Source organism: Yersinia massiliensis CCUG 53443, from assembly GCF_000312485.1.
GTDB lineage: Bacteria > Pseudomonadota > Gammaproteobacteria > Enterobacterales > Enterobacteriaceae > Yersinia > Yersinia massiliensis.
The window spans coordinates 479711-524130 of sequence record NZ_HE997643.1 but is presented as its reverse complement, the minus strand read 5'-3'; the positions used below and the strand labels follow the sequence as shown (position 1 = coordinate 524130).

Sequence of the window (44420 nt, the reverse complement as noted above, 5' to 3'; positions counted from 1 at the left end):
CGCTGTAACTCCAAGTATGTATATAGCGTTACCCAAAGTAATTGGTGGTACAGCTAGGCGGCAAGTGAATGAATGCCGATGAGCTTACTCAAGTAAGTGATTCGGCTGAATGAGCACAGCCAACAACGCTGTAACTCCAAGTATGTATATAGCGTTACCCAAAGTAATTGGTGGTACAGCTAGGTGGCAAGTGAATGAATGCCGATGAGCTTACTCAAGTAAGTGATTCGGCTGAATGAGCACAGCCAACAACGCTGTAACTCTAAGTACGAAGGGTAAACAACAACCTCCGCAATATGCGCATATTGCGAAGGTTATCCCTTATTCTGACAGAGAGCCGCTTAAGCGGTCACAGCCCTGTCCTCCATGGCTTGTCGCCAACCTCCTAACCAATGTGATCTAGCGTCTAAAGCTTGATAGGGACAAATTTCCCTCGAACGCCCTGAAATACCTGCTTGATAACCACGTGACAACGCCCTTTCCAGGCGATCTCTTTTCTGTCTCTTCATGCCTCGTTTCCCTCATATTTCTGTCTGGTGGAAAGAAAACAGTGACCACTTTGTGTACAGTCACAATTAAGTGATAGCCTTTAAGAAACAGAAAAGCAATGCGCAAGATTCACGCCAATGTCACATTTGTGAGCTATGCACGCAGAATAGGCTAAGTGATTGATTTGAGGTGAAAGGAATTAACTAATTGATAATTGGTGATAATTCCCTTTCATGGCAACAAGAGCCTTGACCAGTGAAAGGGAATTAGACTGTTTTAGCACAATATATTATTTATCCCCTTGTAAAGCTGAAGGGATAATCACCCCCCGTTATTTAGCGGCTGTACGCTGTAACTGAGCGGCAATCGTCGCTGCTTCTTGCTGCCAGCCCGCGGCTAAAGTACGAATTAAGGCATCATAACCATCTTCACTCTGTTTAAGCTCTAAATCGAATGGCTGCTTAATCAGTTGCCCCTGATGTTTCAGTATCCACACACCACGAATGATGGCACGGCCGTCATAGCGGCCATGGAACCCAGTCACGGTGACATTGAGAACATCCTGATCACTGTCCAGTGGCTGGGAAGAAACCAGCCAGCCCGGTAACGCATGACTAAGGTTGGTCACCAACGTTTGTTGTAGTTGTTGATCTAACGGGCTAGCCCATAAGTTGTTGGTTGCAATCACGTATTGCACATCGTTAGTTTGGTAGACCACTCCAGCAGCAGCCAGATAATCAGCTACACCAACATGTTCAATCCACAATTGCCTTGAGGCGATGCTACTACTGGCAGTCGCCGGCGCACTGAGCGCCGGTAACTGATAATAGGTTTTATTGGGTCCGCTGCTGCAAGCACTGAGTAAAAATGCCGCGATAACTGCCATCCATTTCATCATTTTTTGGCCTTCTTAGGCTGAGGGTCCTGACTTCCTGCCGCTTCAAATACCAGCGCGTTACTCTTCTCATTCAACGTCCGCAATATCGGCTGTAACTCGCGCAAGACCTGATCTAACCGTTGCATATCACCGACCATTTTATTGTAGGCGGGTGAACCAGGTTGGAAGCCTTTCATACTGCGATTCAGCTCGTTCAAGGTTTTTTGCAGATCTTGTGGCAGATCTTTCATTGCTGGACTGGCGGTAATGGCCGTCAGAGACTCCAGCGTTTTCTGAGTTTCACGCATCGTCTTCTGGCTTTCAACCAGCGTTTTCGTGACCTCATTCACCATCGGATCTAATGGTAGATTGTTAATTTTATCCAGCGTCTGCATCACTTTCTGTTGAATTTGCGCCAATCCACCACTGACCGTTGGCAGCAATGGATAACCCGCCACTTCCAACGGCCCTTTCCATGGTTTGGCATCTGGATAGAAATCCAGATCGATAAACAGAGCACCGGTTAACAAGTTGCCCGATTTTAGTGACGCACGTAGCCCGCGCTCTTTAGCCGTTTTCAGTACCTGCTCAAAGTTCGCATCTGGACCCAAGTCATTACGGAAGCGGCCGGGTTCAATACGAATGAGGACCGGAATACGGAAATCATTATCCACGCGCTGTCTCATGCCTTCCGTGAAGAACGGAACATCACCGACAGTACCAACACGAATACCACGGAACTCGACCGGTGCACCTGACTGCAAACCACGAACAGAGTCGGAGAAGAACAGCAGGAAATCTTCATGTTCGGTATACAGCGAGTTTTGAATACTGCTGCGGTTATCAAACAATTTGAATTCTGGCTTATCCGTTGTAATCGGGTTACCCAATTCAACACCATCCGGCACGTCAAAACTGACGCCACCACTGAATAACGTTGCCAGCGATGCCATTTCGACTCGCATGCCTTGCGAAGAGAGATCAACAGCAACGCCACTGTCTTTCCAGAAACGAACGTTAGTCGTGACCAAACTGTCATATGGTGCGCCAATGAATAGCTGATAACGCATCAGGCGGGATTTCGCATCGAAGGTACTGGTTTCAACTGAACCGACGCGATAACCACGGAACAACACCGGATCGCCAGCACTTAACTGCCCTGCTTGCTCACTATCAAGAGTGATACGTAGCCCTTTGGCATCAGGTGAGGCCAACGGCGGGGAGTCAAGCAATGTAAACTCGTTTAATGCCTTACCTTTGCTACCCGGCTGTAGCTCAATGTAAGCACCAGAAAGCAACGTCCCCAGGCCTGAAACCCCTTCACGACCGATCTGCGGTTTCACAACCCAGAACACTGTGTCGCTGTGCAATAGCGTTTCCATGCCTGAGTTCAAGCGCGCCTGCACGATAACGTGGTTAAGGTCTGGGCTCAGCGTCACCTGCTCGACAATACCGACATCCACACTGCGGCTCTTTATTTTTGTTTTACCGGCTTCAATACCTTCAGCATTCAGCGTGGTCATGACCACCTGAGGCCCTTGATGGCTAAAATGATAAAACAGTATCCATGCACCAATCAGCGCGGTGACAATTGGGATGATCCACACTGGGGACCACCGCTTAATTTTTTCAATTTCCGCCACATTCTGGCTGGGATTATTTTCCGTCACCTTGCGGCTCCTTTTGGGTTGTTTCACTTATCCGATCCCAGGTTAAGCGCGGATCGAATGTTAATGCAGCAAACATAGTCAGGATCACTACCATTGCGAACAGTAGCGCCCCAATCGCCGGGTAAATACTCATCAATTGCCCGATACGGACCAATGACGAGAGCACCGCAATAACAAAGACGTCAATCATTGACCAACGGCCAACAAACTCGACGATTTCATAAATAAAATGCATCCGTTCAGTATCACTCTTGCCCTTGCCTTTCGCATCCCAGCAAAGCCAACCGATCGCCAACATTTTTAACGATGGCACCATGATACTGGCAATAAAAATCACCATCGCCACAGGGTAGGAGCCTTCACTCCACAAGAAAATCACCCCAGCCATAATGGTGGAATTCATCTGATTCCCCAAGCTTTCAGTAATCATGATGGGGAGTAGATTGGCTGGGATATAGAGCATGATAGAGGTGACAAGTAATGCCATGGTCCACTGCAAACTATTGCGGCGACGGACATAACCATAGGTATGGCAACGTGGGCATTGCACCTGAGATTGCGGCAAAATTGCCGTACAGCAGGAACACGAACGTAAACCTTGGCGTAACCCCGTCCGGCCCGAAATTAATGGATGCGGTAACGCAGGTGCGGGGGCAATATCCTGCCACATCCAATGGCGGTCGACACATTGGAATGCGCGCACTTGCAATACGCAGAAAATACAATAAGGGATAAAACTGCTACCGATGCCGATTTCACCGTAGGCCATCAGTTTGACAAAACTCACCAGTACACCGGCGAGGAAAATCTCAACCATGCACCAGGTTTTGCATTGGAATAATACTTTTGCTAACAATGCCTTCCAACGAGTCGGCATTCGTACTCGCAGGCAAAGCAAGATGATAGCGACCATACAGAAAGCAGGTATCAACTGAACCAGCACCATAAATAACGTGGCCATACTGGCATAGTTATCCGCCACCATCACTTTAGGGATTTGGATCAGGGTAATTTCGCTGGTGATCCCCGCGACGCGCATTTTGACGAAGGGGAACATGTTCGCCAGCAACAGCATAAATAATGCACTTAACGCGTAACCGACTGGGCGTTTACGTGGTTCGTCCCACCGCGCAGTCAGTGTCGTCTTACAGCGCGGACATACCGCTTTGGTGCCATAAGGCAGGGAGGGTAAATCCACTGACATATCGCATTGCCGGCACAAGATCACATTCCCTGTCTGACCGGGTTGCTCGCCGTGCTCAGGCTGAATAGTAGAACACAATATCTCATTCCTTACGGCTATATATGCCCCTCATCACTGAAGGGCATAGCTGAACACTGTTCTATCGAGAAACCTAATATAACAATAGACACAATATCATTATAGAGTGGTCTATTACGTTATCTGATAGCGCAGTGATTAAACGTTTCTAACCGTTTTTCTGAGCTTCCAGCTCTTCCCAACGGCCAAACGCAACTTCTAACGCCTGTTCTGTATCGGCTAGTGCTTTCAAGACCTGTTGGGTCTCTTCATGCGGACGGGAGAAGAAATCTGAGTGGCTGACCTGAGCCTGTAACTCGCTGATATCATTTTCCAATTTTTCTAGCTGTTGCGGTAACTGATCTAACTCGCGCTGCAAGTTATAGCTCAATTTACCTGGCTTTTTAGCCGCTGGCGCATTGCTTTTTACCGCAGCGGTCGCTTTAGGCTCTTCAACTTTAGCCACCACCTGACGGATAGGTTTTGCTTCTGCGCGCTGCTGGTGAGCATCGTAATAGCCCCCCACGAAGCTATTGATTTGGCCATTACCTTCAAAAATCCAGCACTCAGTGACCGAGTTATCAACGAATTGACGGTCATGGCTAACCAGCAAGACGGTGCCCTGATAGCTATCGACCATCTCTTCCAACAGTTCCAGTGTTTCCACATCCAGATCGTTGGTCGGTTCATCGAGGATCAGCAAGTTGCTTGGCTTTAGGAATAACTTTGCCAATAACAGGCGATTACGTTCACCACCTGACAGCGCTTTAACTGGTGTCATGGCACGTTTTGGGTGGAACAGGAAGTCTTGCAGATAACCCAATACATGGCGTGAACGACCATTCACCATCACTTCTTGCTTACCTTCAGCCAAGTTATCCATTACCGTGCGTTCTGGATCAAGCTCAGCACGATGCTGGTCAAAATAAGCTACTTCCAGTTTTGTCCCACAATGCACTTTGCCACTGTCTGCTTTAAGCTGACCGAGCATCAGTTTGAGCAACGTGGTTTTACCGCAACCGTTAGGGCCAACCAGTGCAATTTTATCGCCACGCTGAACCTGTGCGGTGAAATCCTTCACCAGCACTTTGCCATCAATCTGATAATTGACGTTTTCCAGATCGAAGACGATTTTGCCCGAGCGCACGGTCTCTTCCACTTGCATCTTGGCCGTACCCATCACTTCACGGCGCTGTGAACGCTCCATCCGCAATGCTTTTAAGGCACGAACACGGCCCTCATTACGGGTGCGCCGCGCTTTAATACCTTGGCGAATCCAGACTTCTTCTTGCGCCAATTTACGGTCGAACTCCGCGTTTTGCAGTTCTTCAACCCGTAACGCTTCTTCTTTGCTAGCAAGATACAACTCGTAGTTACCTGGCCATGACACCAATTTACCGCGATCAAGATCGACGATACGCGTCGCCATCGCACGGATAAAGGAACGGTCATGGGAGATAAACACGATGCTACCTTGGAATTCTTTCAGGAAGCCTTCCAGCCAGTTAATGGTTTCAATATCTAAGTGGTTCGTCGGTTCATCCAACAGCAGCACTCTTGGTGAGCTTACCAACGCACGACCTAATGCCGCTTTACGTAACCAACCACCCGACAGTGATGACAATTCGGCATCTGCCGATAGCCCTAACTGCAGCAATACCTCTTGAATGCGGCTATCTAACTGCCACAGACCTTGGTGGTCAAGGATTTCCTGTAGCGCAGCTAAACGATTCAGATTCTTCTCGCTTGGATCAAGTTCTACATCATGCAGCGTGGCATGATAAGCCTTCAAATGTTCAGCTTGTTCCTGCACACCTTCAGCCACAAAATCAAACACGGTTCCGGCCACATTGCGCGGTGGATCTTGTTGCAGACGTGCAACAATCAGATCCTGCTCATAAATGATACGCCCATCATCCAGCGGAACTTCTTTATTTAGGATTTTTAGTAATGTGGATTTACCCGCGCCATTACGACCCACCAGACAAACACGCTCGTTTGCCTCAATATGCAATTCAGTATTATCTAATAAAGGGGCATCGCTGAAGGACAGCCAAGCACCGGACATGCTAATTAACGACATAGTTTTTACTTTTCCTCGCGGCGGTGAGTCACCAGCCAGCAGTTGTGAATTTGACGATTACGGGCAAAATCTTCAGATTGCGTTTGAGCGGTAATTTCTTTCGCTTCCAACCCCAACGCGGCTATCCCGGCCAAATCCATCTGGAAACCACGCTTATTGTTCGAGAACATAATGGTCCCCTGACGGCGCAGTAACCGTTTCAATTCTTTCATCAGCACTAAATGATCGCGCTGAACATCAAAGGTGGTCTCCATTCGCTTGGAGTTAGAGAACGTCGGTGGATCAATAAAGATCACATCGAATTGCTCATCGGTATTGCTGAGCCAAGAGAGGCAATCGGCTTGAATCAAACGATGCTGTTGGCCGGTTAAGCCATTCACCCGTAAATTCTTCTCGGCCCACTCTAAATAAGTGCGCGACATATCCACCGTGGTGGTGCTACGTGCGCCGCCCAATCCTGCATGCACACTTGCCGTGCCGGTGTAGGCGAATAGATTCAGGAAATCTTTACCCTGACTCATTTTGCCTAGCATCTGACGCGCGATGCGATGATCAAGGAACAGACCAGTATCAAGGTAATCGGTCAGGTTAACCCATAGCTTGGCGTTATACTCACTCACCAGCAGGAATTCACCTTTTTGTGCCAACTTCTCGTATTGGTTTTTACCCTTTTGCCGTTCACGGGTTTTTAGCACCAGTTGATTTGAAGGTAAATTCAACACCGCGAGCGTGGCATTGATGACATCAAACAGGCGCTGACGAGCTTTTTGTGCATCAATCGTTTTAGGTGGCGCATATTCTTGCACCACAACTTTGCTACCATAACGGTCGACGGCCACGTTGTAATCGGGTAAATCGGCGTCATACAACCGGTAACATTCGATACCTTGCTGTTTAGCCCACTTATCCAATTTTTTCACGTTCTTACGCAGGCGGTTGGCATAATCCTCTGCTACTTGTACGCCATTGGCCCCTTGTGGATTCGCGGTTAACTGATAGTTTTTCTGTACGCAGTCTAACGGGCCATTTTTAGCTTTAAACTCGCGATCTGCACGTAATTGCAAACAGCTCAGCAGTTCTGGCGAAGCGCTGAACAGCGATAAGCGCCAACCACCAAATGACGTTTTCATGATGCGACCCAGCATATTATGCAGTGCGATCAATGCTGGCTCACTGTCCAAACGTTCGCCGTATGGCGGGTTACTGATAACGGTACCCACAGGCCCTTCAGGCAATGGATTCACCAGCTTACTGACATCATTGGCATTGAAGCTGATCAGCTCTGAGACGCCAGCGCGGCGGGCGTTAGCACGAGCCATCTCAATCACTCGACGATCAATGTCTGAACCAAAGAAGCGTGAGGTCGTCTCCTGCAAGCCAGTGCGAGCACGGACTTGCGCTTCGGTAGTCAATTCACGCCAGAGATCTTCGTTAAACGCACTCCAAGCCGTGAAGCCCCAATGTGAACGATGCAGACCTGGCGCACGATCAGAAGCCATCATGGCCGCTTCAATCAGCAAGGTGCCTGAACCACACATCGGATCAACCATCGGTGTGCCCAACTGCCAACCAGAACGTTGAATGATTGCCGCGGCCAAGTTTTCTTTCAACGGAGCCTGACCGGTTAAATCACGGTAGCCACGCTGATGCAGACCTTCGCCACTGAGATCGAGTGCCACACTGGCCATATCACGTTGCAAGAAAACATTGACGCGAATATCCGGCTGTTGCTTCGCCACCGTTGGACGCTGCTCTAACTTACGGGTGAAGCTATCCACAATGGCATCTTTGACTTTTAACGCACCGTACTGGCTATTGCGTATCTCTTCATTCACGCCGCTAAAGTGCACAGCAAAGGTTTTATCCACACCAAAGATTGACGGCCAGTCAATCGCCTGTACGCCGAGATACAGGTCCAAGTCGCTGTAGACTTTGAATTCGTTGAGTGGCAACAGGATGCGCGAAGCCAACCGGCTCCACAGCAAGCTTTGGTACATGAGTCGATCGTCGCCCTGAAAATGTACCCCACCCTGTACTACTTTACAGTCGAGGGCTCCCAGCGCTTCGAGTTCGCTTTTTAACAGTTCTTCCAGTCCACGCGCCGTGCTGGCAAACAGAGAGTTCATATCGCACTATCACCAAAAAGAAAATTGTTGCGCATTATAGCTAATCCCAGCGGCTTGTCATAAAGTTGCTCCTTCTTAATTTTATACTCGCACGGAGGCTATGGTGATTACCCTCTCCCGACTCTACGTTCATCCGGTAAAATCCATGCGCGGCTTGCAGCTTTCTCATGCACAAGTCAGCAGCAGCGGACTGGCCTTTGACCGTGTATTTATGATTACTGAGCCTGATGGCACTTTTATGACGGCGCGCCAGAACCCCAAAATGGTGATGTTCACACCAGCCCTGATGTCAGACGGCTTATATCTCACTGCTCCTGATGGCGAGAGTGCCAGTATCCGCTTTAATGATTTCTTAGCCAATGCTGAACCCACCGAAGTTTGGGGGAATCATTTTACTGCGCTGATTGCACCACCCGCTATCAATAGCTGGCTAAGTGGATATTTTCAACGCGAAGTCCAATTGCGCTGGCTTGGCCCAGAATTAACTCGCCGAGTAAAACCCCTGCCAGAGATCCCACTTTCTTTTGCTGATGGCTTCCCTTATCTGTTGATCAATGAAGCCTCATTTAAAGTATTACAGCAACGCTGCCCTAGTAGCATCAAACTTGAACAATTTCGTCCGAATCTTGTGGTGACGGGTGCAGATGCTTTTGCTGAGGACAGTTGGAAAGTTATCCGTGTCGGCGATATTACCTTTGATTTAGTGAAACCCTGTAGCCGTTGTGTATTAACGACAGTGAGCGTTGAGCGTGGACGCAAGCATCCAAGCGGTGAACCATTACGGACATTGCAGACATTCCGAACGGCTGAGAATGGCGATATTGATTTTGGCCAGAATATGGTGGCTAGAAACAGCGGTATTATTCGCGTCGGCGATGAAGTCGAAATTCTATCAACCAAACCACCACGTCCTTATAGTGAAGGCATTGTCGTAGAGAGCCTCGCAGCGCCAGAAGATAAATCAAAAGTCGTCTCCATTGAATACAATGGCATTCGATTTAATGGCAATAATCAGCAAGTATTATTGGAGCAGTTAGAACAGCAAAATATTCGCATTCCCTATTCATGTCGTGCAGGGATATGTGGCTGTTGCCGCATTACATTAGTCGATGGCGATGTCGCACCGTTAAAACAAAGTGCTATTGGCAATGATGGGACGATTCTTTGTTGTAGCTGCATCCCCAAAGGGAACATAACCCTTAGCGGTAAATAAGAATATTCTGTTGAAGTGACTTAAGTCAGCAATGCGGATCAATATTTGTTGCTAACATTGCAATAGTTTCAAATAAGAAAGGGATTAAACCGCTCTATCCAGATCAAAGGCTGGGGCGGTATAAACCTCTTCAATGACTAACGGCAATAAGCGGTCATTCATGATCTTTATTGCATCACCCAGCATTAGCTGCCGCCCTGCTAACGTCACCTGAGATTGGGCTAATAAACATAAGCTGGCGCTGTCACCCGACTCAACGACTAACAAACGTACATCCTCTCCACTGTCTAATACTTTTACTGCGGCTAACTCAGCATTTTGCGGCGTAAGCGATTTTGGCTGCTGAGCAAAATACCAACTTTTAGGCATTAGCGGTTTTAAGAAACGGAATGCAACCAGCGCGTTTAATACTAATTCCGAACGCTGCTCATGGCTGAGTTTTATTTGGCGGCATTGATCTTCAAATTCAAAATAAAGTGCAGCATCGTCAACACAAAATGCAGATTCGTCAAAGGCGTCAGGCGTTAGCATTTTAGACGGGAAACGCGAGCGAAATATCATACCATTAGCTAAATCCAACATCAGTCGGTCGTGTTCGGTATCAAAATACCAACGCCATTTATCGTCTGGTTTAATCCGCATGTTTTTTCCTTCCCGCCGTGCTGCCAACTTCATTGACTCAATATCTGAGTATTCACCCATCAAGAGGGATTAAATTCATATAAGGCTTTCGCTGTAGATTTAATCTATCGGAGTAAAATATAGACGAGCCGGAGGAATAAATAAACCCCCCGGCAAGTAATGAGCTTAAATAATTAGATATGAGTAACGATATTCTTAATCAAACCAGGTCCACGGAAGATGAATCCAGAATAAATTTGAATCAAAGAAGCACCGGCTGCCATTTTTTCTCGGGCAGCGGTAACTGAATCAATTCCACCAACACCAATAATTGGCAAACGCCCTTGCAGCTCGTGCGATAAACGGCGAATCACTTCAGTGCTGCGTAATTGTAATGGTCGGCCACTTAATCCACCCGCTTGTTCGCAATAATTTAATCCTTGAATTAGAGAACGGTCGAGTGTTGTATTAGTGGCAATAACACCATCTATATTATGGCGAACTAAACTGTCGGCTATTTGGATCAATTCATCCTCAGTAAGATCCGGCGCGATCTTTACGGCAACCGGAACGTACTTATGATGTCTCTGTTGTAATTCAGTTTGCTTATTTTTAATTGCCGCTAACAAATCATCTAATGCTTCACCATACTGTAAAGATCGCAACCCCGGTGTATTAGGTGAAGAAATATTAATCGCAATATATCCAGCGTATGGATATATTTTATCCATACAAATCAAGTAATCGTCTTTACCTTGTTCAACTGGCGTATCTTTATTCTTGCCAATATTAATTCCTAAAATGCCGCCAAAATGGGATTTCTTAACGTTCTCAATTAAGTTATCAACACCGTGATTATTAAACCCCATCCGATTGATCAAACCTTCAGCTTCAACGATCCTAAATAACCTTGGTTTGTCATTACCGGACTGTGGCCGTGGTGTCACCGTGCCAACTTCGATAAAGCCAAAGCCCATCGCACCGAGGGCATCAATGCACTCGCCATCTTTATCCAGACCGGCAGCTAAACCAACTGGGTTTTTGAATGATAAGCCCATGCAACTGACCGGTTTAGTGGGTACTGACTGGCGTACTAAAAACTCAAGTGGAGTACCAGTAACACGTTTTAACTGGCGAAACGTGAACTCATGAGCACGTTCTGGATCAAGCTGAAAGAGTGCTTTTTTGACGAGAGGATAGTACATGTGATCTCCTGAGCGACCGGTGACAAACCGTTAGCGGGTATTAATTCTGCCGTTCTACAGCCAGTGACGTTCAATTTATGTGGCGACACATATTCACGGTGGTTAGCTGACCGGCTGCCAACATGTGGATAGATGCGGGAATGGTAAATTCATCTTTCAGGAAAGTAAACGTTTGCTAAGTAAAGCCGCGCAAAGAATATCAAGTCTCACTTGCTTGATAACAAAGTGTTAATTATTTGCAAGTAAGAAGAGACAAAGACACAAAGAGGGCATTTCTACCCTCTCAGATAACTGATAAGACACCTAGCACGAAGAGGACAAGCAGATCGTAAAGACGCCGTAAAATCATCCCTGATGGCTCGAGCCGCGCCATCCTTGGCGCGGACGCTTTACTCTTCTGCCTGTCCTCACCGTTCCAGCTTGAGTCATCGGTGTTTGTTTGCAACCTGAAAGGGCATTAAATACTATGCCGCCAGCGCCTTGGTAATTTTCTCGAACAAATCACCGGATAAGTTTTCCAGTGTTTTTAATTGTTCCAGTGCTTGTCGCATCAACGCCTGACGTTCTGCATCATAGCGTTTTAAACGAATTAAAGGTTCAATCAGCCGCGCTGCAACCTGCGGGTTGCGGGTATTCAAGTCACTGAGGATCTCGACCAGGAATTGGTAACCGCTACCATCAATGGCATGGAATGCTGCTGGATTACCAGACGCAAAACTACCCACCAGTGAACGGGTCCGATTTGGGTTACTTAGGCTAAATGCTGGATGCTTAAGCAAAGCGCGTACCTGTGTTAAAACATCGGCGGCTGGACTGGTGGCTTGTAGTGCAAACCATTTATCCATTACTAAGCCATCATGATTCCAACGCACATCAAAGGCAGCCAATAACTCATCGCGACAAGGGAGCTGTGCTGCCACTGCCGCCGCCATTGCAGCCAATGAATCCGTCATATTATCGGCTTGATGGTATTGTGAAGACACAAGCTTATTAGCAAAGTCTTCATCACCGAATGCTAGATAACTCAAGCAAGTATTACGCAATGCTCGTTTCGCGATATCACCGTGCTCAATCCGATACTCTGGCGTTAGATTCGCGACATAAACAGCCAACAACTCACCAGATAGTTCTTGGGCCAGACAGCGCGTAATCGCTTCATGTACTGCGCTGATGGCCTGAGGATCAATCGTCGTAAAGAGTTCTGCTATTTCATTCTCTGATGGCAGAGTCAGGATCTGTGCTGCTAAAGCAGGATCGAGGTTCTCATCAAGTAATATTGCGCGGAAAGCATCCGCCACGTGAGTCGGTAAACTCAACGGCTGCTTCTGCTGATATTTGGCAACATTAAGCTTGATATAGGTGGCTAACAGACTTTGCGCCGCATCCCAACGAGAAAACTCATTACGCGCATGCTGCATCAGGAACGTCAGTTGCTGATCGCTGTAAGTGTAATCCAACTTAACTGGCGAGGAGAATTCACGCAATAAGGATGGGATTGGCGTATGTTCTACGTTATCAAAGGTAAAGGTCTGCTCAGCTTCAGTCACATTCAGTACGTGATGAACCGGTAACCCATTTCTCTGTAACGCAATCACGTTGCCTTTGCTGTCATACAGCTCAATATCCAGTGGGATATGCAGTGGCAGTTTTTCAGGTTGATCCGCCGTCGGTAATGTTTTTTGGCTAACATGTAAATGGTATTGCTGTTTTTCCGCATCATAGTCATCACGCACCGTCAGTATTGGCGTGCCTGATTGGCTATACCAACGACGGAACAAAGATAGATCGACATTAGAAGCATCTTCCATCGCCTGTACAAAATCATCACATGTTGCTGCACTGCCATCATGGCGCTCAAAATAGAGTTGCATACCGGCTTGGAACTGTTGTTCGCCCAGCAAGGTATGCATCATACGAATCACTTCTGAACCTTTTTCATATACCGTCAGGGTATAGAAGTTATTCATCTCGATGACTTTATCTGGACGAATAGCATGAGCCATTGGACTGGCGTCTTCTGCAAATTGCGCCGCACGCATGACTCGCACATTCTCTATTCGGTTAACTGAACGCGAACCTAAATCAGAGCTGAACTCTTGATCACGGAAAACGGTTAACCCTTCTTTCAAACTTAACTGGAACCAATCACGGCAAGTGACGCGGTTACCGGTCCAGTTGTGGAAATATTCATGACCAATTACCGCTTCAATGTTCAGATAATCTTTATCTGTAGCAGTTTCTGCTTTTGCGAGCACATATTTTGAGTTGAAGACATTCAACCCTTTATTCTCCATAGCGCCCATATTGAAGAAATCTACTGCGACGATCATATAGATGTCGAGATCGTATTCTAGGCCGAAACGAGTTTCATCCCATTTCATTGAGTTCTTCAACGAGGTCATTGCCCAGTCGGCTCTGTCTAAATTACCCCGGTCAACAAAAAGCTCCAACGCCACTTCGCGGCCCGAGCGCGTGATAAATGTATCGCGCAAGACATCAAAATCACCAGCAACCAAGGCAAATAAGTAGCAAGGTTTTGGGAATGGGTCTTCCCATTTAACCCAATGGCGGCCATCGTCTAATTCACCCTGCCCAATACGGTTACCGTTGGAGAGCAAATAAGGATAGCGAGATTTGTCGGCTACGATACGAGTGGTAAAACGGGCCAGCACATCAGGGCGATCTAAATAATAGGTAATATGGCGGAAACCTTCGGCTTCACACTGGGTACACAATGCCTCACCGGAAAGATAAAGCCCCTCAAGCGCACTGTTTGTGGCGGGGTGAATCTCATTAACGATAGTCAGTGTGAAATGTGCGGGTAATTGCTCAATAACTAGCGAATTATCCTGTAAACGATAATGAGGCCATGTCTGCCCATCAACGCTGATACTGATTAATGTGAGGTCTTCACCATTTAGAACCAACGGAGTGACATCGGTTGCCTGACGTTTTACCTTGCTGACCGCCGTTACCGTCGTTTTTTGCGCATCCAGTACGAAGTCCAGATCAATGTCGGTAATGGTGTAATCCGGCGCACGATAATCGTGACGATATTTAACTTGCGGCTGTTGTGACATAGAAACCCTTTTGACGTCATCTGTGAATATGATTATCCGGTCTGCCTTTATGGCTAAATGAGCTTAAGAACATGGCTGCTAGTGGCTTTGCCCAAGACTAAGATAGCTTTTCAATGTATCACAATTGAAATAAAAACCTAGTTGGGAACCCGTAGCAATGACGCGAATTCGACATTAGTGATGATTCTTTCGAGGTGGTTCGCAAACAAATGACACGTTTGCATTTGTTGAGCGATAAAACCGTTTTTCTCCTTTATTAAGGACCTAAACTTTTCGTCTTTTTCTCCCTAGGCAGTTATCTCTGGCATTCCCGTATAGGATAAACTTGCGAATGTTTTCATCAACCCAACCTGAATCGATATTAAAGGCACGTTTAAGCCTAGACCTTGGATTAGAATTTATGGTGTGATGAGACTTCAATAACAGAATAATATCGGTATACTCCCGTGGCTTTATCGTTTATGCCGACGCTATCGTTTATATATACCGACTATGAAAATGCTGCTACGAGGATGCTGTATAGCGCCATGACTCAAGACGCCTCACCGATTTTGACTTCATTGCTTGATACCGATGCATATAAGCTTCATATGCAGCAGGCTGTGTTCCATCGCTATCGCTCTATTTCTGTTGCCGCTGAGTTCCGCTGCCGCGGTGATGAGCTGCTGGGAAAATATGCCAGTGAAATCCGCCAGCAAATAGCATTAATGAGCCGATTGGCGCTAACTGATGATGAGTATTCCTATCTATCAAACCTGCCCTTTTTTCAAGCAGATTATCTCAGTTGGTTACGCAATTTCCGTTTTAACCCTGAACAAGTCACTGTCTCGAATAACAACGGTAAGCTAGAGATCCGTATAGCAGGTTTATGGTGTGAAACGATATTATGGGAAGTGCCTCTTCTCGCGGTCATCAGCGAAATCGTCCATCGCCACCGTTCTGTGCATGTATCTACCGCCCAAGCTATTGAGCAACTGCGCCGCAAACTACAACAATTTAAAACGCTCAGTGCTGATATTGATATCTCCCAGTTCAAGTTAATGGATTTCGGCACCCGTCGTCGTTTTTCACGCGAGATACAACATGCCATCGTGGGCAGCTTAAAAAATGAGTTCCCGTATCTTGTCGGAACCAGTAACTATGATTTAGCCCGTAAATTGGCATTAACCCCGGTGGGGACTCAGGCACATGAATGGTTCCAGGCACATCAACAAATAAGCCCTGTTTTAGCAAACAGCCAGCGTGTTGCACTGCAAGTTTGGTTAGATGAATACCCCGATCAACTTGGGGTGGCATTGACCGACTGTATTACCATGGATGCCTTCTTACGCGATTTTGATGAAACATTTGCTCATCGCTATCAGGGATTGCGCCATGACTCTGGTGACCCAGTCGAGTGGGGTGAAAAAGCCATTGCGCATTACGAGACTCTGGGCATTGACCCTCTGACCAAGACCTTGGTTTTCTCAGATAACCTAGATTTGGAAAAAGCGTTATCGCTCTACCGCCATTTCTACCAGCGCATCCAATTGGTCTTTGGCATTGGCACACGCTTAACCTGTGATATTCCCGGTGTAAATCCATTGAATATTGTTATCAAGCTGGTTGAATGCAACAACAAACCAGTGGCTAAGCTGTCTGATAGCCCCGGTAAAACCATTTGCCACGATCCCGCGTTTGTCGATGAGTTACGTGAAGCCTTTGCCCTGCCGCTAGTTAAGAAAGCCAGCTAGCATTTGTGCCACCTCTTATTCACCATAAGCAATTCATCATAAGCATAGAAATGTTGCACTAAACTGGTGATTTCTACTTGTGTCCTGCACTGTCGCAAGTAACATAGCAACATCCCCATTTTCTTGGGTTGTTAACTATTTCTATATCAAAACTATTAAAGAGAGAAATCTATGAGCGTAGTGCCTGTAGTCGACGTACTGCAAGGCCGTGCTGCGGTTGACAGTGAAGTCACCGTACGCGGTTGGGTACGTACCCGGAGAGATTCAAAAGCGGGTATCTCCTTCGTTGCTGTTTATGACGGTTCCTGCTTTGACCCGTTACAGGCCGTCGTGAATAATTCTTTGCCAAATTATCAGGATGAAGTGCTGCATCTGACCACGGGTTGTTCTGTCGAAATTACTGGGACCGTCGTGGCATCTCCGGGTGAAGGCCAAAGTTTTGAAATCCAAGCTACGGCTATCAAAGTCGTCGGTTGGGTGGATGATCCGGATACCTACCCGATGGCGGCCAAGCGCCACAGCATCGAATATTTACGTGAAGTCGCTCACTTGCGCCCACGCACTAATCTGATTGGCGCGGTTGCTCGTGTTCGCCATACCTTGGCACAAGCCATTCACCGTTTCTTTGATGAGAACGGTTATTTCTGGGTTTCTACGCCGCTTATCACCGCATCAGATACCGAAGGTGCCGGTGAAATGTTCCGTGTCTCGACGTTAGATCTGGAAAACCTGCCGCGTACCGATACCGGTGCTATCGATTTCAGCGAGGATTTCTTCGGTAAAGAAGCATTCCTGACAGTATCTGGCCAGTTAAACGGTGAAACCTACGCGAGTGCGTTGTCAAAAGTTTACACTTTCGGCCCCACTTTCCGTGCTGAGAACTCCAATACGAGCCGTCATTTGGCGGAGTTCTGGATGGTAGAACCAGAAGTTGCATTCGCTTCATTGGATGATGTCGCGGGTTTAGCCGAGAAAATGTTGAAATACGTTTTCCAAGCAGTATTGAACGAACGCGCAGATGACATGAAATTCTTCGCAGAACGTGTCGATAAAGATGCCATGGATCGCTTGCAGCGTTTTGTAACCTCCGACTTCGCTCAGGTTAACTACACTGACGCTATCGCTATCTTACAAGCATCAGGCCAGAAATTTGAGAATGATGTGTCTTGGGGCATCGATTTATCTTCTGAACATGAGCGTTATTTGGCAGAGAAACACTTTAAAGCTCCGGTCGTGGTTAAAAACTACCCGAAAGACATTAAAGCTTTCTATATGCGTATGAACGATGATGGCAAAACTGTTGCGGCGATGGATGTGTTGGCGCCAGGCATTGGTGAAATCATCGGGGGTTCACAGCGTGAAGAACGTTTAGATGTGTTGGATGCGCGTCTGGAAGAAATGGGCCTCAATAAAGAAGATTATTGGTGGTATCGTGATCTGCGTCGCTACGGCACTGTACCACATTCAGGGTTTGGGCTAGGATTTGAGCGTTTGATCTCCTATGTAACAGGGGTTCAAAACGTTCGGGATGTTATTCCGTTCCCACGGACACCGAGAAACGCTAGCTTCTAAGTTCGTCATTTAGAAAAAGTTAGTGCAGTTGTATAAATAAAAGCCAGCTCTGCTGGCTTTTGTCATTTTTTAAAGTTCGATCTAAGTCACAAAGTTCCCTCAAATTTACATATTGTAACACATAGTATCCCAATGAAACATATTCAGGTAATTAGTAGCATTTTCGGTCTGGATTATAAGGTCGGTGAATGGAACACTGCGTTCAGACACAGACGACACCAAACTCTCAACAATAGTTCCAAAAAAATTATTGTCGGCAGTGGCAGGTGTCCGAATAAAACCAATGAGGGTAATAATAATGATGAAGCGCAATATTCTTGCAGTAGTAATCCCAGCATTGTTGGTCGCTGGCGCGGCTAATGCTGCAGAAATCTACAACAAAGACGGCAACAAACTTGACCTGTACGGTAAAGTTGATGCGCGTCACCAGTTCTCTGACAACGCTGGTCAAGACGGCGACGAATCTTATGTTCGTTTCGGCTTCAAAGGTGAAACCCAAATTACTGACCAACTGACCGGTTACGGCCAGTGGGAATACAACATTCAGGCTAACAACGCTGAAGCTCAAGAAGGCAAAGGCAACAAGACTCGTCTGGGCTTTGCTGGTCTGAAATTTGCTGAATTCGGTTCATTCGACTACGGCCGTAACTACGGCGTAATCTATGACGTCAACGCATGGACTGACATGCTGCCAGTATTCGGTGGCGATTCAATCTCTAACTCTGATAACTACATGACTGGTCGTTCTACTGGTCTGGCCACTTATCGTAACACCAACTTCTTCGGTCTGGTTGACGGTCTGAACTTTGCCCTGCAATACCAAGGCAAAAACGAAAGTGGCCGTGATGGCTTGCTGACTACTCAGAACGGTGACGGCTTCGGTATCTCTTCTACTTATGATATCGGTTACGGCGTGAACTTCGGTGCTGGTTTCTCTACTGCAAACCGTACTACTGCACAGAAAAATGCTCACCTGACTAACGCAACATTTGCTGAAGGCGATAAAGCTCAAGCATGGAACGTTGGTGCTAAATACGACGCTAACAACGTATACTTGGCTGTAATGTACGCTGAAACTCAAAACATGACTCCATTTGGCAATGATTCTGTTGCTAACAAGACTCGTGACATTGAAATCACTGCACAATACCAGTTCGACTTCGGTCTGCGTCCATCACTGGGTTATGTTCAGTCCAAAGGTAAGGACCTGAACAACGCAACTGATGACAACCATGATCTGTTGAAATATGTTTCTGTTGGTACTTACTACGCGTTCAACAAAAACATGACCACTTATGTTGATTACAAAATCAACTTGCTGGACGAAGACAACTTCACCCGTGCTAACGCTCTGAACACAGACGACGTTGTTGGTGTTGGCTTGGTTTACCAGTTCTAAGTTAAACTTAATCGAGCAGTTTATCTGCTGACGTAAGTTAAAAAAGACAGGGCTTCGGCTCTGTCTTTTTGTTTCTATCCTTAGTCAATATAGGGATATTACACTGCTAATCTCACCATTTTGCTGATTTTTCACCCTGAATCCCCCCGCCTCACAACATTCATTTCTTTTTATCGCAAACGGTTGGCAAAGGCTGCAACTGGCGTTACCCTGATAGTTCTGTTTGCTTAACGCTAAGCCATGGAAGCCTCTGACATGTTTGAAAAAATCACTGCTGCACCTGCGGACCCAATTCTGGGCCTGACCGATATTTTCCGCGCGGATGACCGCCCTAATAAAATCAACCTAGGGATTGGCGTCTACAAAGACGAAACCGGTAAAACGCCGGTACTCACCAGCGTGAAGAAAGCTGAGCAGTATTTGCTGGAAAATGAAGTTACTAAAAACTATCTGAGTATTGATGGCCTACCGGCTTTCGCAAGTTGCACTCAGGAATTATTGTTCGGAGCCCAAAGCGCAATTATCGCTGATAACCGTGCACGTACCGCGCAAACCCCAGGTGGAACAGGTGGGTTACGTATCGCTGCCGATTTTATCGCGCATCAAACCAGTGCCAAACGTGTCTGGGTCAGTAATCCTAGCTGGCCAAACCATAAAAATGTCTTCGCTGCCGCAGGGCTAGAAGTGGTTGAGTATGCCTATTATGATTCGGCGAACCATGCGTTAGACTTTGATGGGCTATTAAATAGCCTGTCAGAAGCTCAGGCTGGCGATGTTGTGTTGTTCCATGGCTGCTGCCATAACCCAACCGGTATCGACCCAACTGAAGCCCAGTGGAGCCAATTAGCTGAGCTCTCTGTTGCGAAAGGTTGGTTGCCTCTGTTTGACTTCGCATATCAAGGCTTTGCCAACGGTCTGGAAGAAGATGCTCAGGGCCTGCGAATCTTTGCCGCGAAACATCAAGAATTGATCGTTTGCAGCTCATATTCGAAAAACTTTGGTCTGTACAATGAGCGTGTTGGGGCATGTACTGTCGTTGCTGCAAGCAGTGATGTAGCAGATATCGTGTTTAGCCAAGTGAAAGCCGTTATTCGCGCTAACTATTCTAACCCACCCGCCCATGGTGCTTCTGTCGTTGCGACGATTTTGAGCAATCCAGCACTGCGTGCCATTTGGGAACAAGAATTGACGGATATGCGCCAACGCATTCATCGTATGCGCCAGTTGTTTGTTAATACGTTGCAGGAAAAAGGCGCGAAACAAGATTTCAGCTTTATCATTAACCAGAACGGTATGTTCTCGTTCAGTGGGCTGAACAAAGACCAAGTTTTGCGTCTACGTAATGAGTTCGCTGTTTACGCGGTTAACTCTGGTCGAGTCAACGTTGCGGGTATGACGCCTGACAACATGGCTCCACTGTGTGAAGCTATCGTCGCAGTACTTTGATTAACACTTTGTGACTGACCATAAAAGGGTACTTTTGAAAGTACCCTTTTTACATCATGGCGCTTCACATACACCCGCTCAAAGATGTCTTTTCAAATATGCCTAATGGAACATGTAGTTTGCAAATTCGTCCATTGGCATGGGTCGCCCAAACATATAGCCTTGTAAATAATCAACTTTGTGAGCCTGCAAATAGCGCATTTGCGTATCGTTTTCGACTCCCTCGGCAATCGTCTGCAATCCTAACCGAGTCGCCAGATCAATAACGTTCCCCACAATGTGGCTCGAGAGCGCATCTGACCCAATCATGCCTACAAAACTTTGGTCTATTTTTATAAAGTCGACTTTAAACTGCTGTAAATAACTCAAACTAGAATGTCCGGTACCAAAATCATCAATCGCAATAAAGACACCGAGCGCATGAAGTTCTGCAAATAATTTATCGGTAATTTCATCTGCAACAATCAATTTTCGCTCAGTTAATTCCAACGTGATATTAATCTTATTACCACCAAATGCTTTGATAAAACGACGGCAGTCATCCACCAAGCTCAGGTCACGACAATGATTGGCGCTAATATTAAAACCAAAATGAAAACCTTCCGGCAACTGATTTACATAAGGTGCAAATTTTTCACTGACTTGCTGCATAAGCGAGCGAGTCATTGGCACAATAAGCTCACTGTCCTCCGCCATGGGAATAAAATGATTCGGTTGAATCATGCCTTGCCCAGGATGATGCCATCGCATTAATACTTCACAGCCAATCCAAAGTTTCTCTTTACCTGTCACAATCGGTTGCAAGTAAGGAATAAACTCATTGTTTCCTAACGCCTGTTTTAATACCTGCGTGGGTGATGCGGCCTTACCCGATAACCAGAAAACAAGTGCGGCTGACCCGATACTCACTAAAACAAAGAAGATAAGGCTCCCCTGAGTATATTGCCAAGCGTAAGTGAGATATTGCTGGTTTGAAAGCATGGTACTTAACGAATAGGCAAACTTGTCCGATGCCACAGAAAGTAATTCACCTTCTTGGCGGGGTTTTCCAACATGCACCATCCCTTTTGAGTCCATCCACTGATTACCGACTTTCAGATTTAACTGAATATCACTACTCAGTAAATTAAGAATACTACGTAAGTAATAACCATCTACGGCAACTAAAATACTGTCATTACCGCGTGCTTGCCTATATACCATCAATGCACGATCGGGTGTGACATCATTACCGGGCATTAATTCTAGTTGCCCATTAACAAATACGTCTAAATCAAAAGAAGTGGCCAGTGGTCCATATATTGAAGAGCAATAAATGGTCGAACCTTTCGCAAAAGTCACAGAACGAACATCCGGTGTCATTACCACCTGATCCCGTAAATTCTGCACCACTTGTAAACAAGGTTTCCCTAGTCCAGTTTCAACTTGGATTGCTGCATGCTGTAAATTATTAAATATCTGATCGAAGCGTACCTTAGCCTGTAATAGTTTAGCCTCTGCATTTTGATGCATGTTCGCTTTGGTTTGCCCATAAATCACAACGGCACCTAGCAAAAGAAAAAGTATAAATACCATGCAAGAAAAACTAAGCCGGGACAGTAACTTATTATTTCTGAAACGACGAAATGGCATAGTGTGTTCCATTGAAAGGCGCTCGTAATATTACGAACTCAAAACGGCGGTTAAAAACCGACCGCATCACTATCAATTACTTTGACTCGTTAATGATTTTTATCTGCCAAGAATGCCCCGCCGATATCACTCATAGTGCACAATCAATGGATATCATCATTATGTAAATAGTACAAATAAATAGCTGGCTATTGGTTCACAAAACACATGAGCCGCTCAATAAATATAACGCAAAAAGGCACCAATAGGTGCCTTCTCTACGATGAGCCATGCCATGATTTAGCTATTGTATATCACCAAATCGCGGGTTCTTCGCGTATAAACGGATTAGTTTGCCGCTCATGCCCTAGCGTGGACATAGGGCCATGGCCAGGTATAAAGGTGATGTCATCACCCAGCGGCAATAATTTAGTTCGTATGGAGTTGATCAGTTGTTGATGGTCGCCGCGGGGGAAGTCACTACGCCCCACTCCGCCATTAAAGATAACATCACCGACGAGCGCCAAGTGGCCTTGCTTATCGATGAAGACAATGTGACCCGGCGTATGGCCAGGGCAATGCAAAACAGACAGTTCGACCTCGCCAACAGTCACTTTGTCGCCTTCTTCCAACCAACGCGTCGGGGTGAAAGCTTTACATTCAGCCAGCCCAAACATTTGGCTTTGGGCTGGCAGCCCTTCTAACCAAAAAATATCTTCTTTCTCTGGGCCATATATGGGGATATCAAAATGCGCAGCGATTTCAGCCGCAGCGCCAACATGGTCCAAGTGACCATGTGTCAGTAAGACCTGAGTCACAGTGACGCCTTGGCGCGCAACTTCAGCAATGATCTTTTCAGCATCACCGCCGGGATCAACCAATGCAGCCTGCCCTGTTGCTTCACACCAGATTAAGGTGCAGTTTTGGCTAAAAGCTGTCACGGGGATAATTTGATATTTCATAACGCTCCACTCCCAATGCAGTACTCAATATCCCCATCATGATTCAAGCTGTAGATTCGCTGGCTGGCCAATTTGCACTAATGCTTGTACCACCGCCCTGTACCTTGAAATCTATTGGGAATATATCCAACTCATTGGCATCATCATTCGTATTACCAAGACCTTTTCGGCCCAGTATCAATATGCACAAAGTTACTGCGAGGGTAGTATCCTACACCACCGGCACGCATTTTTAATGCCGCTTTGCGAATATTGCTTAACTGGATACCTTGGATATGAAAATCCATCGCTTTCCCTTGGGTGTGGAAGCTGTGCTTAGCCACACCTCTGCTGCGCTCACGCAGTTCATTATTGGTATCAAGGGAGCGGTAACCGGAAATGAGTTGTACCGGTTTAGTGGTTCCGAGAAGACCTTGCAGGCGGTAGAGCTGATCAAAAAGGCGCGGGTCGATAGTTTTTACTTTATTAGCTCGATAATCGCGGAATAAATGATTCAAGCGCGAGAGTTCGTCTTTGTTATAACTAAGGCCATCAAAAAACTCTGCTTTTATAGACTCGCCTGTATTCAAATTATTCAAGGTCAAGATACGTGGGCGAGGAGTTGAGAGGGTAGCAAATGCCTGCCCTGGTAGCAACGACACACCCAGCGCTACCCCGCCTAACGTTAGCCATTTACGGCGAAAAATATCAATTTTATCCATGATCTCTGTTAATACCCGGCAAGAATGTCAAAAGAAAGCACTAAATGTGCCGACCCGAACCATAACCGCCTACGGAAAACCAGTCAACCCGCATTCGGCTCGCATCTACTGTGCATTGATGTTCGGTTAACGGGAGACGTCATTTTGTCTCCCTTACGACAACCCGATATTAAGACCATTAGTTATTGAGTTTTACTGCATTTATTGCAGCAAAAGTTCAGCTTGAGGTGAGATTTGTGCACCTGATCTCACCGTCTTATCATAATTGTAAATATCTGTTCTAAATTGTGGCTTACCGTCATCCGCAACCCATGCCGTTAGATAATACAATTGCACCGGAACACGTTGGCGGATATTGACGTAAGTGGTATCCCCTTGCTTGAGTGTCGATGACACTCGCGCATCATTCCAGCCTGCATCTTGCAACAGCATGTTGGCTAAATCAGAGGCTTTATTGACCCGCACACAGCCTGAACTCAATGCACGGATATCCTTCTGGAACAGTCCATGGTTCGGCGTATCATGCAAATAGATTGCATCAGAGCTAGGCATATTGAATTTGAATCTTCCCAACGAATTACTCGCGCCTGGAGCCTGACGCAAACGATAAGGGAAGTTATTAGGCGAAATCATGCTCCAGTCAATCATGGAAGGATCAACGACTTGCGCCTCATTACTCCAACCAGACAGCACGGTGTAACCGTGGCGTTGGAAATAACCGGCATCATAGCGTGCTTTCGGCACGATATCCTGGCGCACCAGAGACGTAGGCACGTTCCAAGGTGGATTGACGACAACATTATTCAGTGCACTACTCATCAGTGGCGTCTTACGGCTCGGACGCCCTACAATCACTCTTGATGAGAGCACTTCCGCACCATTCTTATAATAATTCAGCGAATAGTTTGGGATGTTAACCATGATGCCGTTATCAACCTGCCCCGGCAAAATGCGTAAACGCTGGATATTCAATGCTAACAACGTTGCCCGCGTTTGGGGTGAGACATTTAACCATTCACGGGTACGCACACCAATAACGCCATCATCACTCAGTCCATGCCACAGTTGGAAGCGTTTTACTGCTTCCACCAGCTCTGGCGTATACACATTATCAGTGATAACAGCGGTACTCGTGAGAGGCGCAGATGAAGATGAAGCCACACCACCTGTGACAGGAATATCAGCAACAGGGGCTGCTGAAGGGCTTACCACCAGACTGTGTGCTTGAGCGCGACTTTTCTCTTCATCAACCGAGAGGTCATCATTAACCGCGGCAACGGCTGGGTTATCAATGGGGATCACTTCTGGCGCTTTAACTGGCGCGGTCGCTACAGGGTGTAACATCCCCGTTCTATCGAGGATTTCTCGCAATGCTGGAATGTCGTCACTGAGCTGACCAGGGCGCAAGCTTGGTCCATTCGCCAACTGTGGCCAAGGGCGTTTATCTGCCAGCATCTGTTTTAATGCTTGGTGCATTTTATTGTATTGAGGATGCTGGGGAGCTAATGACGCCAGATAGGCGGCAGTCGAACCTTCTTGCACCGTTTGCTGCCAACGGTTTAGCACGGGGGCCGGTGGCACTGCCATCTTGTAGGGCACATTGCTGTACAACCACACACTGCCGTTGGCGCCCACACCCGAGATATAATGCAGATATCCCAACATGGCATCAGATAAAATCACATCGCGCGCCATGCCGGTAATGTCAGGATCACTCAGCCATTTTACCCACTGCATAAATTGCGGTTGAATACCGGAAAGCGCCACTTCGGCGAGTTGTTGCTGAAAACGCTGAACAGCAACTTTATCCTGCCACATTGGTTGCATCGCATTAGCAGCATATAGCACGGCTAGATTCGGTGAATAAAAAGGCGTCACTGTTTTAGGCAATATTGCCGACAGTTGCTCACGGCTTTGAGCCACCGACATGCTGGATGTGGCGGGTATCACCTGACCGCTAGTGGACAGCACCGCAGAGGAATCTACTGATGTGACCGGTGCCGCTGCCGATGCAGTAAAAACAGGCATCAAGCCGCACATTAAAGCGCAATAAAACGCTAATGCGTGTTGCGGATTTCGTTTCCCTATCGACATTCTATGCCCCCAGTGTGCTTGTCAAATACGTCATAGTCTGTCTTTGCCCTTCTTCCTTGATATCGTAGCGGCGTTAGCTGCTCTCACTCATCCGAATAATTTTTGAGCTGCCAACGTGATATTTTTAATCATTACATTACGCTAACAGATTTTCTGTACTTATAAAATATAACCCGAAATTGTCTCTCAAATAAAAATAGCCGCTTTTCAGCGGCCATTTATTAGAATTAATCATTCTCGTGCTTTAACTGAACAACAATTAACCACCTCTCATGTGTTCAACTGGCAATGTCGGCATGTCATTCGCAAATCCACGTAAACCAACCACATGTACATGTTCATGATTTTGGAAGACTTTACGCACCAACTTATAGGTTGTCCCTTTTTCAGGACTAATATTTTCAGGTGCGGCGATAATTAATTGCATTTCCAACCGCTCACACAACTCAAATAATGTCGCGATGGATTTCGCATCCAAACGTGCGGCCTCATCCAAGAACAGTAATCGGCAAGGGGAAATATCTTTACCACGTAAACGGCGTGATTCTTCTTCCCAGCTTTGTACCACCATCACCAGAATAGACATCCCCGTACCAATCGCTTCACCAGTGGACAATGCGCCACTTTCAGCACGCAACCAACCATCCGCGCCTCGGTTAACCTCAACCTCAAGCTCCAAGTAGTTACGATAATCCAGTAACTCTTCCCCGATAGTTTGCGGCAACCGCTGCCCCATATCGATTTGTGGGTTCAGGCGTTGATACAGTTTCGCCAATGCTTCCGAGAAGGTCAGGCGGTTGCTATTGAACAAGTCCTGATGCTGTTCTTGCTGCTCAGATAGCACTTCGAGCAAGGTTGAATGGGCTTCGCGCACATTCACATTCAACCGCACACTCTTCACCTGACCAAATGAAACGGCTTGTAAACCTTGGTTCAGCATGCGGATACGATTCTGTTCACGTTGAATCGTTTTGCGGATGATATTCGACACACTTTTGGAACTGATGGCTAATTTCTGCTCACGCGCGGTCAACTCTTCCGTCAAACGACCCAACTCTATCTCCATCTGCTCAATGGCTTCGACCGGATCATCGGTACGAATAATATCTTGGCGAATACGTTCACGCAGATGTTGGTATACCGCAATATAGAATTGGATTTTACGCTCTGGCCGTTTTGGATCCTCAGACAAGCGCAACACGTCTCGCAGATGCTCGTTGTCAGCGACTGCTAGACGCAATGCCCCCAACGCTTTATCCGACATTGAACGCAGCTCATCACCGTCCATATAAGCCAGTTCCCGGCGATGTAAACGACGCTCCACGCCATTATCTTTCACCATCCGCATCACTGCACACCAGCCTGCTTTCGCCGTGACGACTTGCTCACGAATTTGGTGATAATCTCGCTCCAGCTTGCGTAATTTCTTCTGCAAGCTGTCCATCTCGGCTTCACAGAATGTAATCTGTTTTTCCAACTGATTACGGCGCGAACGGTTTGTGCTCAATGCTGCATGGAGTTCATCTCGTCGTGTGCGAGCGCGGGCTTCTGCATCAGCATCGGCCTGAACACCAATATCCACTAGCTCCTGACTCAGCTCCTTCAGCATCTCACGTTTGGCATCAAAAGAACTTTTAAGCGAGGCTAGCACTTGGTTGTACTGGGTAAACTGAGCCTGATATTGGCGCAACTGCTCACGAGCACGGGTACGTTCTGACTCTGCCTGCTCTAAGCGCTGACGCAACTTATCATTGAGATCCGAGTTCTCCGTCAGCATGCCAGCGGAGTCGGTATAGCTGAAATGCGCACGGCGCTGAACAACTTCGGTCAGTGCAAAAGCTTGCTGTTTGGCTTGGCGCTGGCTGTTTTGAGCCAAGGTATAGTTTTCCTGCAACTGTTCATGTTGCTGAGGATCACTTTGCAAGACAGACAATAAGGGCTCAAGTTTAGTCAGCGATGCGCCGTGCTTCTGAATATGGCGAGCCGCTTCTTGCGCTTCAGCCAACTCCTCGGTGATTTCTTCAACTCTGTCAGTCAAAGTATCATCCAGTAGCAAAGAGACTAATGGGATCAATCGGTTAAGAGCCGAAATACCTTCTTTCGCCTGCGCAAACTGCTGGTGCTGCTGCTGGTTTTGATCTTCATGCGCATTCAGCGCACGTTCAATCTCACTGCGGCGGGTATTCAATAGGCGAATCTCAGCTTCAGGATCAGCATCGAAAGCCACTGCCAGATGAGAGCCAATAAAGCGGCTGAACGCTTGATGTAAACGCTGCGTTTTTTGCACATCAAATGACAACGTGGCATAGCGTTCAGCCAAGCTATCACGCTCTTGATACAGCGCTTCTAAGCGATTCTCACGAGCAGCACGCCCAAATAGTGGCACTTCAGGGTAACGCGAATAACGCCACTGACGATCCGCAATTTTTACGACGACGGCGTTGTCATGCTCTTCAACCGCGAACACGCTGTCATCAAATGACTGCGGGTCCCCTTCGATCAAATAGAGGTCTTCAGGGCAATCTTCCAAACCAACCAGTTGATCTCGCACCAATGATAAATCAGGTACCACGATGCCGTGGCGTGATGGGCCGTAAAGCGCTGAGAAGTATGGGGCATCGTCAAGGGTGACATCGTCATAAATCTCAGACAACAACACACCACCGAAACGCTCAGCCAGCGCAATCATGCGCGCATCTTCAGCACCACTTGGTTGACTCAAACGCTCGATTTGAGCATCAATGGCGCGCTTGGTGGCAGCCACTTCATCGCGCTCAACCGTCGTTTCACGCTCACGCTCGAGCAACTGTTGCATGTGCTCAGTGACTTGGCGGCTATCTTCCAGCTCCTCGCCGCTCTGCTCACTCAGTTGGCTCAGCGCATCTTGCGCGGCCAGCCAGACAGGGGCTCGTGCGGTTAATTCCTGAATTTTTAGCTTCAGTTGCTCCAGCTCTTGGCGCATTTCCATACGCCGCTCGCCAGCATCACTGACACTGAGAGAAAGCTCTTCAACATGTGATTCCAGCTCACGCTGCAACTCTTCCAACTCTTCCGGCTGATATGCCTGACCCTGACGTTTGCAGAATTCCTGCAATAAGCGTTCTGCATCTTGTTGGGCACGTAAGCGTTGTTCCAGTTCGGATAAACGCATACGTAAAGGCTGCACGCGTTCTGCCAAATGTTGCTGCGATGGCCAATCACGGAGTAATTCACGGGCCGCTTGCCAAGCCTCACTGCGGCTAACTTGGCCAACGATGTTCACCACCAACTGATAGGCCTGTTCAAATTGACTGTGTGCGGCATCGGCTACACTCAGTTTTTGCTCAAGCTGTAATAATGATTCGGTCGCTTCTTGCTCTTTGGCTTGGAAAGTCTCCAGCCAGTCTTCAGCGTTATCCGCGGTTAACTCAGGTAATTGGCACAGCGCACGTGCACGCTCCAGTGCTTGGAGTGCTTGCTGATACTGAATGGCTCGGGTCTGTTGAACGTCCAGCGCTTGCTGGTAATCGGCCAACTGGCTTTTCAGCTCATCCACTTCCAACTCAGCAGCTTCAGCGCGGGCTTCGTTATCTGCCTGCTGCTCGCCAGCTTCCCCAACAACTTCACTTTGTTCTTCCAGCCGATAGGTTAGCTCTTCCAGATCACTCTGATAACGCTCAATTTTTTCCTGCTGACGCATCGCTGTCTGCACCAGACTTAAGTGGTCACTGGCAGCTTGGTAATCCGTTTCAAGATCCGACTCTGCGCCACTTTGCTCCGCCAATTCGCGGGACATCTCTACATGTCGGTACTGTTCCGTCACCAATTGTTTGCGGCTGGTCAGCAAATCACGACGCAAGACCAGCGCACCATCGAGATGAATACGCCGCTCATTGGCATGGCGCATGTAGTCGGCAGCAACATAAGACGTGGCTTCTGAAATCAGGTGCTTAAACAGGTCACGATCTGACTGCGTGACGCGAATCGCTTCGAGCGTCATGCGGTTCTCACGTAACGCCGCTTCCATATCTTGGAAGGCTTTACGCACGCCGCTATTTTCTGGCAATAAGTAATCGCGCAGTGAACGGGTAATGGCGCTGGAGATCCCGCCGTACAACGAGGCTTCAATCAAACGATAGAACTTGCTGCGATCTGCCGAAGAGCGCAAACGCTTCGGAATCACACCCAAATCAAACATGAGGGAATGGTAATCAGTAATGGAGTTAAACTGCTTAAACTGCACCCCTTCCATCTCTTCGACACGTTCTTTTAGCTCTTGCAGCGACAGTACACGTGCCTGACGTTCGCCCACAACTTCGGTGAGGATCTGTGTGGGTTGGATAGCCGTTGGCAACCCTTGAATGGTGAAAGGTTTGATGTCGACTTTACGGTCGCGTCCTGCCACTTGCTGCAAACGGACACCGACCACAATCCGCTGATGGCGTGAGTTGACAACGTCTAACGTTGAATAACAGACACCAGCACGCAATTTACCGTGTAAGCCTTTATCACGGGAGCCGCTGGTCGCCCCCGCTTCGGTGGTGTTACGAAAGTGCAGCAGCGTCAGGTCAGGAATCAATGCTGTGACAAAAGCGGCCATGGCGGTCGATTTACCCGCCCCATTACCGCCCGATAACGTGGTGACAAGCTCATCAAGATCGAATGTCCGAGCAAAGAAACCATTCCAGTTAACCAAGGTCAGTGAGCGAAATTTACCGCGTTCAATCATTCCTGTTCATCCTCTGCACTGTCCATTGTATTGCCCATGGTGATATCTGTTTCATCGACTTCATCATGGAGTGACAGACTATTTTCCACCGCCATCGCCTCGCCATCACGGATCATGCGTAACTGTGCTTCACGTGGATCATCACCGCTGCGCACATCGGCACCAAAACGGAAGACCGCTTCTGTGATGCGAAACTTGCTGCTGTCATTGCCCATAAAGTAGATCATGCCCAACCGACGTAGCCGATTAAGTGACGTTCGTACTTTTTCTTGCAGCTTTTGTTTATCCAAATCTGAACCGGTCGAGCGCTGGTTAACAAACTTCAGCAATTTGCTCTCATCAGCCAAACTCAGTAATTCTTCGTACAGCTCGTGCTGAGCAAAGATCCCTTCATGGGCCAAACGCTCTGGACTGAGATACAGATAACACAGGATCTTGCCCACCATCATATCCAGCTCAGAAAGCACAGAGCGTGGGATAAGCGTGGTAGAGCGTGGGCGTAAATAGAAGAAACCTTCCGGCGCGCGAATTAATTCCACGTTATAGCGGGTATAAAATTCTTCCAATTGCTCCTGAAAATCCATCAGGTAAGCATGATTATCCAGCTCGTCAATACCAATATGACGACCCGCACGCAACTGGCTATCCAGCGCCGGAAACAGTGAGTTGGCCAATGCCTGAGCCAGTTTAACCGGCATTACTACTTCAATATTTGTTGATGACATGTGCCTGCACCTTGGCTCCGTAATCATTGATTGCCAGCCATTCGGCAGGTAACCCTGAGAAATCGGCTTCGGCCACACCAAGGCGAACTGCCTGGTCGACCAGGATACGAGCCACGTCGAAATGACGAGCACGCGGATATTGCACGAGGTATTCGCGCATCACTTCCCCCAAGTTGAGTGGCATTTTTTGTTGCTGATACACCAGCAATGCCTGTTCAATCATGGCGGCTAACTGCTCTCGGATCTGATTGAACTCTTCGAATTCCAGATCCGGTGGCAGCTCCCCTGTGACTTCTTCGCTACGCAATGACAGTTCTTCATCACGCATATCCAACAGACGATCCGCGTTGGCGTAGGTTAAAGCCCAAGGACTATCAAAATAGTTCTGCACTGATTGGCGCAAGCGTTGAGCAAAGACACGGTTTTTATCCATATCTATCGCCGTACGGATAAACTTATGCACGTGGCGGTCATAGCCGATCCACAGGTCAATCGCCTGTTGGCCCCAACTGATAATACGGTCAAGTTTGCTTTGTAAATCAAAGACTAATTTATCAACCAAATCCAAACCAACATTGCCAATAGTGGCTTCTTGGATACGCAATAAATTCGCCTGAAGCTTATCTCCCGCCGCTTCTAACGTATCTTGTAACTCACGCAGTGTCCCAGAGGTTTCGGACAGCAGGACTTCACAACTGGCGATGGCCGCGCGCCAATCTTGATTTAACAGCGCAGCGATATCTTCTTTTACGCTGTGTTGCTGTTCATCCATTAAGCGCTGCGTCATATCGATACTGTCGAAAATTTCAGCCACAGAGTATTTTAGGGGTGCAAAAACATTACGGTGCCAATGGAATTCATCGCCACCCTCTTCTGCCGCTTCTGCTGCACGCTGTAGCTCTTGCGCCACAATCGACAGTTGCATTGATAAGCGCAGCGTTGAGAATTCACGCTGGCGAATATAGTAATCGGTAATGCCGATACCCAAAGGAGTCAGGCGGTAAATCGCATTACCATCTGCCATTTCACTGGTAAATCGGTTCAATAAGCGCTGGCGCACCATGTCATTGATGGCGTTATTTGCCCGTACCGTGACAGTTTCGGAGGTCTGTTCAAAGCCTTTACTGACGTGACGAAATGCGTCAATCAACTCACCTTCGCTCATTTCACCGTCGAGTCGCTCACCGTTTAATGTCGCGATCGCCATCAGAAAGGCTAAACGCTCGGTTGGCAGCGTAATCGAGAAATCATTTTTCCGCGCCCAGGCGACCAGTTCGGGGACTGTCTGGGAAAATTCACTCATAATGGGTCCTTCAGATTCGGCTTAAACGCCATGACATGCACGTAGCGCCCCAAACTGATAAAGGGCTCCTGACGGCAATAGCGCTGTTCCAACGCCAATAATTCAGCAAACTCATCGACTTGTTGCTGTTTATTTTTCATGTAATCGTGAAACACCCGTACTCCTGTTTTACCGCTAATGGATAACCCCATTTGCTCAAGCCAACCATATACCGTTGGCGGATCCAGTGGGTATTGCGGTGATAACGAGCGCTGCCGACGCCTTTTAACGCCTGGTATCGCTAACTGAAAGTTACCTAATACCGCATTGCGCATCACCAATCCGTTGGCATTGAAAAACATCAATGAGAGCGCGCCATCTGGATTCAACGCATTAAAAAGTATTTGCAGAACTTCTTGTGGCTCTGCAATCCATTCTAAAACCGCATGGAACAATATCAGATCAACCGGCTGTTCTAAATGTTGGGTGATGTCCTGAGCCGCACTTTGTACAAATTGCATGTTGTGGCTCACACCTTTTTCTTGAGCTGCCACTTTTGCTCGCTGGATCATCTCGGCGGACAGGTCACATAATAATACCTGATGACCGAGTGCCGCTAGTTGGCAAGCCATATGCCCTTCGCCACCCCCCGCATCTAAAATCCGCAAAGGTCGTTGCGGCAGTTGCGCTAACAGCTCGGTAATATCTTGCCAAACTACCGCCTGGCGAATCATTCCCTTCGTCGTACCATAGATATTGCGGGAAAATTTCTCGGCAATATCATCGAAATTACGATCCTGCATGAACAACGGCTCCGCCAGTGACTTTGGTTAAATCTATAGCTATTGATTAACCGGCCTTATTGAGACTCGCAAATCAATGGCTACAGCAAAAAGAATGCCTGCTAACCTGCTATTTTGGCACAGCCTGACTTAGAATAAATCTTCTTGGCCAGTAATCCACGCCAAATGCCGTTTTTTCAGTCAAAAGGTCCCTGTTTTTATGCTTTTTACCTTAAAAAAATTTGTCGGCGGCTTATTAATGCCCCTACCTTTTCTACTTATCATTATGGGACTGGCATTAATCTTATTGTGGTTTACACGCTGGCAGAAAAGTGGCAAAACACTTTTCACGTTCAGTTGGCTGGTATTATTGCTGATTAGTTTACAACCTGTCGCCGATCGCCTGCTATTGCCATTAGAAAAACAGTACACCACCTATCAGGGAAGCGACCCAGTAGAATACATTGTTGTTCTTGGCGGCGGCTACACGTTTAATCCGAATTGGGCACCAAGTTCAAATTTATTTGCGAATAGTTTACCTAGGGTGACCGAGGGAATTAGGCTATATCGTGCCCATCCTAATGCAAAAATGGTTTTTACAGGTGGCAATAACCCCGGTAGTCAAAGCAGTGCGAAAACTGCCGCCCAAGTTGCCGAGAGTTTAGGTGTTCCGCCGACAAATATTGTGGCCTTAGACCAACCCAAAGATACTGTGGAAGAAGCAGCCGCAGTCGCTGCCTTGGTGGGAGATAAACCATTTTTATTGGTGACATCAGCAAATCATTTACCGCGAGCGATAAAATTCTTTACTGACATCGGGCTGCATCCGATACCAGCTCCCGCCAACCAGTTAGCAGTCACCACGCCCTTACACAGTTGGGAGCGTAGCTTACCGGCGGCAACCTATTTAGGTCATACCGAACGTGCGTGGTATGAGACGTTAGGATTAATGTGGCAAAAATTAACGGGGTATTATCGTGATGATAAAAATAGCAGCGATAAAACCCACTGATTCAGACTACTAATTTAGCCAAGGCAGAAGCTGCCTTGCGGCGTTATCAAATATAGCGCGATCGAGATTGCCCGTATGAATAAAGCGAGAGACTAATTCCCAAATCGTATACAACCAGCGGCGGGCGACGAAAGATTCAGACACTGGCGCTTTAATGAGATAGCGATAAAAAAGCTGACTCGGCATGCCCTCTTCGCTAAGACGGAATAAGTCATATTCACGCGGTGCCCATAACATAGGGCCAGGATTCAGCATGGCTAATAACTGATCACTGCGCGGATCTTTTAACATGCTACGTAAGGTTAAATTGCCGTGAACCAGCACCGAACTGTCATCAAAACCGGCGAAAAGTGTTTTTAGTGAGGCTTTGGAGCGGTAAAGTATCGCTCGATCTTCTAACGTCATGAGCGGTGAATTGATATTCGATAAGCTGGCCCACAACACTTCAACCCGTTGCTGGTACCAACTGAACCAATCATTTTCTTGCGTGCTGTCAACATTACCGACACAGCCATGACTGTCAATTCGATGCCATGCCAATACGCCCTCTACGATTTGATCCATCAGGGCATTCCATCGATCTCCCGTCCGTGTGGGCGCTTCTACTGACACACCTCGCAAGCGTTCCATCAGCAGAATTTCTTTGTAAGGGGACTCATGAGTCATCACCAAGCCGTACACGGTGGGTAAGCGAATATCGCCCTCTCGTGCCAACATTGACAATTTATAGGCCTCTTGTTGGGCGATCCCCTGACAAACATAACTCTTAGCCAATAATGGAATAGCCTGCCCCTGCTGGTTATACATGGCATACAGGTGGGCATACGGCTGCTCGCTGATACGTTCAAGGCGGGATACCGATTCCCCAAGCACGACACTTAATTCAGCTTTAAGCTGCTCCATAGGGTTCTATCCAATAATCTGATGAAAGTTATTCTTCATCATGGGATGGCAGGCGGGAGATTTCCAGAATGCAGATCAAATAATATCCACAATATAAAGTTAAACAGCGGAATACAGAATAAGCTCAATAAAAAAACCAGACCCTAGCGAGTCTGGCTTAATTATTTGGTTATCATGACTGAGCTGACATAATGGCGCGCACTCGGTCTAAATCCTCTTGGGTATCAACCCCCACCGTCGGTACGGCTTTGGCCACCGCCACATGGATTTTCTCACCATACCAGAGCACGCGAAGTTGCTCTAACAACTCAATTTGCTCGAGTTTACTTGGTGCCCAATTGACGTAACGGCGGATAAACCCTGCACGATAGGCATAAATCCCGATATGACGTAAGAAGCAATCACCAATGGTCTCTTTTGATTGAGCGAAGCGCTCTCTTTCCCATGGAATCGCCGCTCGGGAGAAATACAGTGCATAGCCCTGAGCATCCATCACCACTTTCACGGCATTCGGGTTAAAAGCCTCTTCACTGCTTTCAATTGGCACGGCCAGTGTTGCCATACCTGCGCTGCACGCCGCTAGATTATCAGCAACTTGGCGAATAATGACTGGTGGAATAAGGGGTTCATCACCCTGTACATTGACGATAATGTCATCATCAGCAAATTTGTAGCGCTCAATGACTTCGGCTAAACGCTCTGTACCCGATTGGTGATCAGCACGGGTCAGGCAAACTTCGCCTCCTGCTGCCTCAACAGCTTGAACGACTTCAGGGTGATCCGTTGCCACAATCACACGCGAGGCACCAGAAGCCAGCGCGCGCTCCATGACATGAACAACCATCGGCTTGCCCGCAATATCCGCTAACGGTTTACCCGGTAAACGGGTTGAAGCAAAACGGGCGGGAATGATAGCAATGAAACTCATGCATGTTTCTCATCAATAGACAGTGGACGAGCCTCGTTTTCCAGCAATACTGGAATGCCATCACGCACTGGGTAAGCCAAATTGTCGGCTTTACATACCAGTTCAAGATTCTCTTTATTGAAATATAACTTGCCGTTGCAGACAGGACAGGCAACGATTTCGAGTAAACGGTGGTCCATACATCCTCCAAATTGGAGTTTAGCCAGCAGGAAAGTGGTCGAGGATATCATATCCACTGATTCAGGTTAACTGCGCTGGCACCGTCACTCATATCAATGATAAATAACAATCAGTTATGTTAAATACTATCCTTTCAAGTAAAAACACCCATTAATTAGAGGCAAAAAGCGATGGTTTTGTTATTGATATGTTGAATAGCGAGGAGTAGTATTTTGTGACCAATATCACACAATTATGTATGTCGAGTAAGAAATGAAAGTATTCCATAAAATTATTGCGCTGTTTGCTAACTTCAGCAATTAAGCCGCATAAAAACAAATAGAAGCACCTGCAAAACGGCCCGGCAATCAGAAGATGGGTTGAATAGAGGCCAACATACTTAACGTCATTAACATCTTAACTGCGCAATAATCGTAGCTAACGCGATGAACTGACTTTCAGTCATTCGTTAGCCAAGAGCAGCTTATAACGCTACGGCGTCAAGTACGTAAATAGAAATGGCTACCCTAGGGTAGCCATTGACTTAGAAAGCGATCACATCTGCTGCTGACGGCCCGTGAATACTACGATAAGTAGAGAATTCAACATTCTGCCCTTCAGTCAGTGATTTATTTTTGGTGTTGGCAATGGCTGTCTTGCTGACATACACATCCAAACTACCGTCGTGTGGTGAAATGAAACCGTAGCCTTCGGACTGGTTGAACCATTTCACGCGACCCATTTTTAACGTCATAATTAATTTCCTTTTACTGGGCATCCTAACAACTCATTTTTATTTATTGTTTAGATGCAGTTGCCCATCCTAAAGTTTTCTGATTAAACCTCTATGAGCTTGATTTTATGAATAAAACCGCATTAACGCGGTTTTTATAATTTTGCGACAGCCGACACTCGCGGGCTGTTTACCTTTACTTTCAAATACAAAAATACGTTCAAATACAGAGAACGAATAAATCGACCACAATGCTTTCGACGCTAATGCGAAAAGTGGATCTGCATCAAAATCATTACTTATGGGAGTTACTACTGGAGATACTGGAAGGTTCGTCTTTGAATCCGCATCAGAAGATAGCGTCTTGGGAGGAACTGCTCTACTTTACTCTCGTACACTCTTATACATAAATAGGGCTAAACCACAGGCCAGCGGCTATTTACTCACAAAACCACCTGTTGAGCAACTATTTTATCCGCCCATCCTCATTAAATAGCAGCACAAATGAGATGTAACACATAAAAAACCAATATTCTCCGCTACTTAACCGTCAATATTTCGATATCAATCTAAAATAATAAATGAATAGAGAATATGTAATAAGTAGCATAATAGGGCAATTGACGCCCCCGATGGGTAAAAAAGGAGCGATCTGAAGATGAGCAACACAGCGTTTACCTCCCTTGAATTTGTCCATCCCGATGAAATTCGGGCCAGATTCTCTCGAGCCATGTCGGACATGTATCAGGCCGAAGTTCCTCTCTATGGCACGTTATTGCAACTGGTTGCCGATACCAATAAGCAGGCTTTAGACCAACAACCAGCATTGGCACGTCATTTACATCAAACAGGAGAGATTGAAAGGTTAAGCATGGAACGCCACGGTGCTATTCGTGTGGGAACGCCAACTGAGCTTTCAATGTTACGCCGCCTTTTTGCCGTTATGGGGATGCTCCCTGTCGGTTATTATGACCTCGCTCCCGCAGGAGTGCCGGTTCATTCCACCGCTTTTCGTGCTGTGCATGAAACCTCATTACAAGCCTGCCCGTTCAGGATTTTTACATCATTACTACGCTTGGAATTGATAGAGCAGCCTGTCTTGCGGCAACGGGCGGCCGATATTTTGGCAACTAGAGAAATATTTACCCCACGAGCTATTGAGCTCATTATTCAATTTGAAACTGCTGGTGGCCTGACCAGCCTTGAGGCCGATGATTTTATCACTCAATCTCTAGAAACATTTCGCTGGCATAATCAGGCAACCGTCAGTGCCGAGGTCTACCAGCAATTGCATGACCAGCACCGGCTCATTGCTGATGTGGTGGCATTCAAAGGGCCACATATCAATCATCTCACCCCACGCACGTTGGATATCGATGCAGTACAATTGGCGATGCCTCAGCATAACATTACCCCTAAAGCAGTTATTGAAGGGCCACCGCCCCGCCGTTGCCCAATATTGTTACGGCAAACCAGCTTTAAAGCATTGGAAGAAAAAATTGCGTTTATCTCTACGGATGGGCAAATCATTCAGGGATATCACACCGCTCGTTTCGGAGAAATTGAACAACGCGGTGCGGCACTGACGGCAAAAGGCCGCAGTCTCTATGACCGCTTGCTGCAAGCCGCGCAGGATCAATTGCAAGTTCCGGCGAATGAAAAAAATGCCGCACAATATATGGCTTTTCTCAGCGAGCAATTTAGCCAATTTCCTGATGATTATCAGACGATGCGCACCGAAAAACTCGCTTTCTTCCGCTACTTTCCCACGGAAAAAAGTGTCAATGTGCCGGCTGAATCAGTGAAAAAACTCACATTAGATGAGTTGATTGATGCCGGATTTATCGAATATGAACCCTTGGTTTATGAGGATTTCTTGCCGGTGAGTGCAGCGGGTATTTTCCAATCTAATTTGGGCGATAAGGGGCAAAGTCATTTCACTGGGCATTCAAGTCAACATGATTTCCAGCGAGATCTGGGGATGGCAGTGATTGACGAATTACAATTGTATGAAGAAACTCAACAGCGTTCGCTTGCTGCATGCGCAGCAGCTTTAAAGCTGACGCAATTGAGTATATGAAATTGAATGTATGCGACTGAATGGTTCGATTGAGTATTTACCCAAAATATTTGCCCTAAATATAGGCCATAAATACATTTCGTCATGAATATATTTCGTAGGGCTATTTTGGATGTTGGGCTAAAGCCTGAATTTTTGACAGCAGCGGCTCCGCCTGATCTGGTGGTAATTGTGCATCGACTGGCAAATACCACCAATTAGGCTGAGCGAAAGCTCGGCACTTGACGGCATCTTTTTCAGTCATTAATAAAATTTGCGGGCCTGTCGTCAGTGGCGCAAGTTGTGCCAATGAATAATCCTGATGGTCAGCAAAAGCGTATTCATTTTTAGACTCAACACCCAAGAGACTGAGTGTGGCAAAAAAGCGGGGCGGATGGCCAATACCTGCCATCGCAACCACATGCTGTAGCTGTAATACAGACTGACGCTCACCAGTGACCAGATTAACCGCATCCCGAGCAACCAGTTGCATTGGGATCTCTGCCGCGGCAGCAACACCACCATTGGTGATAACCGCATCGACTGAACGCAATCGCGCCGCTCGTTCACGCATCGGGCCAGCAGGTAGCCACCAACCGTTGCCAAATCGGCGCACACCATCAATGACCACCAACTCAAAATCACGCTTTAGTGCGTAATGTTGTAAGCCGTCGTCTGTGATAATGAAATCCAGCGTATGAGAGGCCAGTAAGGCCTTGATAGCCTCAGCACGTTTTGGTGAGACAGCAACGGGTGCCCCCGTGCGCTGAAAAATCAAAACCGGCTCATCTCCAGCTTGCACCGTTGTAGTGTCATGAGTTAGCCGTAGCGGGTAAACCGACGACTTGCCACCGTAACCACGAGAGACAACCCCGACGCGATAGCCCCGTTGTTGTAGTTGCTCAACCAACCAGATAACAACGGGTGTTTTACCATTGCCGCCCGCAGTAAGGTTGCCAACAATGACAACTGGCACTGGCGAGCGCCATGACTTTCGCAGACCTAAGTGGTAGCTGGTCCGGATAAACCAAGTTATTGCGCCATATAACCAAGAAAATGGTAACAGCAGCAAATATAGCCGAGACTGTCCGGACCAGATACGCTCAATCATTGGCCGAACTGTATACGGTTAAGTTGAGCATATGCGCCCTGTTTCGCCAACAATTCAGCATGTACACCACGTTCGACAATGCACCCATCTTCGATGACTAGGATTTCATCCGCTTTTTCAATAGTAGAGAGGCGATGAGCAATCACTATTGACGTACGATCTTTCTGTAACTCATCCAAAGCGGCTTGAATGGCCCTTTCGGACTCGGTATCCAGCGCTGAGGTCGCTTCATCCAAAATCAAAATAGGGCAATCACGCAATAGCGCTCGCGCGATAGCGATACGTTGGCGCTGACCACCGGACAGCATCACACCATTTTCACCAATAACAGTATCTAACCCATTCTCCATCTTATTGATAAAGTCCATCGCATATGCCATGCGAGCAGCTTCTTCAATTTCAGCGCGGGTGTACTGATCATCGCGCGCATAGGCAATATTATTGGCCACGGTGTCATTGAACAGATGAACGTTTTGCGATACCAACGCCACTTGATTACGCAGAGCGCCCAACCGGTATTCGCGTAGATCATGTCCATCTAACAAAATACTGCCTTCACTGACATCATAGAAACGAGTGAGCAAATTGGCGATAGTCGATTTGCCCGAACCAGAGCGCCCAACCAATGCCACGGTTTTACCCGCTTCAATGTGCACATTGATGTCATTCAGTGCTGGGGTATCTTTGCCTGGATAATAAAATGTCACATGATTGAATTCGATTTCACCTTTTGCTCTTTCAACCTCCAGCTTGCCTTCGTCTTTTTCCTGCTCTAAATCCAAAATAGTGAAGAGCGTTTGGCAAGCAGCCATCCCACGTTGGAACTGAGCATTCACATTAGTAAGGGACTTTAAAGGGCGCATCAATGCAATCATTGCTGAGAACACAACGGTGATTGTCCCTGCGGTGAGGGTTTCCATGACACTTGGGAAACTTGCCGCATACAACACAAACGCTAAAGCAAAAGAGGCTATCAGTTGTATGATCGGGTCAGAAATAGAAGAAGCAGAAACCAGTTTCATACCTTGCTGCCGCATACGGTTACTCACCGTTTCGAAGCGCTCAGTTTCAACTTTTTGTCCGCCAAATATCAATACTTCTTTATGCCCTTTCAGCATTTGCTCAGCACTGGTGGTCACCTCCCCCATGGTGCTTTGCATATTCTTACTGATATTACGAAAACGCTTAGAAACCACTCGGATAGAGATTGAAACAATCGGGGCGATGACGATTAAAATGACTGACAACTGCCAGCTGTAATAAAACATCATAATGAACAGGCCGATGATCGAGGCACCTTCACGCACCACAGTGACGAGTGCACTAGAAGATGACGCAGCGACTTGTTCGGAGTCATAGGTAATACGTGATAACAACGTACCCGTTGATTGCTGATCAAAGAAAGATACCGGCATGCCCATCATGTGGCTAAACAGTCGGCGACGAATATGCATCACCACTTTGCCCGACACCCATGAAATACAATAGCTAGAGATAAAACCGGTCAGTCCACGCACCACCATCAAACCGATAACGGCCAGCGGCATCCATTTTAAAATTGAGCTATCAGCATGCCCAAATCCATCGTCTAGTAATGGTTTTAGCAACGACAGCATAAATGTGTCGCTGGCAGCATTAAGAATTAATGCAATCGCCGCCACAACAAGACCTGTCTTATAAGGAGTGATCGTTGGCCATAGGCGACGGAACGTCTGCCAAGTGGATAGATCTTTATCATTCATTATGCAATTACCAGCACCAGAAGAAATAGCGGCCTATTCTACTCATTATGACCCCCAACACCAAACCGCTGGTGATACCAACGTGGCATTAATTGTTCACGATAACCTTTCACTTTCCAATTATCCTCGTAAAAATAGACACTTACCTGACCTGAGACTGCAGTGTCACGCCAAACAATGTTATTTTTTCGATAGCGATTAATGACTTTTTTTGTGGGTAAGTGCCATTGGTTATAGCGTGCAGCAGACGCAAATGCCAATTCGGGCTTCACTGTGCGCAAAAAAGGCGCAGTTGAAGACGAATTACTACCGTGATGTGGCACTTGCAATAGTGTAGAGGCTAATTTAGCACGAAAATTCTTCACTAATTTCAGCTCTCCGTGCGTTTCGAGGTCACCGGTTAATAACAAACTGTACTTAGCGTCGTTAATGCGAATGACACATGAGTCATCATTTTGTGCATTAATAATCTGTTTTGCTGGCCATAAAACCTCAAAATCTAACCCCTGCCACTGCCACTTTACGCCCTGTTTACAGGGCAAGCTGTTTACAGAAACAGGGTAAGGGGCCCGCACTTTCGCCTTTGGAAAGGCAGCTTGAAGCTCAACTAAGCCTCCTGTATGGTCCTGATGGTCATGGCTGAGAATAATCTGCTCAACAGTAATCCCCCGCCATCGCAAATAAGGAAGGATAACCGCCGAGGCCATACTTCCTGAGTGCCAACGATTACCGGTATCGTAGATAATCGCTTTCCCCTCGCGTTCAATAACCATCGCCAAACCATGACCAACATCCAGCATATCTACGCGCCAGCGATACTCGTCACGCCGCTGGCTAAATAATGCCAAATTGACACATAACACCATGACCCCAATAGGGTAACTGCGCCACCACTGAAAACGCCAAATAAGCAGCGCTAACCAGCCACCATAGCCAAGAGCAACGGATGTTGCCCCCGTATGTAACCAACCTACGCTCAGTTGGCTGAGCGGCATCAGGACGACAGTAAGTGATATGTCAGCCAGAAGCCAAAATAGGCCTGCTACGGTAGGAAGTAGTGTGAATGCGAGGGCCAATAACACACAAGGCACGGTGAGTAACGAAACGATAGGTACAGCCCAGAGGTTTGCGGGTATCGAAAACAAGCTAACACCGTGAAACAAGCCGATTTGTAATGGCATCAACAGCAACATCATGCCAACTTGCAAATGCAAACCTCGAATGATCGCCCTCTTCCAACCGACGCGAAAACGATTGGAGACAGGCACCCAGTGATACCAACATATCAAACTAAGAACCGCGAAACAGGAGAGCCAAAAACTGTCTGAGAGTACAGCGAGTGGGTCACATAATAGAATGAGTGCGAGTCCCCATAGCCATACTTGCCCTGTACTACACGCGATGCTGAACAACCGCAGCAGTAGCCATAACGTTAATGCTATTGCGGCCCTCACGGCTGGTGGGTTCGCGCCCGCAAGCCAAACATAAGTCATTGCGACCAACCAACCTATTAGCAGTGGAAACAAAGGAGTTATCCACCTAACAGGTAATAAGAATTGGACTCCTCGCGCGAATATGCCGCCAAATAAAGCTGCTAGCGCAATATGCAATCCTGATATGGCCATCAGATGCGCAGTGCCAGTATCACGCAAAAGCGCCCACAGTGATGTATCTAGTTGCTTCCTCTCGCCGAAAGCGAGCGCCAACAACGTTTGTCGTTGGTCATAGGGCATAAGCTGCCGCTCAATGAGACTAATGGCTTGTTGGCGCAGATGGCATCGTGCATCAATTAGCTCGGCCTTTATGACCTTGCCTTGTAATGGACTACGATTCGCTATCGCGCTGCGTTGGCTATCAAATCCACCTTCATTGAGTATGCTGTGAACAGCCCGCATCCTAATATTCAGCATCCATAGCTGCCCTGCACAGTAAGGCCTCAGTGCTGCTGGCCAATGTACCGATACCGCAATAGGGGGAAATATTCGTTGCCCATTGACTTCCTGAATCGCCAGTAGGACTTTCCTCTCTTCGGCCCAAGCCAGACGTGGGCTTTTTATCGTCGCGATTATCTGCTGTTCACCTTGTGTTAATGCTTCAATTTGCGCCAACATCTTATTTCCGTGCCAACTTCCC

At 47.1% G+C, this 44420-nt stretch carries 31 protein-coding genes (1 of these 31 cut by a window edge); 7 read left to right on the top strand and 24 right to left on the bottom strand.

Annotated elements, in window-relative coordinates; genetic code table 11:
* Positions 1-341: 341 nt before the first annotated feature.
* The 6 genes from rmf to rlmKL form a co-directional block, all read right to left on the bottom strand.
* Positions 342-509 (bottom strand): ribosome modulation factor, encoded by a 168-nt coding sequence (rmf, locus tag BN68_RS23125; RefSeq protein ID WP_005170911.1) that lies wholly within the window; start codon positions 507-509, stop codon positions 342-344.
* 311 nt (positions 510-820) lie between these two features.
* Positions 821-1387: a membrane integrity-associated transporter subunit PqiC gene (gene pqiC, locus BN68_RS02310; protein ID WP_019209534.1), complete on the bottom strand. Its 567-nt coding sequence runs from the start codon at positions 1385-1387 to the stop codon at positions 821-823.
* Positions 1384-3036: an intermembrane transport protein PqiB gene (gene pqiB, locus BN68_RS02305; protein ID WP_019209533.1), complete on the bottom strand. Its 1653-nt coding sequence runs from the start codon at positions 3034-3036 to the stop codon at positions 1384-1386. The genes pqiC and pqiB overlap by 4 nt, the downstream gene beginning before the upstream one ends.
* Complete coding sequence (gene pqiA, locus BN68_RS02300) at positions 3023-4318, bottom strand: membrane integrity-associated transporter subunit PqiA (protein WP_071822381.1); 1296 nt, start codon at positions 4316-4318, stop codon at positions 3023-3025. The genes pqiB and pqiA overlap by 14 nt, the downstream gene beginning before the upstream one ends.
* A gap of 148 nt (positions 4319-4466) precedes the next feature.
* Positions 4467-6380, bottom strand: coding sequence for an ABC transporter ATP-binding protein (locus BN68_RS02295; RefSeq protein WP_019209531.1), 1914 nt, complete (start codon positions 6378-6380; stop codon positions 4467-4469).
* Positions 6381-6385: 5 nt separating this feature from the next.
* Positions 6386-8506 carry a bifunctional 23S rRNA (guanine(2069)-N(7))-methyltransferase RlmK/23S rRNA (guanine(2445)-N(2))-methyltransferase RlmL gene (gene rlmKL, locus BN68_RS02290; RefSeq protein ID WP_019209530.1) on the bottom strand — a complete coding sequence of 707 codons (2121 nt, stop codon included), beginning with the start codon at positions 8504-8506 and terminating at the stop codon, positions 6386-6388.
* A 100-nt stretch (positions 8507-8606) separates the two neighbouring features.
* Between rlmKL and BN68_RS02285 the strand changes: the two genes are divergently transcribed.
* The gene (locus tag BN68_RS02285) at positions 8607-9719 is read left to right on the top strand and encodes a YcbX family protein (protein ID WP_019209529.1); all 1113 of its coding nucleotides are present in this window, start codon (positions 8607-8609) and stop codon (positions 9717-9719) included.
* 84 nt (positions 9720-9803) lie between these two features.
* On the opposite strand, the gene BN68_RS02280 is transcribed toward BN68_RS02285, so the two are convergent.
* From BN68_RS02280 to pepN, 3 genes are all read right to left on the bottom strand, one after another.
* Positions 9804-10361 carry a cell division protein ZapC gene (locus BN68_RS02280; protein WP_019209528.1) on the bottom strand — a complete coding sequence of 186 codons (558 nt, stop codon included), beginning with the start codon at positions 10359-10361 and terminating at the stop codon, positions 9804-9806.
* A gap of 173 nt (positions 10362-10534) precedes the next feature.
* Positions 10535-11545 carry a quinone-dependent dihydroorotate dehydrogenase gene (gene pyrD / locus BN68_RS02275; RefSeq protein WP_019209527.1) on the bottom strand — a complete coding sequence of 337 codons (1011 nt, stop codon included), beginning with the start codon at positions 11543-11545 and terminating at the stop codon, positions 10535-10537.
* A gap of 464 nt (positions 11546-12009) precedes the next feature.
* On the bottom strand, positions 12010-14625 hold the full coding sequence (gene pepN, locus BN68_RS02270) for an aminopeptidase N (protein ID WP_019209526.1): 2616 nt from the start codon (positions 14623-14625) through the stop codon (positions 12010-12012).
* 527 nt (positions 14626-15152) lie between these two features.
* Between pepN and pncB the strand changes: the two genes are divergently transcribed.
* From pncB to BN68_RS02250, 4 genes are all read left to right on the top strand, one after another.
* Positions 15153-16358, top strand: a complete 1206-nt coding sequence (gene pncB / locus BN68_RS02265; RefSeq protein ID WP_042806369.1) for a nicotinate phosphoribosyltransferase — start codon at positions 15153-15155, stop codon at positions 16356-16358.
* 171 nt (positions 16359-16529) lie between these two features.
* Positions 16530-17930: an asparagine--tRNA ligase gene (gene asnS, locus BN68_RS02260; RefSeq protein WP_019209524.1), complete on the top strand. Its 1401-nt coding sequence runs from the start codon at positions 16530-16532 to the stop codon at positions 17928-17930.
* A 301-nt stretch (positions 17931-18231) separates the two neighbouring features.
* Positions 18232-19329, top strand: coding sequence for a porin OmpF (ompF, locus tag BN68_RS02255; RefSeq protein ID WP_172666857.1), 1098 nt, complete (start codon positions 18232-18234; stop codon positions 19327-19329).
* Positions 19330-19584: 255 nt separating this feature from the next.
* Positions 19585-20775, top strand: a complete 1191-nt coding sequence (locus tag BN68_RS02250) for an amino acid aminotransferase (RefSeq protein WP_019209522.1) — start codon at positions 19585-19587, stop codon at positions 20773-20775.
* Positions 20776-20877: 102 nt separating this feature from the next.
* On the opposite strand, the gene BN68_RS02245 is transcribed toward BN68_RS02250, so the two are convergent.
* The 8 genes from BN68_RS02245 to cmoM form a co-directional block, all read right to left on the bottom strand.
* Positions 20878-22407, bottom strand: coding sequence for an EAL domain-containing protein (locus BN68_RS02245; RefSeq protein ID WP_019209521.1), 1530 nt, complete (start codon positions 22405-22407; stop codon positions 20878-20880).
* A gap of 293 nt (positions 22408-22700) precedes the next feature.
* The gene (locus BN68_RS02240; RefSeq protein ID WP_042806368.1) at positions 22701-23348 is read right to left on the bottom strand and encodes an MBL fold metallo-hydrolase; all 648 of its coding nucleotides are present in this window, start codon (positions 23346-23348) and stop codon (positions 22701-22703) included.
* Between the two features lie 152 nt (positions 23349-23500).
* On the bottom strand, positions 23501-24049 hold the full coding sequence (locus tag BN68_RS02235) for a YcbK family protein (RefSeq protein ID WP_019209520.1): 549 nt from the start codon (positions 24047-24049) through the stop codon (positions 23501-23503).
* Positions 24050-24250: 201 nt separating this feature from the next.
* Positions 24251-26143: a L,D-transpeptidase gene (ldtD, locus tag BN68_RS02230; protein WP_019209519.1), complete on the bottom strand. Its 1893-nt coding sequence runs from the start codon at positions 26141-26143 to the stop codon at positions 24251-24253.
* A 259-nt stretch (positions 26144-26402) separates the two neighbouring features.
* Positions 26403-30851 (bottom strand): chromosome partition protein MukB, encoded by a 4449-nt coding sequence (mukB, locus tag BN68_RS02225; RefSeq protein WP_019209518.1) that lies wholly within the window; start codon positions 30849-30851, stop codon positions 26403-26405.
* The gene (gene mukE, locus BN68_RS02220; protein ID WP_019209517.1) at positions 30848-31576 is read right to left on the bottom strand and encodes a chromosome partition protein MukE; all 729 of its coding nucleotides are present in this window, start codon (positions 31574-31576) and stop codon (positions 30848-30850) included. Before mukE ends, mukB begins: the two co-directional genes overlap by 4 nt.
* Complete coding sequence (mukF, locus tag BN68_RS02215; RefSeq protein ID WP_019209516.1) at positions 31557-32879, bottom strand: chromosome partition protein MukF; 1323 nt, start codon at positions 32877-32879, stop codon at positions 31557-31559. The genes mukE and mukF overlap by 20 nt, the downstream gene beginning before the upstream one ends.
* A complete protein-coding gene (gene cmoM / locus BN68_RS02210; RefSeq protein WP_019209515.1) occupies positions 32876-33661 on the bottom strand; it encodes a tRNA uridine 5-oxyacetic acid(34) methyltransferase CmoM in 786 nt (261 codons plus the stop codon). The genes mukF and cmoM overlap by 4 nt, the downstream gene beginning before the upstream one ends.
* A 199-nt stretch (positions 33662-33860) precedes the next feature.
* Between cmoM and elyC the strand changes: the two genes are divergently transcribed.
* On the top strand, positions 33861-34652 hold the full coding sequence (gene elyC / locus BN68_RS02205; protein ID WP_019209514.1) for an envelope biogenesis factor ElyC: 792 nt from the start codon (positions 33861-33863) through the stop codon (positions 34650-34652).
* A gap of 9 nt (positions 34653-34661) precedes the next feature.
* On the opposite strand, the gene BN68_RS02200 is transcribed toward elyC, so the two are convergent.
* The 4 genes from BN68_RS02200 to BN68_RS02185 all read right to left on the bottom strand — a co-directional run bounded on the left by BN68_RS02200 (position 34662) and on the right by BN68_RS02185 (position 37396).
* Positions 34662-35555, bottom strand: a complete 894-nt coding sequence (locus BN68_RS02200) for a YcbJ family phosphotransferase (RefSeq protein WP_019209513.1) — start codon at positions 35553-35555, stop codon at positions 34662-34664.
* A 172-nt stretch (positions 35556-35727) separates the two neighbouring features.
* Positions 35728-36483: a 3-deoxy-manno-octulosonate cytidylyltransferase gene (kdsB, locus tag BN68_RS02195; RefSeq protein ID WP_019209512.1), complete on the bottom strand. Its 756-nt coding sequence runs from the start codon at positions 36481-36483 to the stop codon at positions 35728-35730.
* Positions 36480-36662: a Trm112 family protein gene (locus tag BN68_RS02190; protein ID WP_004700032.1), complete on the bottom strand. Its 183-nt coding sequence runs from the start codon at positions 36660-36662 to the stop codon at positions 36480-36482. Before BN68_RS02190 ends, kdsB begins: the two co-directional genes overlap by 4 nt.
* A 524-nt stretch (positions 36663-37186) precedes the next feature.
* Positions 37187-37396 (bottom strand): cold-shock protein, encoded by a 210-nt coding sequence (locus BN68_RS02185; protein ID WP_019209511.1) that lies wholly within the window; start codon positions 37394-37396, stop codon positions 37187-37189.
* Positions 37397-38033: 637 nt separating this feature from the next.
* On the opposite strand from BN68_RS02185, the gene hglS reads away from it, so the two are divergent.
* A complete protein-coding gene (gene hglS / locus BN68_RS02180) occupies positions 38034-39455 on the top strand; it encodes a 2-oxoadipate dioxygenase/decarboxylase HglS (RefSeq protein WP_019209510.1) in 1422 nt (473 codons plus the stop codon).
* Between the two features lie 103 nt (positions 39456-39558).
* Here hglS and lpxK read toward each other — a convergent pair whose 3' ends face one another.
* The 3 genes in view from lpxK to BN68_RS02165 are tightly spaced (at most 35 nt apart) and all read right to left on the bottom strand, a layout consistent with a single transcriptional unit that may run on beyond the window.
* Positions 39559-40545: a tetraacyldisaccharide 4'-kinase gene (gene lpxK, locus BN68_RS02175; RefSeq protein WP_019209509.1), complete on the bottom strand. Its 987-nt coding sequence runs from the start codon at positions 40543-40545 to the stop codon at positions 39559-39561.
* Positions 40542-42290: a lipid A ABC transporter ATP-binding protein/permease MsbA gene (msbA, locus tag BN68_RS02170; protein WP_042806367.1), complete on the bottom strand. Its 1749-nt coding sequence runs from the start codon at positions 42288-42290 to the stop codon at positions 40542-40544. The genes lpxK and msbA overlap by 4 nt, the downstream gene beginning before the upstream one ends.
* Positions 42291-42325: 35 nt before the next feature.
* On the bottom strand, positions 42326-44420 hold the 3' portion of the coding sequence (locus BN68_RS02165) for a ComEC family protein (RefSeq protein WP_042806366.1). The gene runs 182 nt beyond the window's last position; the window shows 2095 of its 2277 coding nt (coding positions 183-2277); its start codon lies off the right edge, out of view — the gene reads right to left on this strand; it ends in the stop codon at positions 42326-42328.

Excerpts from the sequence above, each read along its gene's own strand:
- ompF (WP_172666857.1), top strand. The coding sequence starts at position 18,232 with ATGAAGCGCAATATTCTTGCAGTAGTAATCCCAGCATTGTTGGTCGCT.
- BN68_RS02245 (WP_019209521.1), bottom strand. The coding sequence starts at position 22,407 with ATGCCATTTCGTCGTTTCAGAAATAATAAGTTACTGTCCCGGCTTAGT.
- mukE (WP_019209517.1), bottom strand. The coding sequence starts at position 31,576 with ATGTCATCAACAAATATTGAAGTAGTAATGCCGGTTAAACTGGCTCAG.
- BN68_RS02250 (WP_019209522.1), top strand. The coding sequence starts at position 19,585 with ATGTTTGAAAAAATCACTGCTGCACCTGCGGACCCAATTCTGGGCCTG.
- ldtD (WP_019209519.1), bottom strand. The coding sequence starts at position 26,143 with ATGTCGATAGGGAAACGAAATCCGCAACACGCATTAGCGTTTTATTGC.
- mukB (WP_019209518.1), bottom strand. The coding sequence starts at position 30,851 with ATGATTGAACGCGGTAAATTTCGCTCACTGACCTTGGTTAACTGGAAT.
- elyC (WP_019209514.1), top strand. The coding sequence starts at position 33,861 with ATGCTTTTTACCTTAAAAAAATTTGTCGGCGGCTTATTAATGCCCCTA.
- pepN (WP_019209526.1), bottom strand. The coding sequence starts at position 14,625 with ATGTCACAACAGCCGCAAGTTAAATATCGTCACGATTATCGTGCGCCG.
- asnS (WP_019209524.1), top strand. The coding sequence starts at position 16,530 with ATGAGCGTAGTGCCTGTAGTCGACGTACTGCAAGGCCGTGCTGCGGTT.
- mukF (WP_019209516.1), bottom strand. The coding sequence starts at position 32,879 with ATGAGTGAATTTTCCCAGACAGTCCCCGAACTGGTCGCCTGGGCGCGG.
- pncB (WP_042806369.1), top strand. The coding sequence starts at position 15,153 with ATGACTCAAGACGCCTCACCGATTTTGACTTCATTGCTTGATACCGAT.
- BN68_RS02235 (WP_019209520.1), bottom strand. The coding sequence starts at position 24,049 with ATGGATAAAATTGATATTTTTCGCCGTAAATGGCTAACGTTAGGCGGG.
- BN68_RS02285 (WP_019209529.1), top strand. The coding sequence starts at position 8,607 with ATGGTGATTACCCTCTCCCGACTCTACGTTCATCCGGTAAAATCCATG.
- BN68_RS02295 (WP_019209531.1), bottom strand. The coding sequence starts at position 6,380 with ATGTCGTTAATTAGCATGTCCGGTGCTTGGCTGTCCTTCAGCGATGCC.
- rlmKL (WP_019209530.1), bottom strand. The coding sequence starts at position 8,506 with ATGAACTCTCTGTTTGCCAGCACGGCGCGTGGACTGGAAGAACTGTTA.
- BN68_RS02240 (WP_042806368.1), bottom strand. The coding sequence starts at position 23,348 with ATGAAATATCAAATTATCCCCGTGACAGCTTTTAGCCAAAACTGCACC.
- BN68_RS02280 (WP_019209528.1), bottom strand. The coding sequence starts at position 10,361 with ATGCGGATTAAACCAGACGATAAATGGCGTTGGTATTTTGATACCGAA.
- pyrD (WP_019209527.1), bottom strand. The coding sequence starts at position 11,545 with ATGTACTATCCTCTCGTCAAAAAAGCACTCTTTCAGCTTGATCCAGAA.
- pqiC (WP_019209534.1), bottom strand. The coding sequence starts at position 1,387 with ATGATGAAATGGATGGCAGTTATCGCGGCATTTTTACTCAGTGCTTGC.
- BN68_RS02185 (WP_019209511.1), bottom strand. The coding sequence starts at position 37,396 with ATGACGTTAAAAATGGGTCGCGTGAAATGGTTCAACCAGTCCGAAGGC.
- hglS (WP_019209510.1), top strand. The coding sequence starts at position 38,034 with ATGAGCAACACAGCGTTTACCTCCCTTGAATTTGTCCATCCCGATGAA.
- cmoM (WP_019209515.1), bottom strand. The coding sequence starts at position 33,661 with ATGCAGGATCGTAATTTCGATGATATTGCCGAGAAATTTTCCCGCAAT.
- BN68_RS02200 (WP_019209513.1), bottom strand. The coding sequence starts at position 35,555 with ATGGAGCAGCTTAAAGCTGAATTAAGTGTCGTGCTTGGGGAATCGGTA.
- kdsB (WP_019209512.1), bottom strand. The coding sequence starts at position 36,483 with ATGAGTTTCATTGCTATCATTCCCGCCCGTTTTGCTTCAACCCGTTTA.
- rmf (WP_005170911.1), bottom strand. The coding sequence starts at position 509 with ATGAAGAGACAGAAAAGAGATCGCCTGGAAAGGGCGTTGTCACGTGGT.
- lpxK (WP_019209509.1), bottom strand. The coding sequence starts at position 40,545 with ATGATTGAGCGTATCTGGTCCGGACAGTCTCGGCTATATTTGCTGCTG.
- BN68_RS02190 (WP_004700032.1), bottom strand. The coding sequence starts at position 36,662 with ATGGACCACCGTTTACTCGAAATCGTTGCCTGTCCTGTCTGCAACGGC.